Here is a 55,309-nt window from a genome sequence, read left to right on the forward strand (position 1 = left end):
GCCCCCCGCGCCCCCCCCCCCCCCCCCCCCCCCCCCCCCCCGCGGGGGGGGGGGGGGGGGGGGGGCCCCCCCCCCCCGCCCCCGGACTTCCGGGGGGCCCCCGGCGAGACGGCATCGGAAAAAGAAAAGGCCGGGCATCGAGCCCGGCCTTGTTCTAACCCACCCCTAGCCCCTCCCTTTGCAGGGAGGGGAATAAAAAAGACTACCGCCCGGTAGTCCCCGCCCCATGCTTCTGCAGCGGGATCACCACCTCGTCCGGCCGCACGACATTGAGCTGCTTGCGCGCCAGCTCATCGGCCAAGTCGGGATCGACCCCGCGCTTCTGGTCGAGCAGCTCGACGCGGTTCTTCAGCGCGGCGCGCTGCTTGTCGAGCGCGGCATAATCGGCCTGCTTCTGCTCAAACTCAGCCTTGGTCAGCTTGGTCTGCATCACGCCGGTGGGCCCGAGCACGGCGTTATAGCCGAAAAAGCCGATAGCGATCAGCGTCACCGCCGGCAGCCCGGCCCGGCGCAAAAGGGTCTGGAACGGAGAAGCAGCACGCGATCGCATATGGTGTTTTTCGCTTAACCACGCCCCGGGCGCAAGGCCCGTATTGGTGCGGAGGGGGCGTCCGAGTTCTTGTTATCCAACTATAGAACCATCATCTGCGAAACTGGGCAGGCGCCCTAAGCGGCCGTGATTTCCCTTCCCAAAGGAAGAAACTCAACCAATCGAGACTCGGTAGATCTACCGGTCGAGTAACCCGACCGCATTGCTGGCAAATGCCAAAGTTCACGTGCGGCTTCCAAAAGATCACTTCGGACCGATTTGCCGTGGTGAAGATTATACCCCACGCCCAGCGCAAATATTTCGTACGCCGACAAAAGGAAAGACCCACGGAATTCGCGCCGCCCCTCGTCCCACCTACGAAAAATATTTTCATCGCCATGTTGAGCAATGTGTTCAAACGTAGCGCGAAATGCTGCTGCGGCTTGGGTTAGGGTGTCAGGATAACCCGTCGCCATAGCTATCGATGCATCATCCAGCACTTGAGGCAGATCACGCAATGCCGTGAGAGTTAGACGCTCAGAAGACCAGTCATGAAGCACTAGGAATCGTGTAACGAGCTCCAGATCATAGCGTTCCTCGATTTGCTTTTCAGAAAGCTGGACGCAGCTCCTAAACGGCTCAAACGAAGCAAGGCGCTCAATATCCGCAAAGAATTCAGAAGAAACCGCCACAAGCAACGCCGAGCGCATCTCCTGTGAGTTTAACTGAGATCCATAGCTGTTTAATCTTTGAAATAAGTCAAACTTCGCCTGAGGGGACGATTCTCTTTTAATAATTTTTATATCAATTTTTGTTCGTTTAATATCTAGTCGCTGAGCTTCACTCAGGGATGAATCTTGATCCCCGGAGTCCCAAACCTTACCCTGCAGGCTGGGAAGATACTTTGTTCCCTCAAGCACAGCTTGCGGCTTTCGAGCTCCGTTTGAGTCTTTCAGTTCACCTTGCAATTCCAGAATGGTCGAAAGGCGCTGCAATCCATCTACGACCTCCCAGACACCGCTCTCGGTTTGGGCCACAAAAACCGAAGGCAACGGGATGCCGAGCAGAAGACTCTCCACCAAGCGGGACTTCTGAGTAGCGGTCCAACGGAAGAATCGTTGGAATTCCGGTCGAATAACTAGCTCGTCCTCGCGGTACAAATTGGTTAGCTCACCGATGCTCATCGGGTATCCATCCGATGCGATCGCGTGCCGCGCCTTGGCGATCTCATTTTCTAAGGTTTGATCGCTCATGCGATTGCCCTCCAACCTTCCACTCTACTCAGTTCGGTCGCAAGCGAACCGAGCTCTGGAAATACCATTGTCTCACCAAATCCGAGGGTATTGAGCTCACCTCGCAATTTTCCACGATCGCCCAGCAACTCGAAACGCCACATCGTGTTTTTGCTCTCGCCAGCAAAATCTTCCATAGGACGAAGGTCTTCACCCCAGACAACGAAGGTCCCTCGCTGCGCCACTATTCGATTGGAGTTATGAGTACCGAAAATCGCTACCGGTGTTTTTGACCGACGCTTGTTGGTTTCAGGTCAATAACTGTCCGATTCGTCATCGGTGGTTGTGAGTACTTGAATAGCATTGCCAAATTCGGAAAGCACGGGTGCGGCTCTATTCCAGCCGATGGGATCGAGACACCAAATTACCGGCGGCTCATCCGTGCCACCAGCTCCAACGAGGGCGAAGTGAACGGAGATAAAAAGGTTCTCAGACCAATCTAGAAGGCGCGTGGGAACACCGTAGTGCTGCATCGCGAAGAGATGCTCCCAGTCGTTTTGCGGATAGCCCGCCGGCCAGAAAGGAAGGCTCCTCTGCCGGAATCGAGTTAGGAGCCTCTTTTCGCGATCGAAAACTTCTTGAGGAGTACGCCCAGCACGAAGAATGCCGGGTAGCAACTTGTGAGACTTCAGGGAATGCCCCCGATACCATAGTAGAGCATCATCCCCGATGGACCTTGCAACCCCCAAGACTGCCGTCATGAGGCCGTCCAGCCCGTCAACTTGACTACTGATGATCGGCATTCACAATCACTCCCCCTGATGGGAGAATGAAGATACGTCTTGAGGGACGCAAGCTAACGTTGAAAAATTGTCCATTTTTCCGTGGACGAATTTACCACAAGGAGAGAGCGGCCACCCGGAAATGCATTGCTCAGATTTCCTAGTTTTTTAGGCATTTTTTGGCCGCTACTCAAGTGACGGACAAAGCCCCCTAGGGAAGACAGGCTCATCCTGAGATTTCGCCTTATACCCCTCCCGCCCGAAGGCAGGAGGGGCAGAACCAAAGCTTACTTCTTCAGCACGCTCCGCCCGGCATACACCGCGGCATCGCCCAGCTCTTCCTCGATGCGGATCAGCTGGTTGTACTTGGCAAGCCGGTCCGAGCGCGCCAGCGAGCCCGTCTTGATCTGGCCGCAGTTGGTGGCGACCGCCAGGTCGGCGATCGTCGCGTCCTCGGTCTCGCCCGAGCGGTGCGACATCACCGCGGTGTAGGACGAGCGCTGCGCCAGGCTCACCGCTTCCAGCGTCTCGGTCAACGTGCCGATCTGGTTGACCTTCACCAGCAGCGAGTTGGCGTAGCCGCCCTCGATGCCGCGCGCGAGGCGCTTCGGGTTGGTCACGAACAGGTCGTCGCCCACCAGCTGGACCTTGCCGCCCAGCTTCTCGGTCAGTGCCTTCCAGCCTTCCCAGTCGTCCTCGGCCATGCCGTCCTCGATCGAGAAGATCGGGTACTTGGCGGCCAGCCCGGCGAGGAAGTCGGCATTCTCGAGCGACGAGAAGGTCTTGCCCTCGCCTACCATCTTGTAGGCGCCGTCCTTGAAATATTCGGTGGCGGCGCAGTCGAGCGCGAGCATCACGTCGTCGCCCGGCTTGTAGCCGGCGGCTTCGATCGAGCTCATGATGAAGTCCAGCGCCTCGGTGGTGCTGGCGATGTTCGGCGCGAAGCCGCCCTCGTCGCCCACGCCGGTGGCCAGGCCCTTCTCATGCAGCTTCTTCTTGAGCGTGTGGAAGATTTCCGAGCCGCAGCGCACCGCCTCGACGATGTTCTCCGCGCCCACCGGCACGATCATGAATTCCTGGAAGTCGATCGGGTTGTCGGCATGCTCGCCGCCATTGATGATGTTCATCATCGGCACCGGCAGCACGTGCGCGTTGACGCCGCCGACATAGCGATAGAGCGGCAGGCCGCGCGCGTCGGCAGCGGCCTTGGCGGCGGCAAGGCTAACGCCCAGGATGGCGTTGGCGCCCAGGCGGCCCTTGTTCTCGGTGCCGTCCAGCTCGATCATCGCGGTGTCGAGATCGGCCTGGTCCTCGGCTTCCATGCCGACGACTTCCTCGAAGATCTCGCCGTTGACGTTCTCGACTGCCTTGTCGACACCCTTGCCGAGCCAGCGCGACTTGTCGCCGTCGCGCAGTTCCACGGCTTCGTGCGCGCCGGTCGAGGCGCCCGAGGGAACTGCGGCGCGGCCGAAGCTGCCGTCCTCCAGCATCACGTCGACTTCGACGGTGGGGTTGCCCCGGCTGTCGAGGATTTGGCGAGCATGGACGTCGATGATTGCGGTCACGAAACGGTCTCCCTAGATATGGGGTAATGAGGGCGCGACGCGGCCTCTAACGGCTCCGGATGGAACTCGCAAACGTGGCCGTTGTTGTTTCGCAAAAGGCATGGAGGGTTTTTGGCATGGCTGACGAAACGACGGGCGAAGTGATCGAAGGCGCGGCGGAAACCACCGCCGAGGCAAAGCGCAACGCCAGCGATACGATCCGCGAAAAGGCGAATGAACTCGGCACCCAGGCGGCGGAGCGCGCACGCGCCTTTGCCGGCGAAGGCAAGGAAAAGGCTACCGGCGCGCTCGATGAGGTCGCCAAGATGATGCAGTCGGCCGCGGCCGACGTCGATGCACGACTCGGCGAGCAATACGGCAAGTACGCGCGCTCGGCGGCGGACGGCATCGCCGGCTTCGCCGACAATCTGCGCGGCAAGGAAGTCGATGACCTGATCGACGACGTGACGGCGTTCGTCCGCAAGAGCCCTGCGGTGGCGGTCGGCGTCGCGGCGGGCCTGGGCTTCGTGCTCGCGCGGATCATCAAGTCGGGCATCGATGCGGCGTCCGACGCCGGCGACGCGCCCGAAACCCCGTCCGACAAGGCCTGAGGGGCCTGACGGGGGGTGGACGAACCAAAGCCTGAACTGCCGCCAGCCGGTGCGCCGGCGGCCGAGCCCAGCATCGGCGAGTTGCTCCAGCAGCTCGTCGATAATGGCCGCGCCTATGCCGATGCCGAGATCGGCTTCTATCGCACCCTGCTCCGCTCGAAGCTGCGCGATGCGCGCTCGATGCTGTGGATGGGCGCGGTGGCGATCGCGTTGGCCTTCGCCGCCGCGGTGGCGCTGGTGATGGGGCTGGTCCTCACGCTGGCGCCGCTGGTCGGGCCCGGCTTCGCGACGCTGATCGTGGTGAGCCTGTTCCTGGCGATCTCGGGCCTGATGGGCTGGCTCGCCTGGACGCATGTGAAGCGTATCTTCAAGGAAAAGCCGTGAGCGAGAACCCGCATGATGTCGAGGCGGCGCGGGCTCGGATCGCGGAGGCCCGGGCGGCTTTGTTCGGCACGCTCGGCCAGGTCCAGTCACGGCTGAGCCCGTCGAACCTGGCGCAGGACGCGGTGGAGAGCGCGGCGCAGGGCGTCGCCAGCGTGGCGCGCAAGGGTGCCGAGGCGGTGCGCAGCCGTCCTCTGGCCGCGGCGGGCGTAGTGGCGACGATCGGGCTGGTGATGGCGCGCGGCTGGATCGGCGACATCCTGGCGAAAAGGCATGAAACTCGCGACCCGGCCACGGGTTTGAAGCGTAAAGGCAAGAAAGAAGGATCCTCGTGATGAGCACCAATCCCGCGAACGAGAAGCAGGGCGCCGGCGAGAGCCTTGCGTCCAATCCCTATGCGCTGGTCGCCGGCGGCATCGCGCTCGGCGTGGTGATCGGCATGCTGGTGCCGCGCTCGCAGAAGGAGCGCGAGCTGCTCGATGCCACCGGAAAGCAGCTCGCAGGCAGGGTTACGGGCACGGTTGCCGCGGTCAAGGAAGCCGGACGGGCAGAGATCGAATCCCTCCTCCCCGGCCGCGACGAGGCAAAAAATCGCGTCGGTGCGCTGTTCGGGAATGTGCTGGATGCAGCCAGGGATGCAGCGCAAAAGGCTTGAGGCCGGCGCGCCTGCTTCCTAAGGGCCTCTATAAAACCATAAAGTGTTTTTCGGAGGCCCAATGAGCAAACTGCACCTCGTCTTCGGCGGTCGCGTGACCGACCCGATGACGCTTGATTTCGTCGATCCCTCGAAGCTGGACGTGGTCGGCATCTATCCCGATTATGCCAGTGCCGAAAATGCCTGGCGCAGCGCGGCGCAGCGCACGGTGGACGATGCCGAGATGCGTTATGTGGTGGTCCATCTCCACCGCCTGCTCGAGCCCGATCTGGAGGCCTGAGCCCTTTCCGGACCGCTGTCCCCGCCATGCGGTGGGGATAGCGGTTCAGGCTTTACGCCAATGCCACATGAACAGCGGCCGCGCGGCTGCCAGGCCTGCCAGGAATCCGCCTATGGGGGCCGCGGCGCTCCAGGACAGGGATTCGAAGAGCGGGACGCCCTGGGGCGTGGGCTGGAGTAAACCGGTCAAAATCGAGATTACCGCCCAGGCCGCGGCGAGCCAGGCCACGTGGACCGTCCTTGCGGAGAATGGACCGACCGCCCGGGTGCGCGGCTGTCCGTAGAGCAGCGCATAGGCACCCAGCACCGCCGACACCGCGCCGTTCATGCCGAGCAGCGGCCACAGCGCATCCGGCGTCAGCAGATAATAGACCCCGGCCGACGCGAAGGCGCCGATGACGTAGAGCAGCAGGAACTGCGGCCAGCCGATCACCTGCTCGGTCTTCTGCCCGGTGATCACCAGGATCAGCACGTTGAAGAAGATCTGCAGCGCGCTGACATGGATGAACAGCGTCGTCAGCGGCGTGAGGATCGCGGGCACCGCCGGCGTGCCCGGGGTGAACAGCTCCGCCCCGGCCCGCGCCGGGATGAACCCGCCGAGCACCGCGGCTTCCTGCAGATTGCCGGTGATCAGGATCACGGCGCCAACCAGCGCCGTGATCGCCGAAATCAGGATCGTCGCGGGGAAGTCACGAAACTTCACGCTCAGATGAATTCGATCTTGGACACCAGATAATAGCGGTCGCCGGCGGGCACCGAGACCTCGACTTCCTCGTCCACCTTGCGCCCGATCAGCGCGCGGCCGATCGGCGAGTTGTACGAGATGCGGCCCTTGTTCACATCCGCCTCGGTCTCGCCGACGATCTGGTACTTGAGCGGCTTGTCGTCCTCGTCGAGCAAGGTCACCGTCGCGCCGAACACGACCTTGTCGCCCGAAAGCTCCTTCGGATCGATGATCTGGGCGCGGCTCAGCTTGCCTTCGATATCGGCAATCGTGGCCTCGTTCTGGCCCTGCTGCTCCTTGGCGGCATGATATTCGGCGTTTTCCGAGAGATCGCCATGTGCGCGCGCCTCCTCGATCGCATCCACGATCAGCGGGCGCTCGATTTTGAGGCGCTTCAGCTCCGCGGTCAGCTTCTCATAGCCTTCCTGAAGCATCGGCATCTTATCGACCGTCGCCATCCACCAAGTCCTTCAAAACGCCCCGTCCCACAAGCGCCCCCTTCGGAGACGCCCGCACATGGATACTGATGGGGGGAGATCAATTGTGCGAACGCGAATAATAAGCCTGCCGTTGCCGCACTGCAAGGCTAGGAAAGTTACGTCGCTGTGGAAGCTGCGATAATAATGCTCCCCAGCCCCTGCCGGGGAGCAGCATTATCGATCAGCCGCGCGAGGCGTAGAAGTCCTGCAGCGGCCGCACGTCCAGGCTGTGCTTCGACAGCGCCTCGATCGCCCGCGCCGCCGCGACACTTGCCTGCGCCGTGGTGAAGTACGGGATCTTGAGGTTGAGCGCCGAGCGGCGGATGTCCGACGAGTCCTTGAGCGACTGCCAGCCTTCGGTGGTGTTGAAGATCAGCGCGATATCGCCGTCGAGGATACGATCGACGATATGCGGGCGGCCCTGCGCGACCTTGTTGACCCGCTCCACCGCGATGCCCTCGGCCTCGAGATAGTCCGCGGTGCCGCCGGTGGCGACGATGGTGAAGCCCATCCCGGCGAGCAGCTGCACGCCCGGCAGGATCACCGGCTTGTCGGTATCCTTCACGCTGACGAACAGGCGGCCCGAGCTCGGCAGCACGGTCCCCGCCCCCAGCTGCGCCTTGGCGAAGCTGGTCGCGAAATCGAGGTCGATGCCCATCACTTCGCCGGTCGACTTCATCTCGGGGCTCAGCACCGGATCGACGCCGGGGAACTTGTTGAACGGGAAGACGGCTTCCTTGACCGCGATATAGTCGATGTCGCGATCGATCTTCGGCAGATCGGCCAGCTTCTCGCCCGCCATCACGCGGCTCGCGATCTTCGCCACCGGCGCGCCGATCGCCTTGGCGACGAACGGCACGGTGCGCGAGGCACGCGGGTTCACCTCGATCAGGTAGACCTCGCCGTCCTTCACCGCGAACTGGATGTTCATCAGGCCCTTGACCTTGAGCGCGCGCGCCAGCGCATCGGTCTGGCGCTCGATCTCGGCGATGATCTCGGCCGGCAGGCTGTAGGGCGGGATCGAGCAGGCGCTGTCGCCCGAATGGACGCCGGCTTCCTCGATATGCTGGAGCACGCCGGCGACGACCACATCGGTGCCGTCGGCGATCGCATCCACGTCCACCTCGACGGCGTCACGCAGATACTGGTCGATCAGAACCGGGCTATCGCCCGAGACCTGCACCGCGGTCTGGATATAGTCGTCGAGCTGCTGGGTGGAGTCGACGATCTCCATCGCGCGGCCGCCGAGCACGTAGCTCGGGCGCATCAGCACCGGATAGCCGATCCGCTCGGCGATCTTCACCGCTTCGTCACGGGTGCGGGCCAGGCCATTGGCCGGCTGCTTGAGGCCGAGCTTCTCGACCAGGTCGGCGAAGCGCTCGCGGTCCTCGGCCAGGTCGATCGCGTCGGGCGAAGTGCCGAGGATCGGGATGCCGGCATCTTCCAGCGCCTTGGCGAGGTTGAGCGGGGTCTGGCCGCCGAACTGGACGATCACGCCGACCAGTTCGCCCTTCGACTTCTCGACATGCAGGATCTCCAGCACGTCCTCGGCGGTCAGCGGCTCGAAATAGAGGCGGTCCGAGGTGTCATAGTCGGTGCTCACCGTCTCCGGGTTGCAGTTGACCATGATCGTCTCATAGCCCGCGTCCGCCAGCGCGAAGCAGGCATGGCAGCAGCAATAGTCGAACTCGATGCCCTGCCCGATGCGGTTGGGACCGCCGCCCAGGATCACGATCTTCTTGCGGTCGCTCGGCGCCGCCTCGTTCTCGGGCTCGCCGAAGCTCGGCGCTTCATAGGTCGAGTACATGTACGGCGTCTTCGCCTCGAACTCGGCCGCGCAGGTGTCGATCCGCTTGAACACCGGGCGCACGCCCAGCTTGTGGCGGTGCGCGCGCACGTCATTCTCGTTCACGCCGCCGGTCATCGCCTTGACGACCTCGCCGATCAGGCCCGACGACTTCGCCATGGCTTCGGTACCCGCGCGCAGGTTCGCCGACTTGAGCGCGAGGAACGCCAGGCGCTTGTCGCTGAAACCCATCGCCTTGAGGCGGCGCATGCCCGCCGCGTCCTGCGGCAGCCCCTCTTCCATCACCTGCGTTTCCGCAGCGATGATCTCGGCGAGGCGCTCCATGAACCAGGGGTCGTACTGACCGATCGCGCAGACTTCGCGCACGGTGAAGCCCTCGCGCAGTGCCTGGGCGGCGATCAGCAGCCGGTCAGGCGAGCGCACGGCGAGCGCCGCCTCGATCTCGACGCGCGGCGCACCGGCCAGCTTGTCGACATTGTTGAAGCCGCTCAGGCCGGTCTCGAGGCCGCGCAGCGCCTTCTGCATCGATTCGTGGATGTTGCGGCCGATCGCCATGACCTCGCCGACCGACTTCATCGCGGTGCCGAGGGTCGCCTCGGCGCCCTTGAACTTCTCGAAGGCGAAGCGCGGGATCTTGGTGACGATATAATCGATCGTCGGCTCGAACGACGCCGGGGTGGCCCCGGTGATGTCGTTGTCGATCTCGTCGAGCGTGTAGCCCACCGCCAGCTTGGCCGCGACCTTGGCGATCGGGAAGCCGGTGGCCTTGGAAGCCAGCGCCGAGGAACGCGACACGCGCGGGTTCATCTCGATGACGATCAGGCGGCCGTCCTTCGGATTCACTGCGAACTGCACGTTCGAACCGCCGGTTTCCACGCCGATTTCCCGGAGAACCGCGATCGATGCATTGCGCATGATCTGGTATTCCTTGTCCGTCAGCGTCAGCGCCGGGGCGACGGTGATCGAGTCACCGGTGTGCGTGCCCATCGCATCGACATTCTCGATGCTGCACACGATGATGGCGTTGTCCTTGCGATCGCGGACAACCTCCATCTCATATTCCTTCCAACCGAGGAGCGATTCCTCGATCAGCACCTCGGTCGTCGGCGACAGGTCGAGGCCCGTCCGCACGATGTTGATGAATTCCTCGCGATTGTACGCGATGCCGCCACCCGAACCGCCCATGGTGAAGCTGGGGCGGATGATCGCCGGCAGGCCGACATGCTCAAGCCCGGCCAGCGCCTCGGCCTCGGTATGCGCGATATGGCTGCGGGCGCTTTCGAGCCCGATCTTGGTCATCGCGTCCTTGAACTTCAGCCGGTCCTCGGCCTTGTCGATCGCCTCGGCGTCGGCGCCGATCATGATGCAGCCGAACTTCTCCAGCGTGCCGTCATTGGCGAGGGCGAGCGCGGTGTTGAGCGCGGTCTGGCCGCCCATCGTGGGGAGCACCGCATCGGGGCGCTCCTTCTCGATGATCTTGGCGACGATCGCCGGGGTGATCGGCTCGACATAGGTCGCATCGGCCAGCTCGGGATCGGTCATGATCGTCGCCGGGTTCGAATTGACCAGGACGATGCGATAGCCCTCTTCCTTGAGCGCCTTGATCGCCTGCGTGCCCGAATAATCGAACTCGCATGCCTGGCCGATCACGATCGGGCCTGCGCCGATGACGAGGATGGAGGAGATGTCGGTGCGTTTTGGCATGTCAGGCCTTCAAGAACGATCGGATCGGAAGCGCAGCGATGCTGCCCTGCGGACACCACGGCGCCGAAGCGTCGTGATGGTGGAAGTGGAGAGCCCTGTCCAAGCTCATCCCCAGAAAAACATCATCAGGCTGTAGAGCAGCGCGACCACGAACACGCCGCCGGCCAGCCAGCCCGAGGCGCCGTCTATGGTCGGCATGTGCCAGCGCCGGACGACCGACTGGTGCATGCGGTCGGCCTGGTTGCGCGCCTTGGCATAGCCGGCCTCGGAAAAGGCGAAGAACAGGCGCCCGGCGCCGGTCTCGCGCTCATGCCGGCCATAGCCCGCCGCTTCCCATGCCCTGGCGCTCGCCTCGGCCTCGCCAAAGCCTTCTTCGCTGGCGAGCGTGGTGAGATCCACGCGCTGTCCGGCAGCGTCGGGGACGCTGTCGACTGCCTCCATGAAGAACCGATCGGCCGAGGTGAGGGCTTTCCCCACCATCACGCCGCCCGGATCATCCCGATGAACCGCTCGAACAGATACAGGCTGTCCTGCGGACCCGGGCTGGCCTCGGGGTGATACTGCACGCTGAACGCAGGGCGATCGGTCAGCTCGATGCCGGCGTTGGAGCCGTCGAACAGCGACACATGCGTCTCGCGGGCGTTCTCGGGAAGCGTCTCGCGCTCGACCGCGAAGCCGTGGTTCATGCTGGTGATCTCCACCGCACCGTCTTCCAGCCGCTTGACCGGATGGTTGGCGCCGCGATGGCCCTGGAACATCTTGGTGGTCTCGGCGCCCACGGCGAGGCCGAGCAGCTGGTGGCCGAGGCAGATGCCGAACAGCGGCTTGCCCGTCTCGAGCAGCTGGCGGATCACCGGCACGGCATATTCGCCGGTCGCGGCGGGATCGCCCGGGCCGTTCGACAGGAAGAAGCCGTCCGGGTTGAACGCCATGATCTGCTCATAGGTCGCCTGTGCCGGCAGCACGGTCACCTTGGCGCCGGCCTGAACCAGATTGCGGAAGATGTTGCGCTTCGAGCCATAGTCGAGCGCGACGACATGCGGACGCGTGTCCTCCTGGCCGCCTTCGCCATAGCCGAAGCCGAGGCGCCAGACGCCGCCTTCCCAGCCATAATGGGTCTCGGCGGTCACCGTGATCGCCAGGTCCATGCCCTCAAGGCCCGGCCAGGCGCGCGCCATCTCGAGCAGCAGCGGAATGTCGAACTTGCCCTCGGCCGAATGCGCGATCACGCCGTTGGGCGCGCCGGCGAGGCGGATGCGGCGAGTCAGCGCGCGGGTGTCGATGCCCGACAGGCCGATGCGGGCATGCTTCTTCATCCAGGCATCGAGATGCTCGGTCGAACGGAAGTTGCTCGGCTCGGTCACGTCCTCGCGCACGATCATGCCCAGCGCATGGGGATCGTCGGCCTCGATATCGTCGGGGTTCGCGCCGACATTGCCGATGTGCGGGAAGGTGAAGTTGATGATCTGGCCCGCGAACGACGGATCAGTCATGATTTCCTGATAGCCGGTCATCGCGGTGTGGAAGCACACTTCGCCGACGGCCTGGCCTTCGGCGCCAAAGCCACGGCCCCAGATCACGTCCCCCGACTCCAAAACCAGAACACCGGTAGCTCCGGCAGGCATGGGCGTAGGCGTGGCGTCGGCCATTGAGGGGTGGCTCTCCATTTGAGGTGCAGCAATGTCGCTAAGTGCCGCCCGCTAGACCCCTACCCCCCTCGCGTCAACCGGTTCGCGGGTCTATTGCGGGTTCAAATTCCGATTCACGAGAGATGAAATGATCCGAGACGATATCAAGGCCGCCCAGATCACCGCAATGAAGGCCGGCGACAAGGAGACCCGCGGTGCCATCAGCCTGATCCAGAGCGCGATCAAGAACCGCGACATCGAGGAGCGCACCAAGTCGGTCCAGATGGACGACGACGCGCTGGTGATCGAGGTGCTGCAGAAGATGGTCAAGCAGCGCCGCGAATCGATCGAGATGTTCGAGAAGGGCGGCCGTCAGGAGCTGGCCGACAACGAGAAGGCCGAGGTCGCGGTGATCGAGCGCTTCCTGCCCGCCCAGATGAGCGATGCGGAGACGACGGCGGCGATCGAGGCGATCAAGGCCGAGCTGGGTGCTGCCGGCATGAAGGACATGGGCCGGGTGATGGCCGAGCTCAAGGCGCGCCACGCGACGACGCTCGACATGAGCAAGGCGAGCGGGCTGGTGAAGGCGGCGCTGAGCTGAGGGCGAGGTAGCCCACATTATCCACACCCCGCCCGGCTTGCGGGTTGGGGCGGCGGGGCGCATTGGGATGGAGTGTCCCTTACCCCCGCCTTTCTCGACGAACTCCGCGCCCGCACCCTGCTGTCCGGGCTGATCGCCAAGACGACCAAGCTCCAGAAGGCGGGACGCGAGTTCCGCGCCTGCTGTCCGTTCCACAACGAGAAGACGCCGAGCTTCTACGTCAACGACGACAAGGGCTTCTACCACTGCTTCGGCTGCGGCGCGCATGGCGACGCGATCCGCTGGATGACCGACCAGCGCGGCCTGCCCTTCATCGATGCGGTGAAGGAGCTGGTCCAGGCCGCCGGCATGGAGATGCCCGAGCAGGACCGCCGCAGCGCCGAGAAGGCCGAGCGCGCCAAGGGCCTGCACGAGGCGATGGAGGACGCGGCCAGGTTCTTCGTCGAGAAGCTGGGCAGCATCGAGGGCGCCGAGGCGCGCGCGGTGCTCAAGAAGCGCGGGATCAGCGAGGAGACCGCCCGGACCTTCGGCATCGGCTATTCCCCCGATTCGCGCGGCAAGCTCAAGGAAGCGCTGAAGACCTACGGCGATGCGATGCTGGTCGAGGCCGGCATGCTGATCCAGGTCGAGAAGAAGGATCCGTACGACCGCTTCCGCGGCCGGCTGATGATCCCGATCCGCGACGTGCGCGGCCGCACGATCGCCTTTGGCGGCCGCATCATCGGCGAGGGCGAGCCCAAATATCTCAACTCGCCGGAGACCCCGCTCTTCGACAAGGGCCGCACGCTCTACAATCTCGACCGCGCTCAGGCAGCCGCGCGTAAGTCCGGGCGGATCATCGCGGTCGAGGGCTATATGGACGTGATCGCGCTCGCCCAGGCCGGGTTCGGCGAGGCGGTGGCGCCGCTCGGCACCGCGATGACCGAGCACCAGCTCGAGCGGCTGTGGCGAATCGCCGACGTGCCCCTGCTCTGCTTCGACGGCGACTCGGCGGGCCAGAAGGCCGCGCTGCGCGCCGCGCACCGCGCCATGCCGATGCTCGAGCCGGGCCGCAGCCTCGCCTTCGTCACCCTGCCCGACGGGCTCGACCCGGACGACCTCGTCCGCGCCCAGGGGGCGCAGGCGTTCGAGGCGCTGCTCGGCAAGGCCCGGCCGCTGGTCGATCTTCTCTGGGAAAGCGAACTCGCCGCCGAGCCGCTCGACACGCCGGAGCAGCGCGCAGGGCTCAAGCGGCGCCTGGGCGAACTCGCCGGCGGGATCGGCGATCCCAATGTGAAGCACGAATATCTCGCCGAGTTCCGCGAGCGCGCCGACACGCATTTCGGCCGCGGCCCGCGCAATTTCGAGAGTGGACCCCGGCGCGGCGGCGGTTCGGGCCCTGCTCCGGCTCGCGGCAAGCGCGACAAGCGCGGCAACTGGCTCCCGCCCGAGCCGCCGCTCACCCAGCAGACCCGCGCGGTCCAGGCCGGCGGGCTTGACCCGATCCTCTCCAAGGCGGTTCTCGCCGGGTTGATCCGTCATCCGGCCGAAATCGCCCGCCACATGGAAGTCCTCGGCAGTCTTCGCGGCGCATCGGGCGCGCTCGGCAAATTGTTCGAGGCGGTCGTCGACGTCGCGCTCGAAGACCGGCAGCTTGATCAGGGCAAAGTACTCACCATATTGGCGAAGTCCGGTTTCGATCAGATGGCGAGCGAGCTGCTCCGGGCCGATACCCTGCCCTTTTCCTTCACCCGGCCCCAGGCCGAGGAAAGAAAGGCGCGCGAAGACCTGAACGAGGCGATCGCAGTGATGGTGGCACGGCCCGCGGTGGACGCGGCGCTGGCGGAGGCAACGGCAGCGATGCTGGAGCGTTTCGACGATGAGTCGTTCGCGCGGCAGACGGCGTTGCTGCGGGAGCGGCAGGAGCTGGAAACGCGTCTCGCGAATCTGATGCTTGCGGACGAAGAAGATTTCGAGGATTAGGGCGGCGTATAATTGCCGCCATCCAAGTTTCGAGGATTTGAATGGCCAAGGCGAACATGGCGGACGTCACCGACACCGGCGAAGCGGGTGATGCGCCGCTGATCGATCTCAACGAAGGGTCGATCAAGAAGCTCGTCGCGCGAGCCAAAAAGCGCGGTTACATCACCGTAGATCAGCTCAACGAGATGCTTCCGCAGGACCAGATGTCCTCGGAGCAGATCGAGGACGTGATGGCGGCGCTCAACGATATGGGCGTCAACGTCGTCGAGAATGAGGAAGCCGGCGAGGACGCCGAGCCCGAGGACGACAGCCAGGACGAGGCTGATTCGAACGACAGCGGCGACGATTCGGCCCCTGCCTTCGAGACCAAGAAGAAGGAAACCGTAGACCGGACCGACGATCCGGTGCGCATGTACCTGCGCGAGATGGGCGCCGTCGAACTGCTCAGCCGCGAAGGCGAAATCGCGATCGCGAAGCGCATCGAGGCCGGCCGCGACACGATGATCCTGGGCCTGTGCGAGTCGCCGATCACGTTCAACGCGATCATCGGCTGGTCGAACGCGCTCAACGAAGGCACGATGCAGCTGCGCGAGATCCTCGATCTCGACGCCATGCTCTCCAAGGGTCCGTCGGCCGAGCAGGTCGAAGGCGCCGAGGATGATGATTCGGGCGAGATCAGCGAGAAGACCGCCGGCGCTTCCTTCAAGGAAGAAGAGGAAGTCGAGGAAGTCCAGGACGAGGACGATGAGGACTCGATGACCGAGCGCCGCACGCCGCGGCAGTCGGACGACGAGGAAGAGGACAACACCCTCAGCCTCGCGCAGATGGAAGAGACGCTCAAGCCGCAGGCGCTTGAGAAGTTCGCCAACATCACCTCGATCTACAAGAAATTCTCCAAGATGCAGCTTTCGCGTCTCGACGCGATGGCTGCCGGCGGCGAGCTCGCCGCGTCGGAGGAGAAGAAGTACCAGAAGCTGCGCGAGGAGCTGACCGCCGAAGTCGAGTCGGTCCAGTTCCACCAGCAGAAGATCGAATATCTCGTCGACCAGCTCTACAGCTTCAACCGGCGCCTCACCGCGCTGGGCGGCCAGATGCTGCGCCTTGCCGAGCGCCACAAGGTGAGCCGCAAGGACTTCCTCGATCGCTATGTCGATCACGAGCTGGACGAGCAGTGGCTGCAGTCGGTTCAGGGCATCGACAAGAAGTGGGCGGCGTTCGCGGCCAATGAGGCCGGTTCGGTCGATCGCATCCGCGTCGAGGTCTCGGAGATCTCGCAGTCGACGGGCATGGCGCTCGCCGAGTTCCGCCGCATCGTGAACATGGTGCAGAAGGGCGAGCGCGAGGCACGCATCGCGAAGAAGGAGATGGTCGAGGCCAATCTCCGCCTCGTGATCTCGATCGCCAAGAAGTACACCAATCGCGGCCTGCAGTTCCTGGATCTCATCCAGGAGGGCAATATCGGCCTGATGAAGGCGGTCGATAAGTTCGAATATCGCCGCGGCTACAAGTTCAGCACCTACGCCACCTGGTGGATCCGCCAGGCGATTACCCGCTCGATCGCCGATCAGGCGCGCACGATCCGTATCCCGGTCCACATGATCGAGACGATCAACAAACTGGTCCGCACCAGCCGCCAGTTCCTCCATGAGCAGGGCCGCGAGCCCACGCCGGAGGAAATGGCCGAGCGCCTGAGCATGCCGCTCGAGAAGGTGCGCAAGGTGATGAAGATCGCCAAGGAGCCGATCTCGCTCGAGACGCCGATCGGCGACGAGGAAGACAGCCACCTGGGTGACTTCATCGAGGACAAGAACGCCGTGATCCCGGTGGATGCCGCGATCCAGGCGAACCTCAAGGAAACGGTCACGCGTGTCCTTGCCTCGCTCACCCCGCGTGAGGAGCGCGTGCTGCGCATGCGCTTCGGCATCGGCATGAACACCGATCACACGCTCGAGGAAGTCGGCCAGCAGTTCTCGGTTACCCGCGAACGCATCCGTCAGATCGAGGCGAAGGCGCTGCGCAAGCTCAAGCACCCGAGCCGCAGCCGCAAGATGCGGTCGTTCCTCGACCAGTAACTACCCGTATCTTCACGGATACTTTCGAAACGCCTCGGAACTTGCTTCCGGGGCGTTTTCGCATTTCAGCCGGAACGGCGCCGGAACATTCGCCTTATCCACAGTAAATTCGCGATTTACCTTGTCTTTACGTGCTTCGGTATATCCCCGGGTTGCAAAACACTGCCCGTCGGCACGGGGCCGGCTGGAGGATGTGGGGGCTTATGCCGTTTGATTCCGTACAAGTTGCGCGATTGGGCGGTGCCTGGGGCTCGATGGGGGCACTCATCGCCTCCGATGGCAGCGCCAATCATCCCTATCTCCAGCGCCTCGCCCGCAACGAGGAGCCGCTGCGCGACCTTTCGGACGCGGCGCATCACATCTGCCTGCTCCACGGCCGCCATCCCGGCGTGATCGATCACGCGCTGGGCCATGCCCGGCTCGGCATCGAGCGCGACTGGCTGGAAGCCGCCGCCGACGCCTTCGTGATCGAGCGCGCCTATCTCGTCCGCATCGTCGCGGCCGCCGGCCCGCTGCCCAGCACCCCGGGCCATGCCGAGACCGAAGCCGCCACCGCGGCGCAGCGCCACGCCGTGGACATGCTCGCCCAGTCGGATCGTGCGGGCTGCGCCGCCGGCGCGTCGATCGCGATGGCGATGGACTGGGCGGTGATCCGCGAGACGCTGGATACCGCCGCCGAGCGCCTGGGCATAGCGCCCCCGCCCTCGCAGCTGCCGCTGGCCGAGGAAACCGTGACCGTGGTCGATACGCTCGTCCGCGAAGGCTCGCTCGAACGCGCCATGCTGTTCGGCGCCCAGCAGCTCTTTGCCCAGCATCGCGGCCTGTGGGATCTGCTTGAGGCCCGCGCCTCGGCCCGCGACAAGCAGTAACTGCCCTCACGCTTCCCGAGAATTCGTCACCCTGAACTTGTTTCAGGGTCCAACTCTCCACGCGCTATATCGCCAGCGGCACCTTGGATGCTGAAACAAGTTCAGCATGACGAGAAGGCTTGCTTCCCGGCCCCGCGGCCCTTTACCAATACGTCATGCGCTTCGAAGGCACCCAGAGCTATGTCGCGACCGAGGACCTGAAGGTCGCGGTCAATGCCGCCGTCACGTTGCGGCGTCCCCTCCTCGTCAAGGGCGAGCCCGGGACCGGCAAGACCGTGCTGGCCTATGAGATCGCCAAGGCCGTTGGCGCCCCGCTGATCGAGTGGAACGTCAAGTCGACGACCAAGGCGCAGCAGGGCCTCTACGAATATGATGCGGTGGCGCGGCTGCGCGACGGCCAGCTCGGCGATCCGCGCGTCCACGAGATCTCCAACTATATCCGCAAGGGCAAGCTGTGGGAGGCGTTCACCGCGCCCCAGCTCCCGGTGCTGCTGATCGACGAGATCGACAAGGCGGACATCGAGTTCCCCAACGACCTCCTCCAGGAGCTCGATCGGATGGAATTCCACGTCTACGAGACGCATGAGACCGTCCGCGCCGCCGAGCGCCCGATCGTGGTCATCACTTCGAACAACGAGAAGGAGCTGCCCGACGCGTTCCTGCGCCGCTGCTTCTTCCATTACATCAAGTTCCCGGACCGCGAGACGATGCAGGCGATCGTCGATGTCCATTTCCCCGGCATCCAGAAGCTGCTGGTCGGCAAGGCGATGGATATCTTCTACGAGATCCGCGAAGTGCCGGGCCTCAAGAAGAAGCCCAGCACCAGCGAGCTGCTCGACTGGCTCAAGCTGCTCCTCCACGAGGAGATGCCGCTCGAAGTGCTGCAGAACAAGGATCCGACCAAGGCGATCCCGCCGCTCCACGGCGCGCTGCTCAAGAACGAGCAGGACGTGATGCTGTTCGAACGGCTCGCCTTCATGGCCCGCCGCCAGCAGGGCAAGGCCTGATGCCGTACACCGGCAGCTGTGCCTGCGGGGCCGTCACCGCGACGATCGCCGGCGAGCCGGTCGCGGTGCGCCAGTGCTGGTGCCGCCAGTGCCAGCGCGTCGCAGCAGGCTCGCCCACGACCAACGCGATCTTCGCGACCGACGATGTCGAGCTGAGCGGCACGCTGACCACCACCAGCTATGTCGCGGAGAGCGGCAACACGCTGACCCAGAGCTTTTGCGGCCTGTGCGGCACGCCGGTGCTGGCGCAGAGCTCGGCGCGCCCGCAGTTCCGCACGATGCGCATCGGCTTCCTCGACCAGCCGCACGGCCTGGCACCCCAGGTCGCGATCTGGACCGACGACGCGCCTGCCTGGGCGCATATCGACCCCGCGCTGGAGCGCTTCGCGCGCCAGCCCCCGGCGCCCGTGGCGCGCCAATAACTCCTTCTCCCCCTGTGGGAGAAGGAAGGGGCCCGCTCGCGCAGCGAATGGGAAGGATGAGGGGGCATCGAGTCTCATTCCCCCTCACCCTTCCGCCGACTTTGTCGGCTCCCTCCCCCTCCCACAAGGGGAGAGGGATCGCAGTTAACCCCTCTTAAACCACCCATGGCTACGGTTCGCTTGGGGGGGACCTTGTATGGGTCCCGTGTATGCGTTTGCGTTTTGCGTTCCCTGCCCTTCTCGCCACCGCGCTCTGCGTCGCGGCGCCTGCCGGCGCGCAATCCCTTCTCGAATATGTCGGCGAGTGCGTGCCCTTTGCGCGCCAGGCTTCGGGCATCCAGATCTATGGCGATGCCTGGACCTGGTGGGATCAGGCCAGGGGCCGCTACCAGCGCGGCCAGGTGCCGAAGGTCGGCGCCGTCCTCGCCTTCTCCAAAAGCCCCCAGCTTCGCCTTGGCCATGTCGCCGTGGTCAGCCGCATCGTCGAGAAGCGCGTGCTGATGATCACCCATGCCAACTGGTCGCGCCAGAATGGCGAACGCGGCCATGCCGAGCAGGACGTCACCCTGTTCGACGTCTCCGAGCGCGGCGACTGGAGCCTGGTCAAGGTCTGGTATCGCGACAGGAACGGCCTGGGCAGCTCGATCTACCCGGCGCATGGCTTCATCTACGGCACGCCCGACCGCGATGCGCCCGCCGGCGTGCGCAAGGCCCGCCCCTCCGCCGAGCTGACCTCGCGCCAGCCCGATTATGTCGGCTCGCTGATCGACGCCTACGCCGCGCGCTGAGGGCTCTGGACGCTGGGCGGCGTCCGGTCCTAGAACAGCGTCATGTTCCTCTCCTTCCTCGACGAGCTGCGCGCTGCGGGCATCCCCGCCAGCCTGAAGGAGCATCTGATCCTGCTCGAAGCGCTCGACCGTGACGTGATCGAGCAGACGCCCGAGGCCTTCTACTATCTCGCCCGCGCCACCTTCGTGAAGGACGAGGGGCTGCTCGACCGGTTCGACCAGGTCTTCGCAAAGGTCTTCAAGGGCATCGCCACCAGCTACGGCGTGGCACCCGCCGAGATCCCCGAGGAATGGCTGCGCGCGATCGCCGAGAAATATCTCAGCCCCGAGGAGATGGCGAAGATCCAGTCGCTCGGCTCCTGGGAAGAGATCATGGAGACGCTCAGGAAGCGGCTCGAGGAGCAGCAGGAGCGTCACCAGGGCGGCAGCAAGTGGATCGGCACCGGCGGCACTTCGCCTTACGGCAACGGCGGCTATAATCCCGAGGGCGTCCGCATCGGTGGCGAGGGCAAGCACAAGCGCGCGATCAAGGTGTGGGACCAGCGCGAGTTCCGCAACCTCGACAGCACCCGCGAGCTCGGCACCCGCAACATCAAGGTCGCGCTGCGCCGCCTGCGCCGCTTCGCCCGCGAAGGCGCCGCCGACGAGCTCGACATCGACGCGACGATCGAAGGCACCGCCAAGCAGGGCTGGCTCGATGTCCGCATGCGCCCGGAGCGGCACAATGCGGTGAAGCTGCTGCTGTTCCTCGATGTCGGCGGCTCGATGGATCCCTTCATCAAGCTCTGCGAGGAGCTGTTCTCCGCTGCGACGAGCGAGTTCAAGAACCTCGAGTTCTTCTATTTCCACAACTGCCTGTACGAAGGCGTGTGGAAGGACAATCGCCGCCGCTTCCAGGAGCGCACGCCCACCTGGGACATCCTCCACAAATATGGCCACGACTATAAGCTGATCTTCGTCGGCGATGCCTCGATGAGCGCGTACGAGATCACCCATCCCGGCGGCTCGGTCGAGCATTTCAACGAGGAAGCGGGTGCGGCCTGGATGCAGCGCGCGCTCAACACCTATCCCGCCGCGGTGTGGATCAACCCGATCCCGCGCGAGCAATGGGGCTATACCCAGTCGGTGAAGATCATCCGCGAGCTGATGAGCGAGCGCATGTACCCGCTCACCCTGGGCGGCCTGGACGAGGCGATGCGCGAGCTCAGCCGCAAGCGCTAGGGCTTCTTCTCCTCGCCCGCGTCCTTCGAGTTCTTGACGATCCGCCGCGCGATCTCGCCGGACTGCTTGATCGAATTGACGTCCGCGCGGCTCTTGTAGAGCCCCTGGAGGAAGCCCTGGTCGAGCGCGGTCAGTTCGGGATCGCTGAACGTAGAGCCCTGGTCGAACAGCGTGATGATCGAGTCGACGGCGCTGCCGTCCCGCGGCGGCCGCGCGCCGGCCAGCGTGCGCATCGCCAGATAGTCCGCGATCTGCACCACCGACTTGCCGATCACTGCCTTGTCGTCGATCACCACGATCGACTTCACCGTCACCTGCTGGGTGCCCATAGTGATGGCCGAGGCGCTGAACCGCTCGACATATTTGATGCCGTCATCATTGCCGCCGACCTGGTTGCCCAGCTCGTCGCGCACCTCGATCGTGCTCCACGCGTGCACCGGGCCGTCGCGCAGCGCCTTGCGCAGATCGACCATCTTGAGGTTGCCGAAGAAGCCCGGGAAGCGCTTGTGCAACGCCTTCACGAAATCATCCGCGTCATGGGCGACCATCAGCGCGATATTGGGCCGGCAGCCGGCCTCGCCCACCGTGGCGCCGGCATCGAGCGCCACGGCCCGCAACCGCGCTTCGATCGCCTTGGCGGCATCGGGGCCGAGCCCGGCCACGATCGGGCAGACCGGTTCGGCGAAGCGGGCAAGCTGGCCTTCCACGCTCGAGCTGATCTGGCGGACGAAGCGCTTGGCCGCCTTGGGCGGCACGCCCTTGGCGCCGACCACGACGATATCGCTGTCGTCCTTCGGCTTTTGCTGCGCCGGCTTGTCCTGGGCAAGCGCCGGACCGGCAAGCAGGGCAAGCGCCAGAAGGGCAATCCGCATCAATGCTGCTTCCCACCAACCATGGTCCTGGAGATACGATAGGCCTGATCCGATCCCTGCTCATAGGGATTTCGCATCCGGTAGAGGCCGGCGAGCAGCCCGATGTCCATGTCGGTGATCTCGGCGGGCGGCGGCGCGACATTGGGATCGAACAGCGACAGGATCGATGCCGAGGCGATCGACCCCTTGGCGGGTGGCCGCGCGCCGACCAGCGTCCGCATCACGACATAGTCGCCCAACTGACGCACCGATTTACCCAGCGCGACATGGCGGTCCATCACCACCACCGCATTGATCGTCACCGCCTGGGTCTCGCCCTCCATCACCGGCGGATAATCGGGATCGTCATTGCCGGTGGAGAGATGGCCGACCTCGTCACGGGTCACCACCAGGCGCCAGGCATGGATCGGCCCCGCCGCGAAGGCATCGCGCAGGGCATTGTCGTCCAGGTTGGTGAAGGCCGCATTGCCCTGCTTGCGCATCGTCTCGAGCAGCGAATCGGCATTGTCGGCGAACACGATCATCAGGTTCGGCTCGCACTTGTCCTTGCCCATGCGGACCGATGCCGCCGCGCCGACGATCCGCACGCGGTCCTCGATCGCGCCCTTGAACCGCGCCGGCAGGCCCAGCACCAGCGGGCAGACGGGATCGACGAAGCGCGCCAGCTGCCCGTCCTCGGTGTCGAGCACCTGGCGGATATAGCGCTGTGCCTTCTTGATCGGCGGCTGCGCCTTGCCGGTGACGACGATGCCCCCGTCCTGGGCGGGCGGCCTGGGGCTGGTGGCGCCATCCTGCGCGTGCGCAACCGGCATGGCGGCGAAGGCGGAAAGCAGGACAAGCGAATTCAGGCAGCAGCGCATGCGCATAACGATCGATCCCCTCACATTCTTCGGGACCCCGCATGCGCCGTCTTCTTGGAGTCGGTCGACTGCCCGATGGAAACCAAGGCGTATCGCGCCCTGTCGCCGCTGTCCATCGAGCGCGACCGCGATACCGCTAGTTGGGCTTCTTCTCCGCCGTGGCCTTGTCGCGGTCCTGCAGGATCTGGTCCGCGATGGTGCCGATCTGGCTCCCGCTCCTGCCATTGGCCTGCATCTCGTAGACGCCCTTCAGGAAGCTGCGATCGACCTCGGTCAGGCCTTCCGGGGCGTCCCCCCCGGCATCGAAGAGCGAAAGGATCGTGTCGAGCCTGGTGCTCGCCTTTGGCGGCCGCGCACCGGCCAGGGTGCGCATCGCGACATAATCGGCGATCTGCCCGACCGACTTGTTGTCGACCGCATTGGCGTCGAGCACCACCACCGCGCCAAAGGTCGCCTGCTGCGTCGAAAGCGAAATGCGCGAAGGCTGGGCGACGCCGTTGAAGCTGCGCGGCCCATTGCTCTCGAGCGCGCGGCGACCGTCCTGGTCGAGCTCCTCGGCTACCCGCCAGGCGCGCACGGGTCCTTCGTCGAGCGCCGTGCGCTTGTCGTCATAGGCGAGGTCGTCGAAGAAGCCGTGATATTTCTGGCGCAGCTCGGCGATGAACTTGCTGGCATCCGCCGCAACGATCACGAAGATGTTCGGATTGCATTTCTCGTCGCGATCGACCCGCGCGCCTGCTTCGGTGGAAACCTCCATAAACCGCTTGGCGACGGCCTTGGCATAGGCCGGCGGAAGCCCGAGCACGACCGGGCACACCGGATCCTCGAAGCGCGAGAGCTGTTCCTTGGTCGTGGTCATAACCTGACGGACAAAGGTCCGCGTTTCCTTGCGGGGGCCCTGCTTGCGGCCCTCGACGACGATGCCGGAACTATGGCCGCCGGCGGGCGCGTCCTGCGCCTGGGCAGGCATCGCCGCCAGCCCCGCCAGCACGAAAGTCAGCCCCGTAACCATCTTGTGCATCGGTCGATTCCCCATATTCCGCCGGACCTTCGCCGGGGCGCCGGCGAAAGTCCACGGGGCAACGAAGCCGATTTTACGGGGATCAGAGGCGATCGACCGCCCGGTGCAGGCGCCGAAGGATCGCGCCGTCATTCGCCTGGCCATTGGCCGCTTCGCTGGCCAGCGCCATCAGGCGGATCGCGCCGAAGCTCGCCGAAAGGCCCTTGAGCCGCAGTGCGGCCGCGGCCCAGCCATCCGGATTGTCAGCGGACTTCATCGCTTCGAGGCACCGCTGCACCCCGTCGAGAAACGCTTCGCGCAGTTCTGCGATTAGCGCGGGCTCGTCACCCACTGCCGCCGCGAGAGTCGCATCGATTGCACCCGGATCATACGCCATGGTTCAGGGCCATAGCCGAACGAGCGTTAACGCCCCGTTTCCTTGTCGCTGTTGGACCGGCGCCGAAATGTGGTAAATGCGCGTCATGATTGGGGGAAAACCTGCCGAACCGCTGCCCGCGCATAATGACGCGGAAGAGCTGGTCCTGTCCGAAACCGCCGCAGCAGTGGCTGCGCCGGCGGAGTCCGAAGCCTGGTACGAGGCTGCGGAAGAAGAGGACACGCCCCGGCGCGCCGGCTGGGTGCTGCCCGTGCTTGCGATCGTCGCTGTCCTGGGCTGGCTCGGCGCGATGGGCTGGCTGCTCCGCGGCGCCTTTGCCGCCCCCATGGCGCCTGCCGCGCTGGTCCAGCTGATCGCCGCGCTCTGCGTCCCCCCTGCCCTGATCGGCATCCTCTACCTCCTCGCCCTGCGCACGAGCCGGGCCGAGGCCCATCGCTTCGGCGCCACGGCGCGGGCGATGCGCGCCGAGGCGGCAAGCCTGGAGCGCGTGGTCGCCACCCTCTCGCGCAAGATCGAGGAGAACCGCGCCGCGCTTGCCGAGCAGACCAACATCCTGATCGCCATGGGCGAGCGTGCCTCGGAGAAGCTCGAAAGCGCCGCGGGCAGCGCCGCCCAGCATGCCCGCTCGATCGACGCCAGCACCCGCCATTTCGGCGAGGCCACCGCCGATGCCGAGCATCGCGTAGCCGTGGTGCTCTCCTCGCTGCCCAAGGCGCATGAGGAAATGCGTGGCCTGTCCGATCGGGTCGATGCCGCCGGGCTGCTCGCCAGCGAGCGTGCCGCCGCGCTCGATACCCAGCTCTCCGCGCTCGCCGAGCGCGGCCGCGAGGCCGACCAGATCGCGGGGGGCGCCGCCGATCGCCTCGCCGCGCACATCGCCCGCATGGAAGCGACCAGTGAGACCGCCAGTGCCCGGCTCGAACAGGTCACCGGTGAGATGTCGACCCAGGTCGATGCCGTGCTCGATCGCGCCGCCAATGCCGTGGACGAGGCACGCAAGGGCATCGCTACCCAGGGCGAGGCGATCCTCGCCATGCTCTCCGCCAACCAGGCCGCGCTCGACCGCGCGGGCCGCGACAGTGCCGAGGCGATGGGCGCCCGCATGGCGTCGATCGAGGAAGCGATCGGCCGCATCGGCAATCGCCTTTCGGAGGAACAGGGCCGCGGCGACAAGCTGTTCGAGGGGCTGGCGAGCGGCGTCGATCGGCTCGACCGCGCGATGGACGACCTGCATGTCGCGGGCACCGAGCGCACGCGTAACCTTGCCGCCTCGATGAGCGCGCTCCACGGCTCGGTCGAGGCGATGACGATCGCGCTGACCGTCGGCGACGAGACCGCCCAGAAGGTGATCGGCACCTCCGAGGAGCTGCTCACCGCGCTCGATGCCTCCGCCCGTGAGATCGACGAGACCTTGCCCGAGGCACTGGCGCGTCTCGATGCCCGGATCCTGGCGAGCCGCCAGGTCGTTGCCGCCTCCAAGCCCGAGCTGCTCGCGCTGGTCACCGCCGCGGAGAGCACGCACGACGCGATCGAGGCCATCGCCGACGTGGTCGGCCAGCAGCGCGATACGCTCGCCAAGACCCAGGCCTCGCTGCTCGAAACGCTGGCGACCGGCGGCGAGCAGGCCGAGCAGCTCAGCGCGATCGTGGATGAGACCATCGCCACCACCCGCCGCTTCGCCGAAAGCGCCGCGCCGCAGCTGGTCGATGCGCTGCTCAGTGTCCGCGAGACCTCGAGTGCCGCTGCCGGCCATGCCCGCGAGGCACTGTCGGCCATCGTCCCGCATGCCGAGCGGGCGATCGAGGAAGCCGCGGGCGATGCGCTGCGCCGGGCGGTCGATGCTTCGATCCGCCGCCAGCTCACCGACCTTGCCGAGACGACCGAGGCGGCCGTGGTCGCCGCCACCCGCGCGTCGGAGCGCCTGACCCAGCAGATGGTGGCGCTGGCGGACACCACCGCCCAGGTCGAGGCGCGCATCGCCGAGGGCCGCAAGGAGCGCGAAGAGTCGGACAGCGACAATTTCGCGCGCCGCGTCTCGCTGCTGATCGAAGCGCTCAACTCGGCGTCGATCGACATCACCAAGGCATTTTCGGCCGATGTCACCGACAGCGCCTGGGCCGCCTATCTCAAGGGCGATCGCGGTGTCTTCACGCGCCGTGCGGTGCGCCTGCTCGATCCCTCGGATACCCGCGAAATCCACCGGATCTACGAGGATGACGAGGGTTTCCGCGACAACGTCAACCGCTACATCCACGATTTCGAATCCATGCTCCGCCAGATTCTGGCCCTGCGCGACGGCTCGTCGATGAGCGTGACCCTGCTCTCCTCCGACATGGGCAAGCTGTACGTCGCGCTGGCCCAGGCGATCGAGCGCCTGCGGACCTAGTCACGCCGTTCATGCCACTCCTGTTCCCCGGCGAAGGCCGGGGCCCAGTCTCGACGAACCTGGCGGCGGCGGTCGAACCTCTCGACCTACATGGCAACCGGGCCCCGGCCTTCGCCGGGGAACGGGCTTGGCTGGAGCCCGTCGCTTGTCTTGCAATGTAGGATTTCGCCTGCTTGGCTCCCGCGGCCCGGCGCTTGCTTGCCGCTCTTTGGCCTGTAGGGAAAATAGGATCACGCCCACGCAATATCCTTGCGAGATGCGCTGCGTTCCCGTTGATAAGGTCAAAATTCCGGCGGCGAGAACCCGCTCCTGGCCTGTACTTCGTGTACTTTCGCGAGACGCCAACCGCCGGCTGTAGGAAGTGCTACGAGGCCTTTTCGGGGTGCATATGCGCCCACCAGTCGAGCATCTCGGTGGTCACCCAGCCATTGACGTAATTGAGGTAGAACAGCCCGAACAGGATCGTCGCGACGATCGTGGTGCGCAAGGCAATGCGCCTCACGTTGAACTCATGCGGCGCGCTCGGCGCCTGGCCGGGAACCAGTTCCACGCCTGCCTCCTCGCTCGTCTTCACGCCGAACGGCAGGACGAGGAACACCGAGAAGGCCCAGAACAGGAAATAGATGGCGAGCGCGGACTTCCAGGGCATGGGATGGTGATAGGGCGGCCAATCTGGAAGCGGAAGCCTTCATCGTCATCCCGGCTTTCGACGGGATGACGGCCAATACCGCTATTGCTCGATGATCAGCACGTCCACCACGGGCTTCTTGCCGGTGAAGCGCACCGCAGCGCGGCGCACCGCGAGCCGCACCGACTCGCGCAGCTTCTCGACATCACCCTTGCCGTCCTTCTTCACGGCTTCGCGCGCAGCGTCGGACGCCTCGGCGATGAAGTCCTCGCGGTCTTCCTCCACCGGAATGCCCTGAAGGCGGATCTGCGGCTCGCCGGCGAGCTTGCCGTTGCGGATAGCCACCGCGGCGCTGATCTGGCCGTAGAGCGCCACCCGTCGGCGTTCGTTGATCGTGGTGCCGTCCGCCGGCAGGATGATGTCGCCGTCCAGCACCAGGCGCCCGACCGGCGCCTCGCCGATCTTGGACGGCCCGTCCGGCGCGAGGCGGATGATGTCGCCATTCACCTGGCGGATCGACTTGGGCACGCCCTGCTCCAGCGCGAAGCGGGCCTGCTCGTACATGTGACGCACCTCGCCATGCACCGGCACGACGATCTCGGGGCGGATCCACTTGTACATCGCCGCCAGCTCGGGGCGACCCGGATGGCCGGATACGTGGATGAAGGCCTGGCGGTCGGTGATCAGCTCGACGCCCTTGGCGGCCAGCGTGTTCATGATCCGCCCGATCGCGATCTCGTTGCCCGGGATCTGGCGCGAGGAGAAGACGACGGTGTCGCCCTCGGTTACCTTGAGGACATGGCTGCCCTCGGCGATGCGGTTGAGTGCGGCGCGGGGCTCGCCCTGCCCGCCCGTGGCGACGATCAGCACCTTGTGCGGCGGCAGGTCCATCGCCGCTTCGAAGTCGATCGTGTCGGGGAAGTCGCGCAGATAGCCGGTCGACTTCGCGACACGCAGGATGCGGTCGAGCGAGCGCCCGGCGACGCAGAGCTCGCGCCCGGTATCGCGGGCCACTTCACCCAGCGTCTGCAGGCGTGCGGCGTTCGAAGCGAAGGTAGTGACCAGCACCCGGCCCTTGGCCGCGCCGATCACCTGATCGAGGCCCTCGCGCACCGCGCCTTCGGAACCCGAGGCCTCGGGGTTGAACACATTGGTGCTGTCGCAGACCAGCGCGAGCACGCCCTTGTCGCCGATCGCGGTCAGCTCCGCCGCGGTCGAGGCGCCGCCCAGCGATGGGCTCTCATCGAGCTTCCAGTCACCGGTGTGGAAGACGCTGCCGTACGGCGTCTCGATCAGCACGGCATTGCCCTCCGGGATCGAATGGGCCAGCGGGGTGTAGGTGATGCGGAACGGGCCGAGGTTGAACGGACCTTCCTCGTTTACGACGTTGAGCTCGACCTTCTCCTCGATACCCTCTTCCTCGAGCTTGCCGTGGATCAGGCCCGCGGTGAACGGGGTGGCATAGAGCGGCACGCCCAACTCGCCGGCGAGATACGGCAGTGCGCCGATATGGTCTTCATGGCCATGGGTGAGCACGATGCCGAGCAGATCATCGAGCCGCTCCTCGATGAACTGCAGGTCGGGCAGGATCACGTCGATGCCCGGATAGTTGGCATCGCCAAAGGTGATGCCGCAATCGACCATCAGCCACTTGCCCTGGCAGCCATAGAGATTGACGTTCATGCCGATCTCGCCCGAGCCGCCGAGCGCGAGGAAGAGGAGTTCTTTTTCAGGGGTCACTTGATTTCCTCGGTCAACGGCTGCGTTCCCACAGCATCGCCAACCCTTGAATGGTCAGATCGGGTTCGATCACATCGAATATGGGGGTGTGCTTCTCGAAAAGCACGGCCAGGCCGCCGGTTGCGATAACTTTGACCGGGCGGCCGATCTCGGCCTTCATCCGCGCGACCAGTCCCTCGATCATCGCGACATAGCCCCAATAGATGCCGATATGCATCTGGTCGACGGTGTTGCGGCCGATGACACTGGTTGTGGCCGGCGCGGTGATCGCGATGCGCGGCAGCTTGGCGGCTGCGGTCACCAGCGCGTCGAGCGACAGGTTGATGCCGGGGGCGATGATCCCGCCCTTGTACGCGCCGCGATAGTCGACCACCTCGAAGGTGGTGGCGGTGCCGAAGTCGATGATGATGAGGTCGCCGGGATGGCGGGCATGGCCCGCGATCATGTTGAGCGCGCGGTCCGCACCCAGGCCCTGCGGCTCCTCGACATCGAGCGGGAAGCCCCATTCGGCCTTGCCCTGCCCGGCGATCACCGCGTCGGTCTTGAAGTATTTGCTGCTCAGCACCTGGAGGTTGTGCAGCGCCCGCGGCACCACCGTGCCGATGATCACGCTGGTCACGTCGGCGCGGTCATAGCCCTCAAGGTTGAGGAGCTGGCTGAGCCACACCGCATATTCGTCCGCCGTGCGGCGCGGGTCGGTAGCGATGCGCCAGCGCGCGCGCACTTCCTGGCCCTCCAGCAGGGCGAAGACGACATTGGTGTTGCCGGCGTCGATGGCTAGCAGCATTTCCGGGCCTCTCAGAGCAGGAACACGTCTGCGGCGTGAATGACATGGCTGGTGCCATCGGCCAAGCGCAGGATGAGCGCACCCTCGCCATCAAGGCCACCGAACAGCCCGTCGATGCTCGATCCGTCGGCAAGCCGGGCGGTCAGCGCCGTGTCGATGGGGTGCGCCCGGCCAAGCCAGCGTTCGCGCACGGGGGCGATACCCTCACGCCAGCGGGAAACCCAGCGAGCGAAGCTTTCGGCGAGGGTTTCGGCGAAGATCTGGGGATCAGGCGCCGGGCCAAGCGCGGCAAAACTGGTGGTGGCGCGGTCCAGCCCCTCGGGATGATGCGCCAGATTGACCCCGAAGCCCAGGATCACCGCATCCCCCACCCGCTCGAGCAGGATGCCGGAGAGCTTGGCGCCGTTCACCAGCAGGTCGTTCGGCCATTTGAGCATCGGCTCGACGCCGAACACCCGCGCCGTCTCGTCGAGCGCAACGGCAGCCACCAGCGCCAGCGTCGCAGGGCTGGGCTCCCCCGCCCGCGTGCGCACCAGCGTGGAGACATAGAGATTGCCGAGCGGCGACTGCCAGGCACGGCCTTGTCGGCCCTTGCCCGCGGTCTGCCGCTCGGCTCTCAGCCACAGGCCCTCGCTCGCCCCGCTGCGGGCGAGCTCGGCCATGTCGGCATTGGTGGATCCCGTCTCGGCGACGGTCCGTACGGTGGCGATCAGAACAGCGCCTTCGCAGCGGCGCCGGTCCACACCTCGAGATAGCCGAGCAGCGGCCAGCCCAGCGGCGAGATCACCACCGCCGAGAGCACGAGCAGCGCCCCCTCGATCGGATCGGTGCGGCCCGGGAAGGCCGGCGCCGGCTCGTCGAAGTACATCACCTTGACGACGCGGAGATAGTAATAGGCACCGATCGTCGAGGCCGCGGCGGCAACCGCAGCGAAGACGTACAGGCCCGCATGCACCGCAGCCAGGAACACCTGCAGCTTCGAGAAGAAGCCGAGCAGCGGCGGGATGCCGGCGAGGCTGAACATGAAGATCGCCATCGCCACTGCGAGACCCGGACGGGTCCGCGACATGCCGGCCAGGCTGTCGATGGTCTCGACCGGACGGCCCTCCGCATCGCGCATCTGCAGCACGATCAGGAAGCTGCCGACGGTCATCACGACGTAGATCGCCATGTAGTAGAGCACGCTCGACACGCCTGCTTCGCCACCGGCGGCGAGGCCGACCAGCGCGAAGCCGACATTGGCGATCGACGAATAGGCAAGCAGGCGCTTGATGTTGCTCTGGCGGATCGCCGCGACCGAGCCGAAGATGATCGAAGCTAGCGAAGCGAAGATCACGATCTGGCGCCAGTCGGCGATCGCCGGGCCCATCGCGTCGATGGCGACGCGGGTGGCAAGCGCCACCGCGGCAACCTTCGGCGCCGAAGCGAAGAAGGCCGTGACCGGGGTCGGCGCGCCTTCGTACACGTCCGGCGTCCACATGTGGAACGGCACGGCCGACATCTTGAAGGCGAGACCGGCGAAGACGAACACCAGGCCGAACAGCAGACCGGTCTTCTGATCACCCGAGGCATAGGCGTCGGCGATGCCCGAGAACAAAGTGGTGCCCGAGAAGCCGTACACCAGGCTGATGCCGTAGAGCAGGATGCCCGAAGCGAGCGCGCCCAGCACGAAATACTTCAGGCCTGCTTCCGCCGAACGCGCGTCGCGGCGCATGAAGCTGGCAAGGATGTACGAAGCAAGGCTCATCAGCTCGAGGCCGACATAGAGCGACATCAGGTCGCCCGCCGAAACCATCATGCCCATGCCGGCGGCCGAGAGCAGGATCAGCACCGGATATTCCGGACGCAGATCGTCACCCGAGGTCTGCTGGAAGAAGCGCGGCGCGATCAGGATCGAGACGCCGGCGGCCAGGAAGATCAGCGCCTTGGAGAAGGCAGCGAACATGTCCGCGCGATAGAGACCGCCAAAGGCTTCGCCCCCGGCCGAAGCCGGGCCGGCCAGCGCGATGCCCGCGCCGATCAGCACGGCGATCGAGGCCCAGCTGACCAGTTTGGTCGACTGGTGGCCGCCCCAGGCCGCCACCAGCATCAGGGCGATGGCCCCCAGGCTGAGCACGAGCTCAGGAAGGGCCATCATCAGTTGCAGCGAATAGTTCATCAGTGCGCCTCCCCGTGCGCAGCAGGGGCAGCGGCGTGTTCGCCATGTTCAGCAGCGGCAGGCGCGGGCTTGCCGGCAGTCGGAGCCGAGTCACCGGCAGGCGCGGCACGCTCGAGGCGGGCAACCAGCTTCTCCACGTCGCCGCGCATCGGCTTCATGAAGCTCTCCGGATAGACACCCATCCAGAGGGTCACCGCAGCCAGCGCGCCAAGCATCGCGAACTCGCGCAGGTCGAGATCCCGCATCGCCTTCACATCGTCCTTGGTCAGGTCGCCAAAGGCGACGCGACGGTAGAGGTACAGCATGTATGCCGCGCCCAGGATGATGCCGGTGGTGCCGAGCAGCGCGTAGAGCGTCGAGACCTGGTACAGGCCGGCAAGGCTCAGGAATTCGCCGATGAAGTTGCTGGTGCCCGGCAGGCCGACAGAGGCCATGGTGAACAGCAGGAACAGCACGGCGTAGCGCGGCATGTTGATCGCGAGGCCGCCGTAGCGGTCGATCTCGCGGGTGTGCAGGCGATCGTAGATCACGCCGACGCAGAGGAAGAGCGCGCCCGAGACCACACCGTGGCCGAGCATCACCATCATCGCGCCCTCGATACCCTGCGCGTTGAGCGCGAACAGGCCGAAGGTCACGATCGCCATGTGGGCGACCGACGAATAGGCGATCAGCTTCTTCATGTCGCTCTGCACGAGCGCGACCAGCGAGGTGTAGACCACTGCCACGGCCGAGAGCGCGAACACCAGCCAGATGAACTGGGCGGACGCTTCCGGGAACATCGGCAGCGAGAAGCGCAGGAAGCCGTATCCGCCGAGCTTCAGCAGCACGCCCGCCAGGATGACCGAACCTGCGGTCGGCGCCTGGACGTGCGCGTCGGGAAGCCAGGTGTGGACGGGCCACATCGGCATCTTCACCGCGAACGAGGCGAAGAAGGCCAGCCATAGCCATGTCTGCACATGCGCCGGGAAGTCATGCTGCATCAGCGCCGGGATCGACGTCGTGCCGGTGGTCAGGATCATGTAGATGATCGCGATCAGCATCAGCAGCGAGCCGAGCAGCGTGTACAGGAAGAACTTGTACGACGCGTAGATGCGGTTGGCGCCGCCCCAGATGCCGATGATCAGGAACATCGGGATCAGGCCGCCTTCGAAGAAGACGTAGAACAGCATCAGGTCCTGCGCCGCGAAGGTGCCGATCATCAGCACCTCGGTGGCGAGGAACGCAGCCATATATTCCGGCACGCGCTTGGTGACTGAGAGCCAGCTCGCCCCGATGCAGATCGGCATCAGGAACACCGAGAGTGCGATCAGCAGCAGCGCGAAGCCATCGATGCCCAGCGCCCAGGCGAACTCGGCCTGGCCGATGCCGAACAGGCGGACATGCTCGACGAACTGCCACTGGGCAGCGCCCTCGCCGGTCTGGAAGTTGGCCCAGAGCAGGATGCCGAGCGCCAGGTCCACGAAGGTGGCGGCGAGCGCCAGCCAGCGTGCGCCCTGCGCGTTGAGGAACAGGCAGGCGACCGCGGCAATCGCGGGCACCGCCAGCATGACGGTTAGGATCGGGAAGCCGCTCATCGCGCGATCACCCAGGTCAGTGCGGCAGTGAGGCCGATCAGCATGATGAAGGCATAGGCGTAGACATATCCGGATTGCAGCTTGGAAGCGCCGACGCTGCCGAGCTGGACGACCGCAGCGGCGCCATTCGGGCCGAACCGGTCGATCGTGGCTTCGTCACCCTTCTTCCAGAACTGGCGACCGATCCAGAAGGCCGGGCGCACGAACAGGAAGTTGTAGAGCTCGTCGAAATACCACTTGTTGAGCGAGAAGAGGTATAGCGGGCGGAACGCCTCGGCGAACTTCGCGGGGAAGCCCGGCGACACGATATACGCGCCATACGCAATGGCCAAGCCGCTCAGCATCGCGATCGTCGCGCTGAGCTTCACCCACACCGGCACCTCGTGCATCGCGTGCATCAGATGCTCGTTGAAGGCGATGGCGCCGTGCCAGTAGGTCTCACCCGCCGTCGGCTCGATGAACGCGCCGTGGAAGATGAAGCCCGCGGCGATCGCGCCGACGGTAAGCACCAGCAGCGGGATCAGCATGACGATCGGGCTCTCATGCGGGTGATAGCCCGCCGTGCCGTCGCCGTGCGCGTGATCATGATGATGATCGTCGTGGCCATGCGCATCGTGAGCGTGCGCGTCATGGGCGTCGTGCGCATGATCGTCATGACCATGGCCGTGCGCGTCATGCACTGCGTGCTGGATATGCTCCGAACCGGCCCAGCGCGGCTTGCCATGGAAGGTCAGGAACACCAGGCGCCAGCTATAGAAGCTGGTGAGCAGCGCCACGAACACGCCCACCCAGAACACGCTGGTGTGGCCGGCGGCATAGCTCGCCTCGATGATCGCGTCCTTCGAGTGGAAGCCGGCGAAGCCGAATGCCACCGGGTTGCCGAACAGCGCCGGGATGCCCACGCCGGTGATCGCGAGCGTGCCCGCCATCATCGTCCAGTAGGTGACCGGGATCTTCTTCCACAGGCCGCCATAGAAGCGCATGTCCTGCTCGTGGTGCATCGCATGGATCACCGAGCCGGCGCCGAGGAACAGCAGCGCCTTGAAGAAGGCGTGCGTGAACAGATGGAACATCGCCGCGCCATAGGCACCGACGCCGGCAGCGAAGAACATGTAGCCCAGCTGCGAACAGGTCGAATAGGCGATCACGCGCTTGATGTCGGTCTGCGTCGTGCCGACGGTCGCGGCGAAGAAGCAGGTGGCGGCGCCGACGACGGTGACCACGGTCATCGCAACCGCGCTCTGCTCGAACAGCGGCGACATGCGGCAGACCATGAACACGCCGGCGGTCACCATGGTCGCGGCGTGGATCAGCGCCGACACCGGGGTCGGGCCTTCCATCGCGTCCGGAAGCCACGTGTGCAGGCCGAGCTGCGCCGACTTGCCCATCGCGCCGACGAACAGCAGCAGGCAGAGCACCGTCACGGTGTCGAAGCGAGCGCCGAGGAAGCCGATGGTCGAGCCGTGCATGTTCGGCGCAGCGGCGAGGATCGTCGGGATGTCGATCGTGCCGAACACCAGGAAGATGCCGAAGATGCCGAGCATAAAGCCCAGGTCGCCGACGCGGTTCACCACGAACGCCTTGATGGCGGCGGCATTCGCGCTCGGCTTGCGGAACCAGAAGCCGATCAGCAGGTAGGACGCGAGACCCACGCCTTCCCAGCCGAAGAACATCTGGACCAGGTTGTTGGCCGTCACGAGCATCAGCATCGCGAAGGTGAAGAGCGAGAGGTACGCGAAGAAGCGCGGCTGATCCGGCTCCTCCGACATATAGCCCCAGCTATAGAGGTGGACGAGCGCCGAGACGCTGGTCACCACCACGAGCATCACCGCGGTCAGGCTGTCGACGCGCAACGCCCAGTCGACCTGCATCGAGCCGCTGAGCATCCAGGTGAAGACCGGGGACACGCTCGGCTCGGCATTGCCGCCGAGATAGCTGATGAAGATCGGCCACGACAGGGCGCACGCCACGAAGAGCGAGCCCGTGGTGACGACCTTGGGGAAGGTCTTGCCGAAGGCCTTGTTCGAAAGCCCGGCAACGGCTGCCGCGAGGAGCGGCAGGAATACGATGAAATAGATCGCCGACATCAGCCCTTCATCCGATTGACGTCTTCGACCGAGATCGTGCCGCGGCCGCGGAAGTAGATAACGAGAATGGCGAGACCGATCGCGGCCTCACCGGCGGCGACGGTCAGCACGAACATCGCGAAGACCTGGCCGACCAGGTCGCCGAGCGCGTTCGAGAACGCCACGAGGTTCAGGTTCACGGACAGCAGGATCAGCTCGATCGCCATCAGGATGACGATGAGGTTCTTGCGGTTCATGAAGATGCCGAGCACGCCGAGCGTGAACAGGATCGCGCTGACGACGAGATAGTGCGTAAGGGTGATCACAGCTCGACCCCCTGCCCCACGGGTTGGTTCACGTTGCGGGTCGCGTCCTTGGCGCGGCGTTGGACCTGACGGCTGATCTTCTGCGGCTTGACGTCGGTGCGCGGACGCAGCGTCAGCACGATCGCGCCGATCATCGCGACGAGCAGCACCAGGCCGGCGCCTTCGAACACGAACAGGTAGCGGGAATAGAGGAGCTGGCCGATCGCCTCGATGTTGGGCACCTTGGCATCGATCGGCGCGATACGGCGGCCCAGCTGCAGCGTGCCGGCGCTATAGGCGCCCACCGCGATCAGGATCTCGGCGACCAGCGCGATGGCAAGCGCGAAGCCGACGGCCGCGTACTTCATCACACCCGCGCGCAGCTCCGCGAAGTCGATGTTGAGCATCATGACCACGAAGAGAAACAGCACGGCGACGGCGCCGACATAGACGATGACGAGCAGCATCGCGATGAACTCGGCATTGGCGAGCACCATCAGACCCGCAGCGTTGAAGAACGCCAGGATGAGCCACAGGACGGAATGGACCGGGTTGCGGGACAGGATGGTGAGAGCGCCGGAGACGCACACCACTGCCGCAAACAGGTAAAAGGCTAGAAGCTGGATCACGGAATCTAATGGCCCCTGTAGATTGGCGTGCGCTTAACGATACGGTGCATCGGCGGCAAGGTTCGCGGCGATGGCGCGCTCCCAGCGGTCACCGTTCGCGAGCAGCTTTTCCTTCTGATAGATCAGCTCCTCACGGGTTTCGGTGGCGAACTCGAAGTTCGGCCCTTCGACGATCGCATCGACCGGGCATGCTTCCTGGCAAAGGCCGCAATAGATGCACTTGGTCATGTCGATGTCGTAGCGCGTGGTGCGGCGGCTGCCGTCCTCGCGCGGCTCGGCTTCGATCGTGATCGCCAGCGCCGGGCACACCGCCTCGCACAGCTTGCACGCGATGCAGCGCTCTTCGCCATTGGGATAGCGACGCAGCGCATGCTCGCCGCGGAAGCGGGGCGAGAGCGGGTTCTTCTCATAGGGATAGTTGATGGTCGCCTTGGGCTTGAAGAAATACTTCAAGGTCAGGGCGTGCGCCTTCACGAACTCCCAGAGAGTCCAGGTCTTGATGAAATGGGCGACGGTGCTCATGCGGGCACTCCAACCCGGGTCAGCATGAGGTACCCGGAAACGAGGAAGACGAAGAGAAGCGACAGCGGCAGGAAGATCTTCCAGCCCAGGCGCATCAGCTGATCATAACGGTACCTGGGCACCGTGGCCTTGACCCAGCTGAACAGGAAGAAGCCGAAGCTGATCTTGAGCAGCAGCCAGATGATGCCCGGGATCCAGTAGAGGATCGGGAGATCCAGCGGCGGCAGATAACCACCCCAGAACAGCGTCGCGTTCAGCGCGCTCATCAGCAGCACGTTGCCGTACTCGCCCAGCCAGAACAGCGCGAAGGCCATCGACGAATATTCGGTCTGATAGCCCGCGACGAGCTCGCTCTCGGCCTCGGTAAGGTCGAATGGTGCGCGCTGGGTTTCGGCGAGCGACGAGATGAAGAACACCACGGCCATCGGGAACAGCAGCGGGTTCAGCGCATAGAAGTTGAAGATGCCGAGGACATGGCCCTTCTGATGCTCGACGATGTCGGTCATGTTGAAGGAACCGGTCCACAGCACGATCGAGATCAGCACGAAGCCGATCGAGACTTCGTAGCTCACCATCTGCGCAGCCGCGCGGATCGCCGAGTAGAACGGGTATTTCGAGTTCGAAGCCCAGCCGGCGAGGATGATGCCGTAGACGCCGAGCGACGAGGCCGCGAGCACGTAGAGCAGGCCGACATTGATGTTGGCCAGCACCACGCCGAACTGGAACGGCACCACCGCCCACACGATCAGCGCGACCGTGAAGGTGATGATCGGGCCGAGCAGGAAGAGCGTCTTGTTGGCGCCCGACGGAATAATCGTTTCCTGCAGGAAGACCTTGAGGCCGTCCGCGAACGACTGGAGCAGGCCGAGCGGGCCGACCACGTTCGGGCCGCGGCGCAGTGCCATGGCCGCCCAGATCTTGCGGTCGACATAGATGACCATCGCCACGGCCAGCATCAGCGGCAGCGCGATGACCAGGATGTCGATCAGCGTGGCGACGAACCACGCCAGGCCGAACGGGAGGCCGAGATAGGTAAACCAGGACGTCATTCTGCGGCCTCTGCGAAGTCTTCGCCGTGGATCAGTTCGGCCGAGCAGCGCTGCATGGTCGGCGAGGCACGGCAGATGGCGTTAGTGAGATAGAAATCGGCGACGGCATAGCCGACCGGGCCCGATGCCTTGGCGGCGAGCTTCGGCGGCGAGAACTCGTAGCCGGCAAGGCCTTCCTGGCCCAGCGCCGGAACTTCGCTCGCCATCTGGGCGCGCAGCTGCTCGAACGTATCGAACGGGAGCGTATGGCCCAGGCGATCCGAAAGCGCGCGCAGGATCGTCCAGTCCTCACGAGCGTCGCCCGGCGCGAACACGGCACGGTCGGCACGCTGCACGCGACCTTCCAGGTTCACATAGGTGCCCGGCTTCTCGGCATAGGTCGCACCCGGCAGGATGACGTCCGCATGATGCGCGCCATTGTCGCCGTGGTGGCCGACATAGACCTTGAAGCTGTCCTTGAAGCCTTCGAAGTTCACTTCGTCGGCGCCGAGGAAGAAGGCGAGCTTCGGCGCGGCGGCAACGATGTCCGCGATACCGCCCTTCTGGGCGTAGCCGAGCATCAGCCCGCCCATGCGCGCAGCGGCGGTGTGGACGACGTTGAAGCCGTTCCAGCCATCACGCTGGAAAGCCGAAGCCATGGCGAGCGTGGCGCCCTGCCCTTCCTTGAGCGCGGCCGGGCCGACGATCAGGACAGGCTTCTTCGCTGCGTCGATCGCCTCGGCGGCCGAAGCCGGCAGCTTGGCGAGAAGGCCCAAGTCGTTGCCCAGCCATTCGACCTTGTAGGTCAGGTCGGTCTCTTCGCCGATCGCGAAGACCTTCGCACCCTTCTTGATCGCCTTGCGGATGCGCGTGTTGATCAGCGGGGCTTCGAAACGCAGGTTCGAGCCGACCAGCAGGATCGCGTCCGCTTCCTCGATGCCGGCGATGGTCGTGTTGAACGCGACCGAGCCGAGGTTCGACACGTCATAGGACAGCCCGGTCTGGCGCCCTTCAAGCCGGTCCGAACCCAGCGCCTTCACCAGCGACTTGGCGGCGAACATCGTCTCGCAATCGACCAGGTCGCCGGCGATCGCGGCAACACTCGAGCCGGCGCCCTTGGCAGCAGCAGCAATCGCGTCGAACGCTTCGTCCCAGCTCGCTTCGACCAGCTTGCCGTCCTTGCGGACATAGGGCTTGTCGAGGCGGCGGCGAACCAGCGCGTCGACATGATAGCGGGTCTTGTCGTGCGCCCACTCCTCGTTGACGTCCTCGTTGATCCGCGGAAGCACGCGCATCACCTGACGACCACGGCTGTCGAGGCGGATGTTGGTGCCGACCGCGTCCATCACGTCGATCGAGAGGTTCTTCTTCAGCTCCCACGAGCGATACTCGAAGGCGACCGGCTTGTGGGTCAGCGCGCCGACCGGGCAGAGGTCGGCGACGTTGCCCGAGAGCTCGCTCTTGAACGCCTTCTCGAGATAGGTCGTGATCTGCATGTTCTCGCCGCGATAAATCGCGCCGATATCCTCCACGCCAGCCACTTCCTCGCCGAAGCGAACGCAGCGGGTGCACTGGATGCAGCGGGTCATGATCGTCTTGATGATCGGACCCATATACTTCTCAGTCACAGCGCGCTTGTTCTCGGTGTAGCGCGAGTGGCCGCGACCATAGGCGACCGACTGGTCCTGCAGGTCGCACTCGCCGCCCTGATCGCAGATCGGGCAGTCGAGCGGGTGATTGATCAGCAGGAACTCCATCACGCCTTCGCGTGCGGCCTTCACCATCGGCGAGTCCGTGCGGATTTCCTGGTTGTCGGCGGCGGGCAGCGCGCACGAAGCCTGGGGCTTGGGCGGCCCGGGCTTCACCTCGACGAGGCACATGCGGCAATTGCCGGCGATCGACAGGCGCTCATGATAGCAGAAGCGCGGAATTTCCTTGCCCGCGGCCTCGCAGGCCTGGAGCACGGTGGCGCCCGCAGGCACCTCCACTTCAATTCCGTCGACGGTTAGCTTTGGCATCTCAGCTATTTCCCTCGGACGCGGACAAGCCGCCGCGCGCCCTGAACAATGCTTCCGCGATCAGCCCGTGCAGGGTGACGCGATCGAAATTGACCTGGCGGCCATTCGCACAGGTCTGGAGCGTGGGCAGCAGCGCATCCGCGGCCGCGACTTCCTCGGGCGAATGCCACTGAGTGCGGAGCAGGCGATCGGCCGCAACCGGATCCTTCTCAGCGGCGCACTGGACGACCGCATAGGCAGCGTGCGTCGGCTGCTTCAGCCAGTCCGGCTGCGCGGCACCCGAAGCGGGGCCGGCATCGCGGAAGGTGCGCACATACAGCGCCTCGGCAAGCACGCCGCGCAGGTTCACACCCTGCGTGTTCACCTTCTTGCCGCGCGGCACGCACATGCGGGCACTGTCGAACAGGCCCATGAATGCCTTGCCCTCGGCCTCGGAACCGGGCTCGAGCCCGATCACCGCGGCGGCCTGGCGCTTTTCGCTGCGCGCGAGGCAGCCCATCAGCTCGATGGCATTCCGTTCGGCGTCGCGGTTCTTCCGCGCCTCGGCACCTCCGTCGCTCTGCGCATGCGCAGGCGCGACCGCGCCGAGGGCACAGCCCGCTGCAAGGATAAAGGCCAGTGCGGCCTTCACTCCGCGGCCTCCTGCATGCCGTTGCCAGCCTGGCGCTCGTTGATGCGGCGCTCGAGCTCGGGGCGGAAGTGCCGGATCAGACCCTGGATCGGCCACGCCGCTGCGTCGCCGAGCGCGCAGATCGTGTGGCCTTCCACCTGCTTGGTCACCTGCTGCAGCGTGTCGATCTCGCTGATATCGGCGTCGCCGGTGCGCAGGCGCTCCATCACGCGCCACATCCAGCCGGTGCCTTCGCGGCAGGGCGTGCACTGGCCGCAGCTCTCGTGCTTGTAGAAGTACGACAGGCGGCTGATCGCGCGGACGACGTCGGTCGACTTGTCCATGACGATGATCGCCGCGGTGCCGAGGCCGGAACCGAGGGCGCGCAGGCCGTCGAAGTCCATCGGGCAGTCCATGATCTGCGCTGCCGGAACCAGCGGCACAGAGGAACCGCCCGGGATCACCGCGAGCAGATTGTCCCAACCGCCACGGATACCGCCGCAATGCTTCTCGATCAGCTCGCGGAACGGGATCGACATGGCCTCTTCGACCACGCACGGCTTCTCGACATGACCCGAGATCTGGAAGAGCTTGGTGCCGCGGTTGTTCTCGTTGCCGAAGCTGGAGAACCACTCGGGGCCACGGCGAAGGATCGTCGGGACAACCGCGATCGACTCGACGTTGTTCACCGTGGTCGGGCAGCCATAGAGGCCCGCGCCCGCCGGGAACGGCGGCTTCAGGCGAGGCTGGCCCTTCTTGCCTTCGAGGCTCTCGAGCATCGCGGTCTCTTCGCCGCAGATGTACGCGCCGGCACCGCGGTGCACGAACACGTCGAAGTCATAGCCCGACTTGCACGCATTCTTGCCGAGCAGGCCGGCGTCATACGCTTCCTTCACGGCTGCGAAGAGCGTCTCGGCCTCGCGGATATACTCGCCGCGGATGTAGATATAGGCGGCACGGGCACGCATCGCGAAGCCGGCGATCAGCGCGCCTTCGATCAGCTTGTGCGGATCGTGGCGGATGATCTCGCGGTCCTTGCACGAGCCCGGCTCGGACTCGTCGGCGTTGATCACCAGGAAGTTCGGCCGATCCGGGCGCGGTTCCTTGGGCATGAAGCTCCACTTCATGCCGGTCGGGAAGCCCGCGCCGCCGCGGCCACGCAGGCCCGACGCCTTGATCTTGTCGATGATGGCGTCCTGGCCGATCGACATCAGATCCTTGGTCTTGTCCCAATCGCCGCGCTTCTGGGCAGCCGGCAGGTTCCACGGCTGGAAACCGTAGACATTGGTGAAGATGCGGTCCTTATCCGCGAGCATCTATCGACCCTTCCCCACCATGTTCTGAATGAAAATATATGCGAGCACGGCCAGGCCGAGCACGATCGCGATGCCGACCAGCTTGAACGCCAGCTTGAGCGCCCAGCCGAGCACAACGATGCCGCCGATGATCGCGAGGATGACGAAGACGAGGTTCTTGGTCTCCTGCTTCATCACCACTCACCCCGATAATCGTGGTTCGCGGTTTCCATCGCGGCCAGATTAGTCGGCGCGCCGAGCGGCTCGACCGTGTGGCGGCCGGGCTCCTGCGTACCGGGCTTGGGGCTCTCGCCCCTGGCCAACGCGTCGAGGATCGTCAGCGTGCGATCATAGGTGAGGTCTTCGAAGTTATCGTCGTTGATCTGCACCATCGGCGCCGAGGAGCAATTGCCCATGCACTCGACTTCAGTCAGCGTGAACAGGCCGTCCTCGGTGGTGTGACCCTTCTTGAGGCCACGCGCCTTGCACGCCGCCATCACGTCGTCCGAACCGCGCAGCATGCACGGCGTGGTGCCGCAGACCTGCACGTGGAAGCGGCCGACCGGCACCAGGTTGAACATGGTGTAGAAGGTCGCGACTTCGAACACGCGAATATACGGCATGTCGAGCTGCTTCGCGATGAACTCGATCACCGGGATCGGCAGCCAGCCCTGGGTATTGGTCTCGGCGCCAACCTGGCGCTGGGCGAGATCCAGATACGGGATGGTGCACGACATCTGCCGGCCCGCCGGATAGCGGCCCATGATCTCGCGTGCCTTCTCGGCATTCTCCGGCGTCCACTGGAAATTGCCCCAGCGCGCGCGGACCTCCGCTTCATCGGGGAGTTGGGGTGCGTCAGCCATTAACGAATGAACTCCACGCGATCGACCTTGCCGTCGGCAAAGGAATAGATCGACATAACTTCGAACGGATCGCTCTCGGGCGACCGCGCGACCTTCTCGTGCAGGACGACGGTGTCGCCCAGCGCATAGCTGGTCAGGATCTCGGCGCGGTTCTGCGGGAACTCGGCGAACATCGCCTTCAGTCCCGAGCGCACGCCTTCCTTGCCTTCGCGCAGCACCGCGCCGCGATAGCCCGCCTCGCAGGCACCGTCGGTCATCAGCTCGACATAGGCGTCGGCGTCCTGCGCATTGTAGTGCGCGATCATCTGATGGGTGATCGCAATGCGGTCGGCGCTCACCGGTCGCACTCCCCGAACACGATGTCGAGCGCACCCAGGATGGCGGTAATGTCGGCGAGCATGTGGCCCTTCGACATGAAGTCCATCGCCTGGAGGTGGCTGAATGCGGTCGGGCGGATCTTGCAGCGATACGGCTTGTTGGTGCCGTCCGAGACCAGATACACGCCGAACTCGCCCTTCGGGCTCTCCGTTGCGACATACACTTCGCCGGCAGGTACGTGATAGCCTTCGGTGAAGAGCTTGAAGTGGTGGATCAGCGCTTCCATCGACTGCTTCATCTCACCGCGACGGGGCGGCGCGACCTTGCGATCGAGGGTGAGCACGGGGCCTTCCGGCATCTGCTGGAGGCACTGCTTCATGATGCGCGCGGACTGGTAGACTTCCTCGACGCGGACCATGAACCGGTCATAGCAGTCGCCGCGGGTACCGACCGGCACTTCGAAGTCCATGCGGTCGTACACGTCATAGGGCTGCGACTTGCGCAGGTCCCACGGAATGCCCGCGCCGCGGATCATCGGGCCCGAGAAGCCCCAGCCCACCGCGTCCTCGCGGCTCACCACCGCGATGTCGACGTTGCGCTGCAGGAAGATGCGGTTCTCCGCGACCAGGCTGATCGCGTCACCGAACAGGCGCGGCAGGCGCGTGTCGAGCCATTCCGCGATGTCGGTCAGCAGCTTGAGCGGCACGTCCTGACGGACGCCGCCCACGCGGAAATAGTTCGAGTGCATGCGCGCGCCCGAAGCACGCTCGAAGAAGTTCAGGCAGTCCTCGCGGATCTCGAACATCCACAGGTTCGGCGTCATCGCGCCAACGTCCATCACGTGCGAACCGAGGTTCAGCATGTGATTGCAGATGCGGGTCAGCTCGGCGAAGAACACGCGGAGGTACTGGCCGCGCAGCGGAACCTCGAGGTCGAGCAGCTTCTCGACCGCCAGCACATAGCTGTATTCCATGCCCAGCGGCGAGCAGTAATCGAGGCGATCGAAATACGGCAGCGCCTGGGTGTAGGTCTTGTACTCGATCAGCTTCTCGGTGCCGCGGTGAAGCAGACCGACGTGCGGATCGACGCGCTCGATGATCTCGCCGTCCAGCTCGGTCACCAGGCGCAGCACGCCGTGGGCCGCCGGGTGCTGCGGGCCGAAGTTGATCGTGTAGTTCGCGATCTCCGTGTCGCCCTTCTCCGGCTTGCCGCCGTCGATGACGCCTTCGATCTCGTCGAGATAATCAGCCATTACGCTTCACCCTCCGGCGCCTTCTTGACGCGCGGCTTGCGGGGTTTCTTTTCGGCGGGCTCCGGGCCGGCCTCGGGACCCGACTTGCCCGCGCCGGTGTCGGCGGTGCTGTCGCTGGTCTTGGGCTTGGTCACCTTTGCCTTGGTCGGCTTGGCCGCAGGAGCCGGCTTGCGGATCTCGTCGGCGGTCAGCGGCGTCGGCGCGCCCTTGGCCTCGGGCTGCGGCGCAGCGGCCGGAGCAGGTGCCGGTGCGGGCTTGGCAGCCGGTGCAGGCGGCGGGGCCGGCGGCGTCGGCGCGACATATTTCTCGTCGCCGGGCAGGATGTACTCGGCGCCTTCCCACGGGCTCATGAAGTCGAAGGTACGGAAGTCCTGGGCCAGCGTGACGGGCTCATAGACCACGCGCTTCGCTTCTTCCGAATAGCGCAGCTCGACGAAGCCGGTCAGCGGGAAGTCCTTGCGCTGCGGATGGCCGACGAAACCATAGTCCGTCAGGATGCGGCGCAGGTCGGTGTTGCCCGAGAAGAGCACGCCGTACATGTCGTACACTTCGCGCTCGAGCCAGCCGGCGACCGGCCAGATACCCGTGACGGACGGAACCGGCTTATCCTCGTCGGTGATCGCCTTAACCTTGATGCGGTGGTTCCGCGTCAGGCTGAGCAGGCAATAGACCACTTCGAAACGCTCGGCGCGCTCCGGATAGTCGACACCGGCGATTTCCATGAGCTGCTGGAACTCGAGGCCGGGCGTATCACGCAGCAGCGTCATGCCCTCGACCACGCGGGCGCGGTCGAGCGTCAGGTTCACTTCGCCGACCTTGTCCTCGGCGTGCACCAGGATATCACCGAGCGCGGCCTTGGCCGCGTGGATCACGCCTTCGTTCGACGCATAGCGCGGCGCCACGGTCTTCACGGCGCTCATCGTTCGATCGTCCCGACGCGGCGGATCTTACGCTGCAGCTGCATGATGCCATACAGCAGCGCTTCGGCGGTCGGCGGGCAGCCCGGGACATAGATGTCCACCGGCACGATCCGGTCGCAGCCGCGCACGACGCTGTAGCTGTAGTGGTAATAGCCGCCGCCATTGGCGCAGCTGCCCATCGAGATGACGTACTTCGGCTCCGACATCTGGTCATAGACCTTGCGGAGGGCCGGAGCCATCTTGTTGCACAGCGTGCCGGCGACGATCATCACGTCCGACTGGCGCGGCGATGCGCGCGGCGCGGCACCGAAGCGCTCCATGTCGTAGCGCGGCATGTTGACGTGGATCATCTCGACCGCGCAGCAGGCGAGGCCGAAAGTCATCCACCACAGCGAACCGGTGCGGGCCCACTGGAACAGCTCCTCGGTCGACGTGACCAGGAAGCCCTTGTCGCCGATCTCGGCATTGATGTCGTTCAGGAAGCCGACGTCCGGGAGGGTTCCCGGCGGGGGCGGCGTCGTGGTGAGCTCTACTCCCATTCGAGCGCTCCCTTCTTCCAGGCGTAGACGAGGCCGAGCGTGAGCTCGGCGATGAAGATCATCATCGAGATCCAGGCGGTCCAGCCCAGCGAGAAGACCGAGACGGCCCACGGGTACAGGAACGCAGCTTCGAGATCGAAGATGATGAACAGGATGGCGACGAGGTAGAAGCGCACGTCGAACTGGCTGCGCGAATCCTCGAATGCGGGGAAGCCGCACTCATATTCGCTGAGCTTTGCTTCCGTCGGCTTGTGCGAGCCCGTCAGCCGGCTGACCAGCATGGGCAGGAACACGAAGGCGCTGGAAAGCGCGAGGGCGACCCCGAGGAACAACAGGATCGGCAGATATTGTGACAGGTCGACCAATGGCCTTCTCTTCTCGCGACTGCGGAATCTGACGGGGGCTTTAGGACGATGAGCCGAGTGCGGCAAGGGTTCTAACCCCTGAGAATCACTCGCAATAAGTCCACATGGGGCCCAAACGGAAAAACCCGGCAACGCGGCCGGGTAAATCCTTTGAAATGCGTTATTTTATAGGAGCGCTGCTCAGCGCAGCGCGCTGGCCACCAGCTTGTGCAGCTTCGAATGCAGGACGTCATTGGCGGCGAGATACTGGTTACGCTCGCGCGCCAGGTCCTGGCCACGGTAATCGGTTACGAACCCACCGGCTTCCTTCACCAGCAGCATGCCGGCAGCGACGTCCCAGGGCTTGAGGTCCGATTCCCAGAAGCCGTCGAAACGACCGGCGGCGACCCAGGCGAGATCGAGCGCGGCCGCGCCGAGCCGGCGAATCCCCGCCACTTCCGGCGCGACCGCACCGAAGATGCGGCTCCATTCGGCGAAATTGCCATGGCCCAGGAACGGGATACCCGTCGCGATCAGCGCTTCGTCGAGGTGACGGCGAGCCGAAACGCGAAGGCGCTGGTCCTGCAGCCAGGCGCCGCGGCCCTTTTCCGACCAGAAGCTCTCGTCGGTCAGCGGCTGGTAGATATAGGCGTGCGTCACCTCGGGCTTGCCCTGGGCGCCCCGCGGATCCTCGACCGCGATCGAGATGCAGAAATGCGGGATGCCGTGGAGGAAATTGCTGGTGCCGTCGAGCGGATCGATGATCCAGCGCGGCTTGTCCGGATCGCCGGCGATCTCGCCGCGCTCCTCGACCAGGAAGCCCCAGTCCGGACGCGCCTTCTGCAGCTCCTCGATCAGCGTGTCCTCGGCGCGCTTGTCGGCAATGCTGACGAAGTCGGCAGGGCCCTTGCGGCTGACCTGGAGGTGCTGGACCTCGTTGAAGTCGCGACGCAGGCGCGGGCCGGCCTTGCGGCAGGCGCGCTCCATGACGGTGATGAGGCCGGAATGGGCTACCAAGTCGAATTCCCTACAACAAACTTCCAAACGGCCCGGCGCAGGCGAAGCCTGTGCCGTCGGTCGAGCTCTGCTCGCCGGCCGGGCCGGCGGATCGGACGGATAGCGTGGCTACCCGCCTCGTCCGCTCGTCCTTAGTCCGCGCGGCGGACGTACGCCTGCTCGTACACATCGACGACGATGCGCGTGCCCGAGGCGATATGCGGCGGGACCATGATGCGCACGCCATTGTCGAGCACGGCCGGCTTGTACGACGACGAGGCCGTCTGACCCTTCACCACCGCATCGGCCTCGACGATCGTCGCTTCGATCGTGTCGGGCAGCTGCACGCTGATGGCTTCCTCGTCATAGAGCTCCATCACCACGTCCATGCCATCCTGCAGGAAGGCGGCCGCGTCGCCGAGCAGGTCGCGCGGCAGCGTGGTCTGGTCGTAGGTTTCCTTGTCCATGAAGACGAGCGTGTCGCCCTCCGGATACAGGAACTGGAAGTCCTTGGTATCGAGGCGCACGCGCTCGACCGTTTCCGCCGAGCGGAAGCGGACGTTGTTCTTGCGGCCGTCGCGAAGGTTCTTGAGCTCGACCTGCATGTACGCACCACCCTTGCCGGGCTGCGTGTGCTGGATCTTCACGGCACGCCAGATGCCGTTTTCATATTCAATGATGTTGCCGGGACGGATGTCCACGCCGCTGATCTTCATGGTCGAGACCTATGGAACTGAGAAAGAGCTGAGCGCGCGCCTTTAGCCGCGTGCGGCGTCTTCGGCAAGCCATCCCGCGCGGGTGAAAGCCGGGGCCTCGTGCCGCACGCTGTCCCTTTGCGGCGCGAGATACCGGCTTCCTGCCTGTTGACGGACTATCGATCGGCATCCCGCAGCAGCGGATAGGGATTTATGTTCTGGCCCTGCCACCAGCCCTCGCCCGGCTGCATCAACTTGATCTCGAAATGGAGATGCGGCGCCCCGCCCTGCGCGCTGCCGGTATTACCCACCGTGGCGATCCGCTCGCCCTGGCGTACCGCCTGCCTCTCGGCGACGAGATAGCTGTCGAGATGCGCGTAGTAATGGATCGTCGTTCGGTCTCGCGTGCGGACATAGATCGTGTGCCCGCCATTCACGCTCTCGAAGATCTTCTCGACCGTGCCCGAGGCGGCGGCGAGCACCGGTGTGCCCTGGGGTGCCATGATGTCGATCGCGTGATGCTCGCGGGCACCCCCACCCCGGCTCTGCCCCCAGGTGTCACTGAGCTGGCGCGCCGCGACGCCTTCCACCGGGATGATCAGCGCTACCGGGTCGCCATTGGCTGCAACGGGCTGTGCCGTCGGCTCCACTGCAGCCGATTGCGACACGGGCGCCGATGCTGGCTGGACGGTGATCCGGACCAGCGAGAGGAAGGCCAGCGCAAGCAGCAACAGCAGCGCACCCATCCCCCAGCCGATCCGTTTCGCCCAGACCAGCATCGCCTCTATTCCTGGAATACGGCTTTGGTGCCCGGCTTGACCATCAGCGCGAGCCGGGCCGCATCCCAATTGGTCAGGCGGATGCAGCCATGGCTTTCGGTGCGGCCGATCAGCTGCGGCTCGGGTGTGCCATGGATGCCGTAATGCTCCTTCGACAGGTCCAGCCATACCACCCCCACCGGGCCATTGGGTCCCGGCGGCAACATCGCCGGGTCACTACCCTTCCTCGCGTCCCAGAACAGCTTGGGATTGTAGTGGAACTTGGGGTTGGTGTCCGCCCCATAGATCTTCCAGGTGCCGATCGGGAGCGGATCATGTTCGCTGCCCATGGTCGCGTTGAACTGCGCTACTAGGCGATCCTGCTTGTCGAACACCTTGAGCACCTTCTCGCTCTTGTCGACGACGAGATGGTCCGCCTCCGGCACCTTGGCCTCGACGTTGAGCATGGTGAGCGTCGCGCGCCACTCCGGCTTGATGTCCGCCGGATAATCGCGCGATGCGGGCAGCGCATTGGGGAAGACGAACTCCGCCCCGGGTCCGATCGCCTTGCCGCCCGGGTTCAGCTCCACCAGCACCTCCGGCGTGGTGTGGAACATCTCGGCCAGCTTCTCGAGCGGACGGGTGTAACCGAGCGACGGCAGCTTTGCCTGCTTCTCCGGATCCTTCGGGATCGGATTGACGTACGGTCCCTTCAGGGTCTCCGCATCGAGCGTCAGCTTTCGCACGGGCCGCAGCGAGGCATAGGGCGCCAGCGCCTTGATCGTCAACGTATCCAGCTTGCCGCTGGGCGTCATCCCGCGCGAAGTCTGGAATCCCTTGAGCGCCGCAGTGAGCGATTGCCCATCCCGCCCATCGAGGATGCCCGGCGAAAAGCCGAGATGATCGAGGATCACCTGGGCATGGAGGATGGTATAGTCGATCGGCGGTTTGCCCGAAGTTCCCGCCTGCGCGAGGGCGTTGGGACCGAGCGAGGCACAGGCGAGATAAGCCGACAGCCCAAGGAATTTCCGCACCAAATCAAGCTCCTGCAGACGACGTTCCGCAAGAACAACGGCTGGAACTCTAGGTTGGTTTCGAAAGCATCGTCATCCCGGCTTTCGCCGGGATGACGGAATAGGTCAGCCGGCCAGCACCGCCGCGAACGCCTTCACCGCCGCTTCCTCGTCCCCGCCCCATACGGCGTTGGAAACCGCCAGGAAGTCCGCGCCTGCCTTTACCAGCGGCGCGGCGTTGTCCGGCGTGATCCCGCCGATCGCGACACAGGGCAGCTCGAACAGTGCCGACCACCAGCTCAGGATCACCGGCTCGGGCCGGTGATTGGTTTCCTTGGTCGTGGTCGGATAGAAGGCGCCGAACGCGACATAGTCGGCGCCGGCCTCACCCGCTTCCATCGCCAGGTGGCGGCTGTCATGGCAGGTCACCCCGATCTGCACCTGCGGGCCCAGCACCGCGCGCGCCTCGCGCGGATCGCCGTCGCCCTGCCCTAGATGCACGCCGTCGGCATCCAGTCGCTTCGCCAGGCTGACATCGTCATTGACGATGAACGCCACGTCCGCATCCGCGCAGATCCTGCGCAGCGGCTCGCCGAGACGCGCCGCCTCGTGCTGGTCGACGCCCTTCACCCGCAACTGGAAGGCCGCCACCGGCCCTGCGCCGAGCGCGCGCTTGAGCCGCTCCGGGAATGCCCCCGCCACATCGAGCGGCGAGATCAAATAGAGCTGGCACTTCGGGCGGCGCACGTCGCGCACGAACTGGTCGGCGAAATTCGGGTCGAGCGGCGGCAGGCCATCTTCATCAAGGTCGGTCATTCCGGCTGCCTTAGCGAAACCCGCCTGGCTGCACCACTGTCGATCGAAAGGGCGTGACAGCCCGTCCCGCGCCAAGGCAGGATCACTCCGATCAGCAGGCGAAAAGGGGGATTCGCATGTTCAGCATGTTCAAATGGCCGATCGGGCGCTGCGGCCGCGGCGCGATGTTCCTGTGGCTGGCACTCGGCAGCCTCGGCTTCTCGGCGATCAAGTTCTTCGCCTTCCAGCAGATCGACATCGGCGCGATCCAGTTCGGCTTCCGCTCCGGCGCGCTCACGCATCCGGCGGCCTTCCCGCTCTGGTATGTCGCGCTGGAGGCAGCTTTCGACCTGGCGCTGATCGTCGTCGCCATCGCCCGGCTCCACGACATCGGCAAGCCGGGCTGGTGGCTCCTCGGCTTCGTCGGGCTGGCAGGGCTCGCCGCCTTGCCGGGGTTGAGCATCCTCGTCGTCGTTGCGCTTGTCCTGTGGCTCGCGCTGCTGTTCTGGCCTGGCACCTTCGGTCCCAACGCCTACGGCCCGCACCCGCTCGGCTGGGAATCGCGCGAGCATTATGAGCGGCAGATGCGCGAGCTCCGCGAGCATGTCCCGCCGGGCAAGGCCTAGCCGCCGCGCACCATCGCCATCAGGAAGCCGTCCCAGCCCTTGTCGCCCACCGTCTGGATAGCGGTGGCGTCGAGGCGGGGCTCGGCGGAGACCGCATCGAACAGCGCCCGCGTGCCGATCACCCGCGGGTCGGCATTGTCGGGATCGAGGATGTTTCCCTCGCGGATCACATTGTCGACCAGGATCATGCCGCCCGGCCGGGTGAGCGCCAGCGCTGCTTCCAGATAGGCGACATTGCTCGGCTTGTCGGCATCGATGAAGACCAGGTCGAACGGCCCCTCGCCCGCCGCGACCATCGCCGCCAGCGTATCCACCGCGGACCCGACCCGAACCTCGCAGCGGTCCCCGATCCCGGCCCGTGCAAGATTGACCCGCGCTACCTCGGCATGATGCGGCTCCAGCTCCAGCGTTACCAGTTGCCCGTCCGCAGGTAGTGCCCGCGCGAGCCAGATCGTGGAATAGCCGCCCAGCGTGCCCACTTCGAGGATGCGCCGCGCGCCGGACATCCGCGCGAACAGCTCGAGCATCCTGCCCTGCGCGGCCGACACGTCGATTGGCGGCAGTCCGCCCGCCGCATTGGCCGCGAGCGCGCCCTCCAGCACCGGATCGTTACCCAGCAACTTCCCGGCGATATAGCCGTCCACTGCGGCCCAATCCTGCGTCATGCTCGCTTCCTTCATGCCGATTGCCGTTCCATCCTCGATGGCCCAAAGTCACGCCAATGGGGAGAGGGATGCGCGGATTCTGTCGAAGGGGCGTTCTAGCGGGCTCTTTCGCGCTGGCCGCCTGTGGGACGCCGGCGCCCGTGCCGAAGAAGTACCCGGCCCCAGTCCCCGCGGCGGAGCTGGCCCGCTTGCTCCCCGGGCACCTCATCCGTCTCTCACCCACGGCCCCTTGCGATTCGGGGCCGCTCAGCTTCCCTGCTCCGGGCAAGTTCCTCTGGTACAACGGCTTCGGAAACGCCTCCGGGACCTATCGCATCCTTGATGGCGCAATAGAGCTCGACGGCAAATGGGGCAGAAGACGCGATCAGGTCCGGATCCGCTTCGCCAGGGACGCGAAGGGGACGCTTCTCCACGCCTTCCCTCAAAACGAACTGCGCCCGGCCCAGCTCGATCCGATCAACGCCAGCACCCTGGCGACTGGCTGTTACTAGCGCCTAACCCCTTATGCCGGCGCCCGTCACCGGCCGCGTCTCGACATGCGTCTCGAACCCCGCGATCAGCGGCCGTCCCTTGGCGATCGCGTCGCGCACTGCCGGCAGCTTGAGCGAGTCAGCGTGGAACTGCTTCGTCTTCCAAACTTCGGTGATCCAGATGCCGTCGGCATCGCCTAGATCCTCGGCGATCAGATAGGCGATGCAACCCGGCATGTCGGCGGTGCCGCCGCTCAGCAGCGCGACCAGTTCGGCGCGCTTGCCCGGCTGCGCCTTGATCTTGCCGACCATCCCGTAAAGCTCTTCTTCCATCCGGAACTCCCTGGCCAGGGCAGGCGCGCCCAGCATCGCGAGCGCGAAGCCGGCCAAAACGGGTCTGCGGGCAATGGTCATGCCGCCACCCTAGCGGCTTCCAGCGCCGCGATGAAGGCCGCCGGATCATCGAAACGGTGCGCCACCGCCCGGATCGCCCTGCGCCGCCGTATGACCGGTTCGTCCAGCTCGACCAGCACATTCGGGTAGGCGATCAGACCGAGATTGAGCGCGTCGCGCCGCTTGATCTCGGCGCCCTCCCAGCTGGTGCGTATCGCGGAGACATGCGCCACCGGAACCTCGACCCCGGCGATATGGCCCGCCCGCAGGACCAGCCGCTCGCCATCCACCAGCACGGGCAGCCGCCGGAAGGAGCGGATCGCCCGCACCAGCCACACCACGCCCGCCAGGCTGACCAGCGTGACAGCCAGCGCCACCCGCCAGTCCCACAGAGCCAGCAGGAAATGGACGACCGCCAGCTCCAGCCCGGCCAGCGCGGCGAACACCGACATCATCGGCGCGAGGCTGCGATGATAGGGGTGTTCGCTCGCGGCCAAGCTTATTGCTCGCCCTTGTAGATGCCTACCAGCTTGTCGAGCATCGCCAGCGCCTCGGCGCGCGGACGCTGGAAGGTATTGCGCCCGATGATCGAGCCGTTGCCGCCGCCGTCACGGATGTCGATCGCATCCTGGTAGACCGCGTCGGCGCCCTTGGCCGCGCCGCCCGAGAAGACCACGATGCGGCGACCGTTGAAGCAGCTCTTCACGACATGCTTCACCCGGTCGGCCTGGCTCGACCAGTCGGTGCCTTCATACACCTTCTGCGCGTCCTTCTGCTCGATATGCGCGCTCGGCAGCTTCACCTTGATGATGTGCGCACCGAGCAGCGCCGCGATGTGCGCGGCATAGGCGCCGACGTCGAGCGCCAGCTCGCCGTCCTTGCTCAGCTTGCCGCCGCGCGGGTACGACCAGATCACCGTGGCGATGCCGACCGAAGCCGCTTCGGCGCGCAGTTCCTTGATCTCCTCGATCATCTCGAACACGTCTTCCGAGCCAGGATAGATGGTGAAGCCGATCGCGGCGCAGCCCAGCCGCAGCGCGTCGTCGACGCCGCCGGTCACCGCCTGGTTGTTGCTGGTCGCCCAGCTGTTCGAGCTGTTGACCTTCAGGATCGTCGGGATCTGGCCGGCAAAGGTGTCGGCGCCCGCCTCGATCATGCCCAGCGGCGCGGCATAGGCGGAAAGGCCCGCGTCGATCGCCAGCTGGTAGTGGTAGTGGGGATCATAGGCATCCGGGTTCACCGCGAAGCTGCGCGCAGGGCCATGCTCGAAGCCCTGGTCGACCGGCAGGATGATCAGCTTGCCCGTGCCGCCCAGCTTGCCCTGCATCAGGATGCGGGCGAGGTTCGCCTTCACGCCGGGATTGTCGGATTCATAGTTCGCTAGAATGGCTTTTACGGCCGGCGTGATCGACATCTGTATCCCCTTGCATATCTGGTGTTGGGGAGCCCCTATCGCCCGGATTTGCAGGCGAAAAGCCTGACAACGCTGCCACCGTGCAAGCTTTTCTGCAAGCGGCGATGAGCGGTTCCGATCCCGCGCTTGACGGCGCCGTGGGCCGGAGACAGCATGGCCTCGGCTAGAGGGGGAAAAGCCATGGGGATTTCTGCACTTTGCGCGCGGCTGGCGCTTGCCGCGCTGCCATTCTCGCTGCTCGGGGCCGCACCGGCGCCGGCGCCCATGGTCGCAGCCGTCAAGGTCGGCCAGCCCGCCCCGCCCTTCACGCTCCGGCTGATCCGCGGCGGCAACAAGGTCTCGCTCGACGAGCTCCGCGGCAACGTCATCGTCCTGAACTTCTGGGCAACCTGGTGCGCGCCCTGCCGCAAGGAGCTGCCGACGCTCGATCGCTATTATGAGCTGCGCAAGGATGCCGGGCTGCGCGTCTACGCCGTCGCCACGGAAGATTCGTTGCCGGTCTATCAGCTCAAGAAGCTGTTCGACGTGATGCACATCGATCCGGTGCGCTCGATCAAGGGGCCGTATGACGTGGTGGGGAACGCCGTGCCGACCAACATCATCATCGATCGCAACGGCGTCGTCCGCTACGCCAAGGCCGCGGCGCTAGACCTCGACCGGCTGAACGAACTGCTCGTGCCGCTGCTCAACGAGAAAGTGAAATAGCCCGGGCGGGGACGCCGCAGGGCGCCCCCAGGGCCGGTTTCAGCCTGCCAGCGCGGCGACGCCGGGCAGCTCCTTGCCTTCCATCCATTCGAGGAAGGCGCCGCCCGCGGTCGAGACGAAGGTGAAATCCCCCGAGACGCCGGCCTGGTTGAGCGCCGCCACGGTGTCACCGCCACCGGCGACCGAGACGAGCTGGCCTTCCTTGGTCAGCGCCGCGGCGGTCTTCGCCAGCGACACCGTCGCGGTGTCGAAAGGCGGGGTCTCGAACGCACCGAGCGGGCCGTTCCACACCAGGGTGCGGCAGGTCTTGAGTACGTCGGCAAGCGCTTCCGTAGCCGCCGGGCCGATGTCGAGGATCATCTCATCGGCCG

Annotated in this window: 61 protein-coding genes (1 of these 61 cut by a window edge); 17 read left to right on the forward strand and 44 right to left on the reverse strand. The window is 65.3% G+C overall.

What is annotated here, in order from left to right:
- Positions 1-202: 202 nt before the first annotated feature.
- The 4 genes from AAHM44_RS10130 to eno all read right to left on the reverse strand — a co-directional run bounded on the left by AAHM44_RS10130 (position 203) and on the right by eno (position 4,108).
- On the reverse strand, positions 203-550 hold the full coding sequence (locus tag AAHM44_RS10130; protein WP_269575288.1) for an FtsB family cell division protein: 348 nt from the start codon (positions 548-550) through the stop codon (positions 203-205).
- Between the two features lie 116 nt (positions 551-666).
- On the reverse strand, positions 667-1,782 hold the full coding sequence (locus tag AAHM44_RS10135; protein ID WP_342249899.1) for a DUF262 domain-containing protein: 1,116 nt from the start codon (positions 1,780-1,782) through the stop codon (positions 667-669).
- Between the two features lie 293 nt (positions 1,783-2,075).
- The gene (locus AAHM44_RS10140) at positions 2,076-2,564 is read right to left on the reverse strand and encodes an FRG domain-containing protein (RefSeq protein ID WP_342249900.1); all 489 of its coding nucleotides are present in this window, start codon (positions 2,562-2,564) and stop codon (positions 2,076-2,078) included.
- A gap of 266 nt (positions 2,565-2,830) precedes the next feature.
- Positions 2,831-4,108, reverse strand: coding sequence for a phosphopyruvate hydratase (gene eno / locus AAHM44_RS10145; protein WP_184166311.1), 1,278 nt, complete (start codon positions 4,106-4,108; stop codon positions 2,831-2,833).
- A 116-nt stretch (positions 4,109-4,224) separates the two neighbouring features.
- Between eno and AAHM44_RS10150 the strand changes: the two genes are divergently transcribed.
- The 5 genes from AAHM44_RS10150 (at position 4,225) to AAHM44_RS10170 (ending at position 6,014) form a co-directional block, all read left to right on the forward strand.
- Positions 4,225-4,698: a hypothetical protein gene (locus AAHM44_RS10150; protein ID WP_269575285.1), complete on the forward strand. Its 474-nt coding sequence runs from the start codon at positions 4,225-4,227 to the stop codon at positions 4,696-4,698.
- A 15-nt stretch (positions 4,699-4,713) separates the two neighbouring features.
- Positions 4,714-5,082, forward strand: a complete 369-nt coding sequence (locus tag AAHM44_RS10155; RefSeq protein ID WP_342249901.1) for a phage holin family protein — start codon at positions 4,714-4,716, stop codon at positions 5,080-5,082.
- Positions 5,079-5,414: a DUF3618 domain-containing protein gene (locus tag AAHM44_RS10160; RefSeq protein WP_184166320.1), complete on the forward strand. Its 336-nt coding sequence runs from the start codon at positions 5,079-5,081 to the stop codon at positions 5,412-5,414. The genes AAHM44_RS10155 and AAHM44_RS10160 overlap by 4 nt, the downstream gene beginning before the upstream one ends.
- Entirely contained in the window at positions 5,414-5,734 is a 321-nt protein-coding gene (locus tag AAHM44_RS10165; protein ID WP_184166322.1) for a hypothetical protein, read from the forward strand. The genes AAHM44_RS10160 and AAHM44_RS10165 overlap by 1 nt, the downstream gene beginning before the upstream one ends.
- Positions 5,735-5,795: 61 nt before the next feature.
- The gene (locus AAHM44_RS10170; protein ID WP_269575283.1) at positions 5,796-6,014 is read left to right on the forward strand and encodes a DUF4170 domain-containing protein; all 219 of its coding nucleotides are present in this window, start codon (positions 5,796-5,798) and stop codon (positions 6,012-6,014) included.
- 45 nt (positions 6,015-6,059) lie between these two features.
- Here AAHM44_RS10170 and AAHM44_RS10175 read toward each other — a convergent pair whose 3' ends face one another.
- The 5 genes from AAHM44_RS10175 to carA all read right to left on the reverse strand — a co-directional run bounded on the left by AAHM44_RS10175 (position 6,060) and on the right by carA (position 12,376).
- Complete coding sequence (locus AAHM44_RS10175) at positions 6,060-6,716, reverse strand: rhomboid family intramembrane serine protease (RefSeq protein WP_269575282.1); 657 nt, start codon at positions 6,714-6,716, stop codon at positions 6,060-6,062.
- 2 nt (positions 6,717-6,718) lie between these two features.
- Positions 6,719-7,195, reverse strand: a complete 477-nt coding sequence (gene greA, locus AAHM44_RS10180) for a transcription elongation factor GreA (RefSeq protein ID WP_184166329.1) — start codon at positions 7,193-7,195, stop codon at positions 6,719-6,721.
- A gap of 202 nt (positions 7,196-7,397) precedes the next feature.
- Positions 7,398-10,727 carry a carbamoyl-phosphate synthase large subunit gene (gene carB / locus AAHM44_RS10185; protein WP_342249902.1) on the reverse strand — a complete coding sequence of 1,110 codons (3,330 nt, stop codon included), beginning with the start codon at positions 10,725-10,727 and terminating at the stop codon, positions 7,398-7,400.
- Between the two features lie 105 nt (positions 10,728-10,832).
- A complete protein-coding gene (locus AAHM44_RS10190) occupies positions 10,833-11,207 on the reverse strand; it encodes a hypothetical protein (protein ID WP_342249903.1) in 375 nt (124 codons plus the stop codon).
- Positions 11,207-12,376: a glutamine-hydrolyzing carbamoyl-phosphate synthase small subunit gene (carA, locus tag AAHM44_RS10195; RefSeq protein ID WP_342249904.1), complete on the reverse strand. Its 1,170-nt coding sequence runs from the start codon at positions 12,374-12,376 to the stop codon at positions 11,207-11,209. Before carA ends, AAHM44_RS10190 begins: the two co-directional genes overlap by 1 nt.
- Positions 12,377-12,503: 127 nt before the next feature.
- Here carA and AAHM44_RS10200 point away from each other — a divergent pair, with 127 nt between their 5' ends.
- The 8 genes from AAHM44_RS10200 (at position 12,504) to AAHM44_RS10235 (ending at position 21,297) form a co-directional block, all read left to right on the forward strand.
- Complete coding sequence (locus tag AAHM44_RS10200) at positions 12,504-12,956, forward strand: GatB/YqeY domain-containing protein (RefSeq protein WP_342249905.1); 453 nt, start codon at positions 12,504-12,506, stop codon at positions 12,954-12,956.
- A 72-nt stretch (positions 12,957-13,028) separates the two neighbouring features.
- Positions 13,029-14,918, forward strand: coding sequence for a DNA primase (gene dnaG, locus AAHM44_RS10205; RefSeq protein WP_342249906.1), 1,890 nt, complete (start codon positions 13,029-13,031; stop codon positions 14,916-14,918).
- Between the two features lie 41 nt (positions 14,919-14,959).
- Positions 14,960-16,990, forward strand: coding sequence for an RNA polymerase sigma factor RpoD (rpoD, locus tag AAHM44_RS10210; RefSeq protein WP_269575276.1), 2,031 nt, complete (start codon positions 14,960-14,962; stop codon positions 16,988-16,990).
- A gap of 254 nt (positions 16,991-17,244) precedes the next feature.
- Positions 17,245-17,859, forward strand: coding sequence for a DUF6975 family protein (locus tag AAHM44_RS10215; protein WP_269575275.1), 615 nt, complete (start codon positions 17,245-17,247; stop codon positions 17,857-17,859).
- A gap of 155 nt (positions 17,860-18,014) precedes the next feature.
- Positions 18,015-18,866 (forward strand): AAA family ATPase, encoded by an 852-nt coding sequence (locus AAHM44_RS10220; RefSeq protein WP_269575274.1) that lies wholly within the window; start codon positions 18,015-18,017, stop codon positions 18,864-18,866.
- Complete coding sequence (locus AAHM44_RS10225) at positions 18,866-19,288, forward strand: GFA family protein (protein WP_342249907.1); 423 nt, start codon at positions 18,866-18,868, stop codon at positions 19,286-19,288. The genes AAHM44_RS10220 and AAHM44_RS10225 overlap by 1 nt, the downstream gene beginning before the upstream one ends.
- A gap of 209 nt (positions 19,289-19,497) precedes the next feature.
- Positions 19,498-20,076, forward strand: a complete 579-nt coding sequence (locus tag AAHM44_RS10230; RefSeq protein WP_269575272.1) for a CHAP domain-containing protein — start codon at positions 19,498-19,500, stop codon at positions 20,074-20,076.
- 42 nt (positions 20,077-20,118) lie between these two features.
- Positions 20,119-21,297, forward strand: a complete 1,179-nt coding sequence (locus AAHM44_RS10235) for a vWA domain-containing protein (protein ID WP_269575271.1) — start codon at positions 20,119-20,121, stop codon at positions 21,295-21,297.
- Here AAHM44_RS10235 and AAHM44_RS10240 read toward each other — a convergent pair.
- From AAHM44_RS10240 to AAHM44_RS10255, 4 genes are all read right to left on the reverse strand, one after another.
- Positions 21,294-22,169 (reverse strand): hypothetical protein, encoded by an 876-nt coding sequence (locus tag AAHM44_RS10240; protein WP_184166359.1) that lies wholly within the window; start codon positions 22,167-22,169, stop codon positions 21,294-21,296. The two genes, AAHM44_RS10235 and AAHM44_RS10240, sit on opposite strands and share 4 nt — an antisense overlap.
- Positions 22,169-22,981, reverse strand: coding sequence for a hypothetical protein (locus tag AAHM44_RS10245; protein WP_342249908.1), 813 nt, complete (start codon positions 22,979-22,981; stop codon positions 22,169-22,171). Before AAHM44_RS10245 ends, AAHM44_RS10240 begins: the two co-directional genes overlap by 1 nt.
- Before the next feature lie 184 nt (positions 22,982-23,165).
- Positions 23,166-24,050, reverse strand: coding sequence for a hypothetical protein (locus AAHM44_RS10250; protein WP_342249909.1), 885 nt, complete (start codon positions 24,048-24,050; stop codon positions 23,166-23,168).
- An 82-nt stretch (positions 24,051-24,132) separates the two neighbouring features.
- The gene (locus tag AAHM44_RS10255; protein WP_184166368.1) at positions 24,133-24,426 is read right to left on the reverse strand and encodes an Hpt domain-containing protein; all 294 of its coding nucleotides are present in this window, start codon (positions 24,424-24,426) and stop codon (positions 24,133-24,135) included.
- Between the two features lie 76 nt (positions 24,427-24,502).
- Here AAHM44_RS10255 and AAHM44_RS10260 point away from each other — a divergent pair, with 76 nt between their 5' ends.
- Positions 24,503-26,812, forward strand: a complete 2,310-nt coding sequence (locus AAHM44_RS10260; RefSeq protein ID WP_342249910.1) for a hypothetical protein — start codon at positions 24,503-24,505, stop codon at positions 26,810-26,812.
- A gap of 364 nt (positions 26,813-27,176) precedes the next feature.
- On the opposite strand, the gene AAHM44_RS10265 is transcribed toward AAHM44_RS10260, so the two are convergent.
- The 26 genes from AAHM44_RS10265 to thiE all read right to left on the reverse strand — a co-directional run bounded on the left by AAHM44_RS10265 (position 27,177) and on the right by thiE (position 50,686).
- Complete coding sequence (locus tag AAHM44_RS10265; protein ID WP_269575268.1) at positions 27,177-27,461, reverse strand: DUF1467 family protein; 285 nt, start codon at positions 27,459-27,461, stop codon at positions 27,177-27,179.
- Between the two features lie 81 nt (positions 27,462-27,542).
- Positions 27,543-29,180 (reverse strand): ribonuclease J, encoded by a 1,638-nt coding sequence (locus AAHM44_RS10270; RefSeq protein WP_342249911.1) that lies wholly within the window; start codon positions 29,178-29,180, stop codon positions 27,543-27,545.
- A 13-nt stretch (positions 29,181-29,193) separates the two neighbouring features.
- Positions 29,194-29,967 carry a type III pantothenate kinase gene (locus tag AAHM44_RS10275; RefSeq protein ID WP_269575266.1) on the reverse strand — a complete coding sequence of 258 codons (774 nt, stop codon included), beginning with the start codon at positions 29,965-29,967 and terminating at the stop codon, positions 29,194-29,196.
- Positions 29,968-29,978: 11 nt separating this feature from the next.
- Positions 29,979-30,629, reverse strand: a complete 651-nt coding sequence (locus AAHM44_RS10280) for a biotin--[acetyl-CoA-carboxylase] ligase (RefSeq protein ID WP_269576454.1) — start codon at positions 30,627-30,629, stop codon at positions 29,979-29,981.
- Positions 30,630-30,676: 47 nt separating this feature from the next.
- Entirely contained in the window at positions 30,677-32,125 is a 1,449-nt protein-coding gene (gene nuoN, locus AAHM44_RS10285; protein WP_342249912.1) for an NADH-quinone oxidoreductase subunit NuoN, read from the reverse strand.
- Positions 32,125-33,699, reverse strand: coding sequence for an NADH-quinone oxidoreductase subunit M (locus AAHM44_RS10290; RefSeq protein ID WP_342249913.1), 1,575 nt, complete (start codon positions 33,697-33,699; stop codon positions 32,125-32,127). The genes nuoN and AAHM44_RS10290 overlap by 1 nt, the downstream gene beginning before the upstream one ends.
- Entirely contained in the window at positions 33,696-35,786 is a 2,091-nt protein-coding gene (gene nuoL, locus AAHM44_RS10295) for an NADH-quinone oxidoreductase subunit L (protein WP_342249914.1), read from the reverse strand. The genes AAHM44_RS10290 and nuoL overlap by 4 nt, the downstream gene beginning before the upstream one ends.
- Positions 35,786-36,091, reverse strand: coding sequence for an NADH-quinone oxidoreductase subunit NuoK (gene nuoK, locus AAHM44_RS10300; protein WP_086129652.1), 306 nt, complete (start codon positions 36,089-36,091; stop codon positions 35,786-35,788). The genes nuoL and nuoK overlap by 1 nt, the downstream gene beginning before the upstream one ends.
- Positions 36,088-36,699: an NADH-quinone oxidoreductase subunit J gene (locus AAHM44_RS10305; RefSeq protein ID WP_342249915.1), complete on the reverse strand. Its 612-nt coding sequence runs from the start codon at positions 36,697-36,699 to the stop codon at positions 36,088-36,090. The genes nuoK and AAHM44_RS10305 overlap by 4 nt, the downstream gene beginning before the upstream one ends.
- A gap of 33 nt (positions 36,700-36,732) precedes the next feature.
- Positions 36,733-37,221 (reverse strand): NADH-quinone oxidoreductase subunit NuoI, encoded by a 489-nt coding sequence (gene nuoI, locus AAHM44_RS10310; protein ID WP_184166397.1) that lies wholly within the window; start codon positions 37,219-37,221, stop codon positions 36,733-36,735.
- Complete coding sequence (gene nuoH / locus AAHM44_RS10315; RefSeq protein WP_269575261.1) at positions 37,218-38,270, reverse strand: NADH-quinone oxidoreductase subunit NuoH; 1,053 nt, start codon at positions 38,268-38,270, stop codon at positions 37,218-37,220. Before nuoH ends, nuoI begins: the two co-directional genes overlap by 4 nt.
- Positions 38,267-40,267 (reverse strand): NADH-quinone oxidoreductase subunit NuoG, encoded by a 2,001-nt coding sequence (gene nuoG / locus AAHM44_RS10320; RefSeq protein ID WP_342249916.1) that lies wholly within the window; start codon positions 40,265-40,267, stop codon positions 38,267-38,269. Before nuoG ends, nuoH begins: the two co-directional genes overlap by 4 nt.
- Position 40,268: 1 nt before the next feature.
- Complete coding sequence (locus tag AAHM44_RS10325; protein ID WP_184166405.1) at positions 40,269-40,898, reverse strand: hypothetical protein; 630 nt, start codon at positions 40,896-40,898, stop codon at positions 40,269-40,271.
- Entirely contained in the window at positions 40,895-42,193 is a 1,299-nt protein-coding gene (gene nuoF / locus AAHM44_RS10330) for an NADH-quinone oxidoreductase subunit NuoF (RefSeq protein ID WP_184166408.1), read from the reverse strand. The genes AAHM44_RS10325 and nuoF overlap by 4 nt, the downstream gene beginning before the upstream one ends.
- Positions 42,194-42,367 carry a hypothetical protein gene (locus tag AAHM44_RS10335; protein WP_184166411.1) on the reverse strand — a complete coding sequence of 58 codons (174 nt, stop codon included), beginning with the start codon at positions 42,365-42,367 and terminating at the stop codon, positions 42,194-42,196.
- The gene (locus AAHM44_RS10340; protein WP_269575258.1) at positions 42,367-43,035 is read right to left on the reverse strand and encodes a complex I 24 kDa subunit family protein; all 669 of its coding nucleotides are present in this window, start codon (positions 43,033-43,035) and stop codon (positions 42,367-42,369) included. Before AAHM44_RS10340 ends, AAHM44_RS10335 begins: the two co-directional genes overlap by 1 nt.
- Positions 43,035-43,373, reverse strand: coding sequence for a nuclear transport factor 2 family protein (locus AAHM44_RS10345; protein ID WP_269575257.1), 339 nt, complete (start codon positions 43,371-43,373; stop codon positions 43,035-43,037). Before AAHM44_RS10345 ends, AAHM44_RS10340 begins: the two co-directional genes overlap by 1 nt.
- A complete protein-coding gene (locus AAHM44_RS10350) occupies positions 43,370-44,605 on the reverse strand; it encodes an NADH-quinone oxidoreductase subunit D (RefSeq protein WP_342249917.1) in 1,236 nt (411 codons plus the stop codon). The genes AAHM44_RS10345 and AAHM44_RS10350 overlap by 4 nt, the downstream gene beginning before the upstream one ends.
- Complete coding sequence (locus tag AAHM44_RS10355; protein ID WP_342249935.1) at positions 44,605-45,516, reverse strand: NADH-quinone oxidoreductase subunit C; 912 nt, start codon at positions 45,514-45,516, stop codon at positions 44,605-44,607. The genes AAHM44_RS10350 and AAHM44_RS10355 overlap by 1 nt, the downstream gene beginning before the upstream one ends.
- 5 nt (positions 45,517-45,521) lie before the next feature.
- Positions 45,522-46,064, reverse strand: coding sequence for a NuoB/complex I 20 kDa subunit family protein (locus AAHM44_RS10360; RefSeq protein WP_184166422.1), 543 nt, complete (start codon positions 46,062-46,064; stop codon positions 45,522-45,524).
- Positions 46,055-46,429: an NADH-quinone oxidoreductase subunit A gene (locus AAHM44_RS10365; RefSeq protein WP_086129639.1), complete on the reverse strand. Its 375-nt coding sequence runs from the start codon at positions 46,427-46,429 to the stop codon at positions 46,055-46,057. Before AAHM44_RS10365 ends, AAHM44_RS10360 begins: the two co-directional genes overlap by 10 nt.
- A 180-nt stretch (positions 46,430-46,609) precedes the next feature.
- Positions 46,610-47,425, reverse strand: a complete 816-nt coding sequence (locus tag AAHM44_RS10370; protein ID WP_342249918.1) for an inositol monophosphatase family protein — start codon at positions 47,423-47,425, stop codon at positions 46,610-46,612.
- A 131-nt stretch (positions 47,426-47,556) separates the two neighbouring features.
- Entirely contained in the window at positions 47,557-48,120 is a 564-nt protein-coding gene (gene efp / locus AAHM44_RS10375) for an elongation factor P (RefSeq protein WP_184166428.1), read from the reverse strand.
- A gap of 155 nt (positions 48,121-48,275) precedes the next feature.
- Positions 48,276-48,878, reverse strand: coding sequence for a M23 family metallopeptidase (locus AAHM44_RS10380; protein WP_342249919.1), 603 nt, complete (start codon positions 48,876-48,878; stop codon positions 48,276-48,278).
- 5 nt (positions 48,879-48,883) lie between these two features.
- Positions 48,884-49,891, reverse strand: coding sequence for a L,D-transpeptidase family protein (locus AAHM44_RS10385; RefSeq protein ID WP_342249920.1), 1,008 nt, complete (start codon positions 49,889-49,891; stop codon positions 48,884-48,886).
- A gap of 105 nt (positions 49,892-49,996) precedes the next feature.
- On the reverse strand, positions 49,997-50,686 hold the full coding sequence (gene thiE, locus AAHM44_RS10390; RefSeq protein ID WP_269575253.1) for a thiamine phosphate synthase: 690 nt from the start codon (positions 50,684-50,686) through the stop codon (positions 49,997-49,999).
- A 116-nt stretch (positions 50,687-50,802) separates the two neighbouring features.
- Here thiE and AAHM44_RS10395 point away from each other — a divergent pair, with 116 nt between their 5' ends.
- Positions 50,803-51,291 (forward strand): DUF805 domain-containing protein, encoded by a 489-nt coding sequence (locus AAHM44_RS10395; RefSeq protein ID WP_342249921.1) that lies wholly within the window; start codon positions 50,803-50,805, stop codon positions 51,289-51,291.
- On the opposite strand, the gene AAHM44_RS10400 is transcribed toward AAHM44_RS10395, so the two are convergent.
- A complete protein-coding gene (locus AAHM44_RS10400; RefSeq protein ID WP_342249922.1) occupies positions 51,288-51,956 on the reverse strand; it encodes an O-methyltransferase in 669 nt (222 codons plus the stop codon). The genes AAHM44_RS10395 and AAHM44_RS10400 overlap by 4 nt on opposite strands.
- A 188-nt stretch (positions 51,957-52,144) precedes the next feature.
- Here AAHM44_RS10400 and AAHM44_RS10405 point away from each other — a divergent pair, with 188 nt between their 5' ends.
- A complete protein-coding gene (locus tag AAHM44_RS10405; protein WP_342249923.1) occupies positions 52,145-52,447 on the forward strand; it encodes a hypothetical protein in 303 nt (100 codons plus the stop codon).
- Positions 52,448-52,450: 3 nt separating this feature from the next.
- On the opposite strand, the gene AAHM44_RS10410 is transcribed toward AAHM44_RS10405, so the two are convergent.
- The 3 genes from AAHM44_RS10410 to AAHM44_RS10420 are packed head-to-tail and all read right to left on the reverse strand — an operon-like array spanning position 52,451 to position 54,233.
- Positions 52,451-52,840: a putative quinol monooxygenase gene (locus AAHM44_RS10410; RefSeq protein ID WP_269575250.1), complete on the reverse strand. Its 390-nt coding sequence runs from the start codon at positions 52,838-52,840 to the stop codon at positions 52,451-52,453.
- Positions 52,837-53,316, reverse strand: a complete 480-nt coding sequence (locus AAHM44_RS10415; RefSeq protein ID WP_342249924.1) for a hypothetical protein — start codon at positions 53,314-53,316, stop codon at positions 52,837-52,839. The genes AAHM44_RS10410 and AAHM44_RS10415 overlap by 4 nt, the downstream gene beginning before the upstream one ends.
- Positions 53,317-53,318: 2 nt before the next feature.
- Positions 53,319-54,233, reverse strand: coding sequence for a class I fructose-bisphosphate aldolase (locus AAHM44_RS10420; protein ID WP_269575248.1), 915 nt, complete (start codon positions 54,231-54,233; stop codon positions 53,319-53,321).
- 180 nt (positions 54,234-54,413) lie between these two features.
- Between AAHM44_RS10420 and AAHM44_RS10425 the strand changes: the two genes are divergently transcribed.
- A complete protein-coding gene (locus AAHM44_RS10425; RefSeq protein WP_446745981.1) occupies positions 54,414-54,938 on the forward strand; it encodes a TlpA family protein disulfide reductase in 525 nt (174 codons plus the stop codon).
- Between the two features lie 39 nt (positions 54,939-54,977).
- On the opposite strand, the gene AAHM44_RS10430 is transcribed toward AAHM44_RS10425, so the two are convergent.
- Positions 54,978-55,309, reverse strand: the final stretch of a protein-coding gene (locus tag AAHM44_RS10430) for a phosphoglycerate kinase (RefSeq protein ID WP_342249925.1). 862 nt of this gene lie beyond the right edge of the window; only the last 332 of its 1,194 coding nucleotides appear in the window; its start codon lies off the right edge, out of view — the gene reads right to left on this strand; its stop codon occupies positions 54,978-54,980.

This window comes from Sphingomonas sp. OTU376 (assembly GCF_038440415.1).
Lineage (GTDB): Bacteria > Pseudomonadota > Alphaproteobacteria > Sphingomonadales > Sphingomonadaceae > Sphingomonas > Sphingomonas kyeonggiensis_A.

Coding starts and splice junctions, on each gene's coding strand:
- AAHM44_RS10130 (WP_269575288.1), bottom strand. CDS start 550: ATGCGATCGCGTGCTGCTTCTCCGTTCCAGACCCTTTTGCGCCGGGCC.
- AAHM44_RS10135 (WP_342249899.1), bottom strand. CDS start 1,782: ATGAGCGATCAAACCTTAGAAAATGAGATCGCCAAGGCGCGGCACGCG.
- AAHM44_RS10140 (WP_342249900.1), bottom strand. CDS start 2,564: ATGCCGATCATCAGTAGTCAAGTTGACGGGCTGGACGGCCTCATGACG.
- AAHM44_RS10150 (WP_269575285.1), top strand. CDS start 4,225: ATGGCTGACGAAACGACGGGCGAAGTGATCGAAGGCGCGGCGGAAACC.
- AAHM44_RS10165 (WP_184166322.1), top strand. CDS start 5,414: ATGAGCACCAATCCCGCGAACGAGAAGCAGGGCGCCGGCGAGAGCCTT.
- AAHM44_RS10170 (WP_269575283.1), top strand. CDS start 5,796: ATGAGCAAACTGCACCTCGTCTTCGGCGGTCGCGTGACCGACCCGATG.
- greA (WP_184166329.1), bottom strand. CDS start 7,195: ATGGCGACGGTCGATAAGATGCCGATGCTTCAGGAAGGCTATGAGAAG.
- carB (WP_342249902.1), bottom strand. CDS start 10,727: ATGCCAAAACGCACCGACATCTCCTCCATCCTCGTCATCGGCGCAGGC.
- AAHM44_RS10190 (WP_342249903.1), bottom strand. CDS start 11,207: ATGGTGGGGAAAGCCCTCACCTCGGCCGATCGGTTCTTCATGGAGGCA.
- carA (WP_342249904.1), bottom strand. CDS start 12,376: ATGGCCGACGCCACGCCTACGCCCATGCCTGCCGGAGCTACCGGTGTT.
- AAHM44_RS10200 (WP_342249905.1), top strand. CDS start 12,504: ATGATCCGAGACGATATCAAGGCCGCCCAGATCACCGCAATGAAGGCC.
- rpoD (WP_269575276.1), top strand. CDS start 14,960: ATGGCCAAGGCGAACATGGCGGACGTCACCGACACCGGCGAAGCGGGT.
- AAHM44_RS10215 (WP_269575275.1), top strand. CDS start 17,245: ATGGGGGCACTCATCGCCTCCGATGGCAGCGCCAATCATCCCTATCTC.
- AAHM44_RS10220 (WP_269575274.1), top strand. CDS start 18,015: ATGCGCTTCGAAGGCACCCAGAGCTATGTCGCGACCGAGGACCTGAAG.
- AAHM44_RS10225 (WP_342249907.1), top strand. CDS start 18,866: ATGCCGTACACCGGCAGCTGTGCCTGCGGGGCCGTCACCGCGACGATC.
- AAHM44_RS10230 (WP_269575272.1), top strand. CDS start 19,498: ATGCGTTTGCGTTTTGCGTTCCCTGCCCTTCTCGCCACCGCGCTCTGC.
- AAHM44_RS10235 (WP_269575271.1), top strand. CDS start 20,119: ATGTTCCTCTCCTTCCTCGACGAGCTGCGCGCTGCGGGCATCCCCGCC.
- AAHM44_RS10240 (WP_184166359.1), bottom strand. CDS start 22,169: ATGCGGATTGCCCTTCTGGCGCTTGCCCTGCTTGCCGGTCCGGCGCTT.
- AAHM44_RS10245 (WP_342249908.1), bottom strand. CDS start 22,981: ATGCCGGTTGCGCACGCGCAGGATGGCGCCACCAGCCCCAGGCCGCCC.
- AAHM44_RS10250 (WP_342249909.1), bottom strand. CDS start 24,050: ATGCACAAGATGGTTACGGGGCTGACTTTCGTGCTGGCGGGGCTGGCG.
- AAHM44_RS10255 (WP_184166368.1), bottom strand. CDS start 24,426: ATGGCGTATGATCCGGGTGCAATCGATGCGACTCTCGCGGCGGCAGTG.
- AAHM44_RS10260 (WP_342249910.1), top strand. CDS start 24,503: ATGCGCGTCATGATTGGGGGAAAACCTGCCGAACCGCTGCCCGCGCAT.
- AAHM44_RS10265 (WP_269575268.1), bottom strand. CDS start 27,461: ATGCCCTGGAAGTCCGCGCTCGCCATCTATTTCCTGTTCTGGGCCTTC.
- AAHM44_RS10275 (WP_269575266.1), bottom strand. CDS start 29,967: ATGCTGCTAGCCATCGACGCCGGCAACACCAATGTCGTCTTCGCCCTG.
- AAHM44_RS10280 (WP_269576454.1), bottom strand. CDS start 30,629: ATGGCCGAGCTCGCCCGCAGCGGGGCGAGCGAGGGCCTGTGGCTGAGA.
- nuoN (WP_342249912.1), bottom strand. CDS start 32,125: ATGAACTATTCGCTGCAACTGATGATGGCCCTTCCTGAGCTCGTGCTC.
- AAHM44_RS10290 (WP_342249913.1), bottom strand. CDS start 33,699: ATGAGCGGCTTCCCGATCCTAACCGTCATGCTGGCGGTGCCCGCGATT.
- nuoL (WP_342249914.1), bottom strand. CDS start 35,786: ATGTCGGCGATCTATTTCATCGTATTCCTGCCGCTCCTCGCGGCAGCC.
- nuoI (WP_184166397.1), bottom strand. CDS start 37,221: ATGAGCACCGTCGCCCATTTCATCAAGACCTGGACTCTCTGGGAGTTC.
- nuoH (WP_269575261.1), bottom strand. CDS start 38,270: ATGACGTCCTGGTTTACCTATCTCGGCCTCCCGTTCGGCCTGGCGTGG.
- nuoG (WP_342249916.1), bottom strand. CDS start 40,267: ATGCCAAAGCTAACCGTCGACGGAATTGAAGTGGAGGTGCCTGCGGGC.
- nuoF (WP_184166408.1), bottom strand. CDS start 42,193: ATGCTCGCGGATAAGGACCGCATCTTCACCAATGTCTACGGTTTCCAG.
- AAHM44_RS10335 (WP_184166411.1), bottom strand. CDS start 42,367: ATGAAGCAGGAGACCAAGAACCTCGTCTTCGTCATCCTCGCGATCATC.
- AAHM44_RS10340 (WP_269575258.1), bottom strand. CDS start 43,035: ATGGCTGACGCACCCCAACTCCCCGATGAAGCGGAGGTCCGCGCGCGC.
- AAHM44_RS10350 (WP_342249917.1), bottom strand. CDS start 44,605: ATGGCTGATTATCTCGACGAGATCGAAGGCGTCATCGACGGCGGCAAG.
- AAHM44_RS10360 (WP_184166422.1), bottom strand. CDS start 46,064: ATGGGAGTAGAGCTCACCACGACGCCGCCCCCGCCGGGAACCCTCCCG.
- efp (WP_184166428.1), bottom strand. CDS start 48,120: ATGAAGATCAGCGGCGTGGACATCCGTCCCGGCAACATCATTGAATAT.
- AAHM44_RS10380 (WP_342249919.1), bottom strand. CDS start 48,878: ATGCTGGTCTGGGCGAAACGGATCGGCTGGGGGATGGGTGCGCTGCTG.
- thiE (WP_269575253.1), bottom strand. CDS start 50,686: ATGACCGACCTTGATGAAGATGGCCTGCCGCCGCTCGACCCGAATTTC.
- AAHM44_RS10395 (WP_342249921.1), top strand. CDS start 50,803: ATGTTCAGCATGTTCAAATGGCCGATCGGGCGCTGCGGCCGCGGCGCG.
- AAHM44_RS10400 (WP_342249922.1), bottom strand. CDS start 51,956: ATGACGCAGGATTGGGCCGCAGTGGACGGCTATATCGCCGGGAAGTTG.
- AAHM44_RS10410 (WP_269575250.1), bottom strand. CDS start 52,840: ATGACCATTGCCCGCAGACCCGTTTTGGCCGGCTTCGCGCTCGCGATG.
- AAHM44_RS10420 (WP_269575248.1), bottom strand. CDS start 54,233: ATGTCGATCACGCCGGCCGTAAAAGCCATTCTAGCGAACTATGAATCC.
- AAHM44_RS10425 (WP_446745981.1), top strand. CDS start 54,414: ATGGGGATTTCTGCACTTTGCGCGCGGCTGGCGCTTGCCGCGCTGCCA.